This window comes from Vescimonas fastidiosa (assembly GCF_018326305.1).
Lineage (GTDB): Bacteria > Bacillota > Clostridia > Oscillospirales > Oscillospiraceae > Vescimonas > Vescimonas fastidiosa.
The window spans coordinates 459959-516763 of the sequence record NZ_AP023415.1; the positions used below are offsets into that span (position 1 = coordinate 459959).

Sequence of the window (56805 nt, forward strand, 5' to 3'; positions counted from 1 at the left end):
CCCTGCGGGTCGTGGGCAAGGTGGACCGAGTGGACGGCTGGGTAAAGGACGGGAGGCTCTACCTGCGGGTGGTGGACTATAAGACCGGGAAAAAATCCTTTGACCTCAGCGAGGTGCAGTACGGCTTGGGCATACAGATGCTGCTGTACCTCTTTGCCCTGGAAAAGGAGGGGCAGGCACACTTCGGAATGCCGGTGGTGCCGGCGGGGCTGCTGTATCTCCCGGCAAAGGATGTGATCGTGCGAGAGAAGCGGGGAGCATCGGAGGAGAAAATCCGCAGTGATGTGCAGGCGGAGCTGCGGCGCAGCGGTCTGCTTTTGCAGGATGCGGAGGTTTTGCAGGCTATGGAGCACAGCGCCCTGGAAAAGCCGGTATATCTTCCGATTACCCTTAAAAAGGACGGGACCATCACCGACGGAGTGGCCACCGCTTACCAGCTGGGGCAGCTGGGAAAGTACACGGAGCATCTGCTGGAACAGATCGCCGGAGAGCTGGCCCGGGGCAATGTGGACGCGGACCCGGTGCAGCGATCCCAGCAGGACAGTGCCTGCCGCTACTGCGCCTATGCCTCGGCCTGCTATTTCCGGCCCGGTGTGGGCAGGGATCGGCGGCGGTACATACGAAACACCCCGACGGCGCAGGTGTGGGAGAATATGGAGAAGGAATTAGGAGAGGAGGCGCACCATGGGTGAGATCAGACTGACGGACGAGCAGCGGATGGCTGTGACGGACCGGGGCGGGAGTCTGCTGGTGTCGGCGGCGGCCGGCTCCGGCAAGACCAAGGTGCTGGTGGAGCGGCTGTTTCGCAGGATCGAGGAGGAGCAGTGCAGTGTGGACGACTTCCTCATTATCACCTATACCCGGGCCGCCGCCGCAGAGCTTCGGGGAAAGATTGCAAACGAGCTTTCCAAACGGGTGGCGGAGCAGCCTGAGAGCGACCATCTGCGCCGCCAGCTTTTTCGGGTATATCAGGCGGAAATCAAAACGGTGGACGCCTTTTGCGGGAGCCTGTTGCGGCAAAACATACATCTGCTTACACCTGTAAAGGGGAGAAGCCTTACACCTGATTACCGGCTTTTGGACGAGCAGGAGGGGGCCGTGCTGCGCCAGCGGGTGCTGGACCGGGTGATGGACCGCTTCTATGAGGCTCTGGAGCAGGGGGACGGCAACGCCGAGCTTTTGGCCCAGACTCTGGGCGCAGGCCGGGATGACAGCCGCCTTACGGAGCTGGTGCTGGAGCTGTATGATAAATTACAGAGCCAGGCACATCCTCTTGCATGGCTCCGGGAGACAAGGAAGTTTTGGCAGGCGGTGCCGGAGCATTTGGAGCAGACGCCTTTCGGCGAGATTTTGCTGAACGACCTGAAGCAGTGGTCGAACTTCTGGAACGGGCGGCTGCAACGGGCGGTGGAGGAAATGGCCGCCTGTCCGGCGGTGGAAACAGCCTACGGGGCGGGCTTTTTGGCTATGTCCCGGACGATGGAAGCACTGAGGGAGGCCACGGACAGGGGCTGGGACGCCGTGGCAGCGGTGGACCTGGCGTTTCCCAGGCTGAAGCCCGTTCGAGGCCAGGAGAACGAGTACTGGAAAACCCGGATGCAGAAGCTGAAGGAACGATTCCAAAAGGAGCTGAAGGAGGTCATGGAGCCCTTTGCCGTGACCCAGGCAGAGCATTTGGAGGATCTGCGGGCCATGGCTCCGGCCATGCTGGCCCTGGTGGACCTGACGGCGGATTTTACCGAGAGCTTTCAGCAGGAAAAGGTGCGGCGGAATGTGGCGGATTTTTCCGACCAGGAGCGTTACGCCGTGGAGCTGCTGACAGACGCGGCGGGAGCGCCTACGGAGCTGGCAAAGCAGATTTCCCGGGAATATGTGGAGATCATGGTGGATGAATACCAGGATACCAACCAGGTGCAAAACTGTATTTTTGACGCCATTTCCCGTAAAGGGGAAAACCTTTTCACCGTTGGAGATGTCAAGCAAAGCATCTATCGGTTCCGCCTGGCTCAGCCGGAGATATTCCTGGAGAAATATGAGAGCTATCGCCACGCCAGCGCCGCCCTGCCCGGGCAGGCGAGAAAGATTTTGCTCACCTGTAATTTCCGCTCCCGGCCCGAAGTGCTGGAGGCTACTAACTTTATTTTCCGCAATATTCTGTCCCGGGAGATGGGCGAGATGGAGTACGGCGAGGCGGAGAAGCTGAATGCCGGGGCTACCTACTATGCCCCCGCGCCGGACCGAGAGACGGAGCTGCACCTGGTGAGCGTAGAGGACACGGAGGACGAGGAATTTGACCGGGTACGGGTGGAGGCGGACTTTGTAGCGGGGCGGATACGGAAGCTGCTGGAGGAGAAATTCCCCGTGCAGGGGGAGGACGGCACCCTGCGGCCCGTACAGCCGGAGGACATCGTGATTCTGATGCGCTCACCGGGCAGCCGCATGGCGGAGCTGGGGGCAGCCCTGAGCCGCTGCGGTATCCCCTATTCCGGAGGCGAGCGGGAGGCATTTTTTGAGACCGTTGAAATCTCTACGGTGTATTCGCTTTTGCAGATCATTGACAATCCCCGGCAGGATGTGCCGCTGATCGCTGTGCTGCGATCGCCCCTGTACGGCTTTACCCCGGATCTGCTCTCCCGCATTCGCAGCTGCGCCAAGGGGGACTTTTACGAGGCCTGCTGTGCCTGCGGCGAGGAGCCGGTGCAGGCATTTTTGCAGCAGCTTTCCCAGCTTCGGGACCTGGCGGCGGAGCTGCCGGCGGATCAGCTTTTATGGCAGATGTATGACAGGCTGCACATTCCGGGCATTTTCGGAGCTATGGAAAACGGGGAGCTGCGCCGGAGCCGACTGCTGAATTTGTGCCGCTATGCGGAGGATCTGGCGGGCATGGGAAAAATCACTGTGTTTGAGCTGACGGACTATCTGCGCAGTCTCATGGCCCGGGGCAAGGAACCGCAGATCGCATCAGAGCAGAGCACCGGGGGCGTGCGCATTATGAGCATCCACCGCTCCAAGGGACTGGAGTTTCCGGTGGTCATATTGTGCGACCTGAATCGAAAATTCAACAAGGACGACATGAAGCGGCCTGTTTTGGTCCACTCCCGGCTGGGACTGGGGGCAGAGCGGGTGGATCCGGCCCGGCGGGTGCGGTATTCCACGGTGTCTAAAACCGCTCTGGCCCTGGAGATGGAAAAGGAAATGCTGTCGGAGGAAATGCGGCTTTTATATGTGGCCATGACCCGGGCTCAGGAGAAGCTGATATTGGTAGACTGCATGAAAAAGGCGAGGAGTCAGGTGGAGAGCCTGGCGGCGCTGACGGACCTGCCCGTGCCGCCGCAAGTGGTCCGAGGGGCGGCGAACATGGGGCAATGGGTACTGCAGACGCTGCTGTGTACCACTCAGGCAGGGGTGCTGCACACCTGGGCCGGGGTGCAGCCGGAGCTGCGGCAGGACGCGCCGGGCTGGCGGGTGTATCTCCATGAAAACCCGAAGAATACTTCCTGTGCAGAGGAAGAAAAGAAACAGAAAGAACCGGAGCCGCCTCTTTTTCCGGAGCTGCTGGAGCAGCGGTACGGGCACATGGATGCATCCCGGGTGCCGTCTAAGGTTACGGCCACCCAGCTCAAGGGCCGGGAGGTGGATCAGCAGATCGCCGAAGGAACCGGCCAGCACATGGCCCCCCGGAGCGACTTTCCCGCACCGAAATTCCTGCAGCAGCGGCAGGGGCTGACCCCGGCGGAGCGGGGTACAGCCACGCACCTGGTGATGCAGTACCTGCCCTTTGACACCCCGGCCCGGGCTGATGCGGTGGAGGAATTCGTGCGCGGACTGGTAGAACGCCGACTTTTGACGCCGGAGCAGGGGGCAAGCGTTAATACTTTACAGATCGCAAAATTCCTGGCATCTGACCTGTGCGCACAGATGCGCTCGGCGGAGCAGGTTTGGCGGGAGTTCCGCTTTGCCCTGCTGGTACCTGCGGAGGTGTACGATCCACGGGTCCGGGGAGAGGAGATGATGCTCCAGGGTGTGGCGGATGTGTGCTTCCGCACGGAGAAGGGCATCGCCGTGGCGGACTTCAAGACAGACTACCTGCACCCCGGGGAGGAAAAGGCTCGGGCGGAGCGCTACCGGGCCCAGCTGGAGGCATACAGCCTGGCCTTGAGCCGGGTGCTGGAGGCGCCGGTTTGCCGGAGAATTCTCTATTTCTTTTCCACGGGAGCGGAAGTGGAGATCTGATGCAGTTTTTAATGGATTTTGTGAAAAAAAGCTTGCATTTTTCAAGGCGGTGTGCTATTATGTGATTTGCCTTTGGGATTTCAAGGGACTTGTGTACCGGAAAGGGGTGAACCAGAGCAATGAAGGAAGGAATCCATCCCAATTATCAGCAGACTACTATTAAATGCGCCTGCGGTAATGTAATTGAGACAGGTTCTACGAAGAAGGATATTCGCGTAGAAGTCTGCTCTAAGTGTCACCCGTTCTTTACGGGTAAGCAGAAGCTGGTGGACACCGGCGGCCGCGTGGCCAAGTTCAACAAGCGCTTCGGCCTGGACAAGTAATCTGTCAAATGAGAAAGACCTGTATCTGTTGGATGCAGGTCTTTTTTTGTGGCCGGAGGGGGATTTTTTGTCATATTTTGCCGCTGCGAATAGGGGCGTTTTAAGCGGGAAATACTGTCTACATCGAAGGATGGAGGCGGTGTTTATGCGGGGGCGAGTGGAAATATGCGGCATCAATACGGCGAAGCTGCCGGTTTTGAGGCATGAGGAAAACATGGCCCTGCTGCGCCGGGTGAAGCAGGGAGACCAGCAGGCTCGGCAGGAGCTGATCTGCGGGAATCTGCGGCTGGTGCTGGCGGCGGTGAAGCGGTTTGCCGGGCGGTGCGAGAATGCGGATGACCTGTTTCAGGTGGGCTGCATCGGGCTGATGAAATCCATCGACGCCTTTGATCTATCTTACGATGTGCGGCTGAGCAGCTATTCACTGCCCATGATCATCGGGGAGATTCGGCGGTATCTGCGGGATAACAGCCCCATTCGGGTGAGCCGCAGCGTTCGGGACACGGCCTATCGGGTCCTTCAGGCGCGGGAAAAGCTTCTGGCCCAGCAGCAGCGGGAGCCCACGGTGGAGCAGATCGCCGGGCAGCTGGGCATTCCGCGGGAGGAAGTGGTATTTGCCATGGACGCTATGGCCGATCCAGTTTCCCTCTATGAACCGCTGTATGACAGCGGGGGCGATGCCCTGTGCGTTATGGACCAGATCGGCGATGACAGCAGCAGCGACACCTGCTGGCTGCAGCAGCTGGCCCTGAAGGACGCTATCGCCCGGCTGACACCCCGGCAGCGTGATATTCTGACCTTGCGGTACAGCGAGGGAAAGACACAGATGGAGGTTTCCCGGGAAATCGGCATTTCCCAGGCACAGGTGAGTCGCCTGGAAAAGGGAGCCATTGGGGAAATTAAGAAAAATTTGTAAGGTATTATAGAAATAAAGAATAATTCTACGAAGGCAGCGAGAAAAGCGGCTTTACTTGCCCTGCCGGATTTGCTATACTTTATTGAAAGCAAGCAGATGGGGGGGACAAAGGATGATTTACTTGGACAACGCCGCTACCACACTGCACAAGCCACCCCAGGTGGCCCGGGCGGTGGTGCAGGCTATGGATACTATGGGCAACGCCGCCCGAGGGGCACACGGCGGAGCGCTGGAGGCATCCCGGACGGTGTATGGCACCCGGGAAAAGCTGGCAAGGCTTTTTGCTTGTCAGCGGGCGGATCATGTGGTTTTTACAGCCAATTCCACGGAAGCGCTGAACATCGCCATCAACGGAATACTTCATGAGGGCGACCACGCCATCTCCACCGACTGCGAGCATAACTCCGTGCTGCGGCCCCTGTATCGGCTGGAGGAGGAGCGGGGTGTTGGACTGGATTTTGTGGCGGCGGACCGGCAGGGCCGGATAGATTATGGGGACTTTGAGCGGCTTATTCGCTGCAACACCAAGGCCATCGTATGCACCCACTGCTCCAACCTGACGGGAAATGTTCTGGACATTGCCAGAATCGGAGAGATTGCCCACCGGCACGGGGCGCTGCTTATTGTGGACGCCTCCCAGACGGCGGGGACGATTCCCATTGACATGGAGAAAATGGGGGTGGATGTGCTATGCTTTACCGGGCACAAAGGCCTTATGGGGCCTCAGGGCACCGGGGGGCTGTGTATTCACTCCGGGGTGGAGATAGCCCCCTGGAAGGTGGGCGGCTCCGGGGTGCATTCCTATGACCGCCACCAGCCTATGGAATATCCCACCCGCCTGGAGGCCGGGACCTTGAACGGCCATGGCATCGCCGGGCTTTCGGCGGCGCTGGATGTGATCCTGGAGCGGGGCGTGGAGGACATTCAGCAGATGGAGCACGGCCTGATGCGGAAATTTTATGAGGGCGTGAAGGACATAGACGGGGTGACGGTATACGGCGACTTTGCAGCGCCTGTCCGGGGAGCCATCGTGACACTGAACATACGGGACTACGATTCCTCCGCTGTGTCTGACGCGCTGTCGGAGAACTACGGCATTGCCACCCGGCCGGGAGCCCACTGTGCGCCTCGGATGCACCGGGCACTGGGCACCACCGAGCAAGGGGCGGTGCGCTTTAGCTTCTCCTGCTACAACACGGAGCAGGAGGTAGAGGAGGCTATCCGGGCGGTGCGGGAGATCGCCGCGGAATAAAAGAGATGAAGATTGAAAAGATGAGGACTGCGGGGGCAGTCCTCATCTTTTTGGGGTTGTCATTTTTACAATATCAGCAGCAGGCCCAGGGCTATAAGGAGCTCTTCATCGGCTTTTTCCCGGAAGAGCAGGAACAGCAGCAATAGCACCAGCAGGTCGCCGGAGTCCAGGTCCCCTAAGTGGAGCTTTTCCAGGAGCCGATTCAGAATATCTCGCTCAGGGCGATGGGGCGGCCCGGAGGGTGGCTTTGGCTCAGGGGGTGGCTGAGGTCCCGGCGGCGGACCACCGGGCTTGGGGCCTCCGCCGGGCGGAGGGGTATCATTTTGGGAGATGCGGGTGTAGACGCCGGTGTCGTTACGCGTGTAACGGTTATACATCCCTCACCCCTCCCATTCCGTCAAAAATCGCTTACCTACGGTGATGAGCCTGGCCAGACGGGCGGCGCGCTCAACCTTGCCCTGCTTCTCCTCCTTCAAATAAGGGCGCAGGGCATTGAGCAGCTGCATGGAATGACTTTGATCCGATGAAAGGGCCTGGAGCACGGGTAAAAACCGGGAGACGGTGCCCAGGTCGATGCCGCCCGGCAGCGCAGTGGAGGGCGGGGGATTGGGACTCGGCGGGGGAGAGGACGGGCCCGGATGGGGCACGCCGCCCTGCGGCGTGGGTGCGGCAGACGGCTCCATGGTGGAGGAGAGCTGCTGGGCAAGCTGCACCACCTGGGCCATCCCGGCAGGGTCGGACAGGAGGGAATTGAGCTTGTCTTGCAGCTCCGACATGACGATCCCTCCCCTTACCGCTGCAGCTGACTGCTCAGGCGGTCCAAAAGTGCGGCTCCCTCGGGGGTCTGCATGACTTTTTTCAGCATGGAGACCATTTGGGCGGTGTTGCCGCTGCCGGCACTGGCGGCGGCATGGCCGAGGCCTGCGCCGTTATCGGAGGAGGTGAGCAGCTGCATCAGCTTCTGCCCGTCCGGGGACTGCATGACGCGCTGCACTATTTGGGGATCGTTTTTCACCTGCTGCATGAGCTGCTGCATATCCAATTCGCATCATCCTTTCCGCTCTTTTCAAGGCAGTATATGATGCAAAACGGGAAATAGTACCGGCACTCAGAACAGCGGGACCAAAATATCTACGCACTTGTCGATGCCCAGGGCACCGCTGTCGAGCGTGATGTGGTAGTTCTGGGCGTGGCCCCACTTCATGTCGGTGTAGAAGCGGTGGTAGGCGGCCCGGCGCTTATCCTTGTCCTTCAGGCGCTCCTCCGGGGACTGGTCACGCTCACCGTACTCCTTCACGATGCGCTCGGCCCGGAACTTCATATCCGCATGGATGAAAACCTTCAGACAGTCGGCCTTGTCCTGCAAAATATAGTCGGCGCAGCGGCCCACGATGACACAGGGGCCCTTCTCGGCCAGGGCAGTGATGACCTTATACTGATGGGACCAGAGAATATCCTCGTTGGTGGGGCCGAACATCCGGGTGGAGAGGGCAGAGGAGAAGAAGCCGCCGGGGGCATACTCGCCGGCCTCCTTCACATAGTCCGCGGCAAAGCCGGTCTGCTTCTCCATCTCCTGAATCAGCTCGGAATCATAGCAGGGGATACCCAGCCTTTCGGCTACCTTACGGCCGATGGTACGGCCGCCGCTGCCAAACTCGCGGCTGATGGTGATGACTCTGTTTTTCATATTTCATGCACTCCTTCCACGCTTAGTTCGCGATATGTTTTTACAATAATATACGCTGGGGCGGCAAAAGTCAAGACATCGAAGAGGGTCGGGATTTACGGCTCGGAGCGTCCCGTGTCACACAGGGGCCGGAGGGTGCATTCGGCGCAGTGGGGGCTGCGAGCGGTGCAAACGGCCCGGCCATGGAGGACCATACGGTGGCAGAAGTCACTGGACTTTTCCGGAGGGAGGCAGGCACGGAGCTGCTTTTCCACCCGGAGGGGGTCCTTACTGCCGTCGGTGAGGCCCAAGCGGCCGGTGATGCGGATGCAGTGGGTATCGCAGACATAGCCCTCCCGGCCGTAGATGTCACCTAAAATCAGGTTAGCGGTCTTACGGCCTACACCGGGCAGGCGCAGAAGATCTTCCATAGTATCCGGAACCTTGCCGCCAAAGTCGCGCAGAAGCATCTGCGCGGAGGCCACCAGGTCGTGGGCCTTGGCGCGCCAAAAGCCGCAGGAGTGGACATATTCGCCCACCTCCTCCTCGCTGGCCCGGGCAAAGGACTCCAGAGTGGGAAACCGGGCAAAAAGGGCGGGGGTGACCTGATTCACCCGGGCATCGGTACACTGGGCGGACAGGCGCACGGCAAAGAGCAGCTCGTAGTCCTTTTTATATTGCAGGGAGCAAAGGGCGTCCGGGTACAGCCGCTCCAGCTCCTGAATAATGGCGTTTACTTCGGCAGGATTCTTCAAAAAACATCACCTCTTAAGAGGTATTATAAACGCTGCGAAAGAAAATTGCAATTCCGGGATCACTGTGTTATAATGATAAAATCCTATGAAAAGGGGGGATCGTATGCAGATGCAGCCTTTGGCCGACGCCATTCGGCCCCAGACGCTGGACGAGGTGGCGGGACAGAAGCATCTTTTGGGGCAAGGCGCTATGCTTCGCCGAATTATTGAAAGCGGCACCGCTACGAACCTCATCTTTTACGGACCCTCCGGCACGGGCAAGACCACGGTGGCGGGTATCATCGCAAAGCGGACCAACAAGACCCTCTACCATCTCAACGCCACCACCGCCTCCCTGCAGGATGTGAAAAATATCATGGCGGATGTGGGGACCATGGTGGCGCCCAACGGGGCTCTGCTGTACCTGGACGAGATACAGTATTTTAACAAAAAGCAGCAGCAGAGCCTGCTGGAGTATATGGAAAACGGCAAGATCACCCTGGTGGCCTCCACCACGGAAAACCCGTATTTTTATGTGTACAATGCCCTGCTCTCCCGGAGCACGGTATTTGAGTTTAAACCCTTGACGGCGGAGGAGGCCGTGCCTGCGGTGGTGCGGGCCCTGGGCATTGTGCAGCAGCAGAGCGCGCTGCCCCTTTCCTGGGAGGAGGAGGTGCCTCTGACCATCGCCACCGGCTGCGGCGGAGATGTGCGCAAGGCCGTGAACGCCGTGGAGCTGCTGAGCCGGGCGGCAAAGCCCGTGGATGGAAAGCTTCTACTGACAAGGGAAGATGCTTTACAGGTTGCGCAGCACAGCGCTATGCGCTACGACCGGGCGGGGGACGACCACTATGATCTGCTCTCGGCCCTGCAAAAGTCCATCCGCGGCTCTGACCCGGATGCGGCGGTGTATTATCTGGGGCGGCTGCTGGTGGCGGGAGACCTTTTATCCCCGTGCAGGCGGCTGCTGGTCATCGCCTCCGAGGACATCGGCCTGGCCTATCCCCAGGCTATGGCCATTACCAAGGCCTGCGTGGACGCTGCGGTGCAGCTGGGACTGCCTGAGGCGCGGCTTCCTCTAGCAGAGGCGGCGGTGCTGCTGGCCACGGCGCCCAAATCCAATTCGTCCCACAACGCCATCATTGCCGCCATGCAGGACATTGAAAAGGGGAGGGTGGGGGATATCCCTCGGCACCTGAAAAATGTTCATGCCGACAGCGCCGGCAGCGAGAGGCCCCAGGCGTACAAGTACCCGCATGTATATCCCAAGCACTATGTAAAGCAAAGATACTTGCCGGAGAGCCTGGGGGACACCACCTATTATGAATACGCCGACAACAAGACCGAGCAGGCGGCTAAGCACTACTGGGATCTTATAAAGGGCGGGGGAGAATGAGATGGATCTGAAGATAAACGATAAGGTGGAGCTGAAAAAGACCCACCCCTGCGGCAGCAAGGAGTGGCTGGTGCTGCGCATCGGCATGGACATCAAGCTCCGCTGCCTGGGCTGCGGCCATGAGATCATGGCTCCCCGGCGGAAGGTGGAGAAGAGTATTCGCAAAATTATTACGGAGGAGGAAAACGCATGAGACCCAAGTGGACGAGATATGTGGCCATGGGCATTGCCCTGCTGCTGGCGGTGGTGATGCTGCTGGCACTGGTGGTTCCGTATATCGGGCTATAAAGAGACTGTCGAAAAACCCTTTGGGTTTTTCCGACAAAAGGCTCGCAGTCTGCTGCGCGCATAATTTGTGCGCCGTAGGCGCACAAATTCCACACTTGCAGCCTGAGGAGTATTTTCTCTCACGCACATGTCGCGAGAGAAAATGATTTGAATTCTTTGCCGCCTGCGGGCGGCAAACTCTGCGAGGCTTTTTTGACACGCTGTATAAGTTTAGTTGCGGAGGCAACGAAATTGTGGTATACTGACAAATATATTCAGCGAATATGGACCGAAAGGAGAGCTATTTGCATATGAACGACACGGTTAAGGACATTCTCCGGCGGGTGGACCACACCCTTTTGAGCCAGGGGGCTACCTGGGAGGAGATCCGCGCCATCTGCGACGATGGCATGAAGTACGGCTGCGCCAGCGTGTGCATCCCGGCCAGCTATGTGCGCAGGGCGGCGGAGTATGTGGACGGAAAGATCGCCATTTGCACCGTTATCGGCTTCCCCAATGGGTACAGTACTACCGCTACCAAGTGCTTTGAGACGGAGGACGCGGTGAAAAACGGCGCCTCGGAAATTGACATGGTCATCAACATCGGCTGGGTGAAGGACAGGCTGTATGACAAGGTCCTGGAGGAAATCAAGGCGGTGAAGGCGGCCTGCGGCGGAAAGCTGCTGAAGGTCATCATTGAGACCTGTCTGCTTACGGATGAGGAAAAGAAAGAAATGTGCCGGGTGGTTTCCGACTCTGGAGCGGAGTATATCAAGACCTCCACCGGCTTCGGCGGGGGTGGTGCTACCCGGGAGGATGTGGCGCTGTTTAAGGCCAATGTGGCACCCCATGTGAAAATCAAGGCCGCCGGCGGCATTGCCAATCTGCAGGACGCCGAGGACTTCGTGGCCCTGGGCGCCGACCGCCTGGGCACCAGCCGCATCGTGAAGGCCGTGAAGGCTATGGAAAAATAACAGGAGGATATTACTATGTCTACCCCCCACAATAATGCCAACAAGGGCGATTTCGCAAAAACCGTTCTCATGCCCGGTGATCCCCTGCGGGCGAAGTTTATTGCCGAGACCTTTCTGACGGAGCCGAAGCTGGTGAACAATGTTCGCGGCGTGCAGGGCTACACCGGCACCTACAAGGGCGTGCCTGTGTCCGTGATGGCCAGCGGCATGGGTATGCCGTCCATCGGTATTTATGCCTATGAGCTGTATACCCAGTACGATGTGGAGAACATCATTCGTGTGGGCTCCGCCGGGGCCATGCGCGCGGACCTGGAGCTGGGCAGCGTGGTGGCCGGTCAGGGCGCCTGCACCAATTCCAATTTTGCCGACCAATATGAGCTGGGCGGCACCTACGCCCCCATCTGCGACTTTGGCCTGCTGACGGCTGCCGTGGAGTCGGCTAAGGAGCTGGGCGTGAAGATGCCCGTGGGCAATCTCTACTCCTCCGACACCTTCTACGACGCCGCCGGGCGCAATATGCGCTTTAGCAAGATGGGCGTTATGGCCGTGGAGATGGAGGCCGCCGCCCTGTACTGCACCGCCGCCTACACCGGCAAGCGCGCTCTGGCGATCTGCTCCATTTCCGACAACCTGGTCAACGGCACCGAGCTCTCCGCCGACGAGCGTCAGACCAATTTCACCAATATGATGAAAATTGCTCTTGAGGTTGCGGTCAAGATGGAAAATAAATAACCCAAAAAGCGAAAAAAGCAGCCCTTTGTGCAGTCTGCACACAGAAAGGGTTGCTTTTTTGCGCCGAAATTGTAAATTGGGTCTTGCATTTCAGGGGATTAACTGATAGAATAGGCACAAGCATGGTAGAAATACCATGCAAATCTATCCGCTCTCACAGGCGGAAAAAATGAAGAAAGGTAGATTTGACATGAAAAAGTTTCTTGCTCTGCTTCTTGCTCTTGTCATGACCCTGTCTCTGGTTGCCTGCGGCAACAAGGACGACAATGGCGGCAAAACCGGTGACTACAAAGTCGCCATGATTACTGACTACGGTGATATCACGGACCAGTCCTTCAACCAGACCACCTATGAGGCCTGCAAGGCTTTCGCTGAGAAGAACAAAGTTCCCTTTGAGTACTTCAAGCCCAACGGCGACAACACCGCTGACCGTGTGGCTATGATTGAGAATGCTATCGAAAAGGGCTACAATGTTATCGTGATGCCCGGCTATGCCTTCGGCGGCGCCATTGTTGAGGCGGCTCCTCAATTCCCCGATGTAAAGTTCATCGCGCTGGATGTGGCTAAGGGCGACCTGCTGGAGGCCGGTGTGGCTGCCAAGGGTGAGAAGTATGACTACACCCCCGACAACTGGGATCTGAGTAAGTATGTGGACATGAGCAATGTTTACTGCGCCATCTACTCTGAGGAGCTGTGCGGTTACATGGCCGGTTACGCTGCTGTGAAGCTGGGCTACAAGAACCTGGGCTTCCTGGGCGGTATGGCTGTTCCTGCGGTGGTTCGTTATGGCTATGGCTTCGTACAGGGTGTGAATGCTGCTGCTGCTGACATGAGCCTGACCGATGTCAAGGTCAACTATGTCTATGGTGGTAAGTTCTCCGGTGATGCCGACATCACCGCTGTGATGGACACTTGGTATAATAATGGCACTGAGGTCGTATTTGCCTGCGGCGGCGGTATCTTCACTTCCGCTGTTGATGCTGCCAAGAAGGTCAACGGCGCTAAGGTCATTGGCGTCGATGTGGACCAGGCTGGGGTCATTGCCAGCTATGCTGCCGGTGAGGGCGCTGATCAGGCTACCATCGATGGTTATAAGGCTCTGACTGTTACCTCCGCTATGAAGGGTCTGTATCCCGCTACCTTCGACACCCTGACTGATGTCATCGTGAACGGCAAGTGGGATAACTACAAGGGCAAGATCGTGACTCTGGGCCTGGTGTCCGCGGACGATCCCACTCTGAACTATGTCCAGATCCCCATGGAGAGCACCCAGTGGAAAGACGGTGCTTTCACGAAGGACGATTACAAGACCATGGTGAAGGCTATGTTCGACGGAACTGTGAAGGTCAGTAATGACACCAGCAAGGCTGCCAAAGACTTTGCTACCGTTATTACTGTGGACGACCAGGGTCAAATCAAGTAAGGGATTGCTTTCAATACAAGATACTTAAAAGAAAGGCCGCCGAAGCGGTCTTTCTTTTTGTACGCAGAGCAAATAGTATAGGGAGGTCGTGCGCGGGGTAAATGCAAGGACACCTTACGGAGTGAATCGAAGATACTTGAGAGATGGGGATCTATCATGCGAGGTGGCTCTCTTGGGTGGCTTCAGTGGAAAAGAATATAATTCATAGAAAGACTGCAAATTTCAATAAATAGTCTTTGCTTTATGAAGAAAAGTATAGTATACTAATAATATCTATTGTGGTTTCCGTCCCCGTACTATGAAAAAACGGCGGGCCATAAAAACGGAAGGGAGGGCGAAAACTTGGACAGACCGTATGCAATCGAGATGGTGCACATCACAAAGCGGTTTCCTGGTATCATCGCTAACGACGATATCACGCTTCAATTAAAGAAGGGTGAGATCCACGCCCTGCTGGGCGAGAACGGCGCAGGTAAATCTACGCTAATGAGTGTGCTTTTCGGCCTGTATCAGGCGGAGGAGGGTATCATCAAAAAAGACGGCGTGGAGGTATCCATCAAGGATCCCAACGACGCCAACGCCCTGGGCATTGGCATGGTACACCAGCACTTTAAGCTAGTGGAGTGTTTCACGGTGCTGGACAACATCATTATGGGCGTGGAGCCCACGAAAATGGGCTTTTTGCAGAAGAAAGAGGCTCGGGCAAGGGTCATGGAGCTCAGCGAGCGCTATGGCCTGAAAATCGACCCCGATGCGCTGATCGAGGACATCACTGTGGGTATGCAGCAGCGCACCGAGATCCTGAAAATGCTATACCGGGATAACGAGATCCTTATTTTCGATGAGCCTACCGCCGTGCTGACGCCCCAGGAGATTGATGAGCTTATGGAGATTATGCGGAATCTGGCGGCAGAGGGTAAGTCCATCCTCTTCATTTCCCACAAGCTCAACGAGATTATGGCTGTGTCTGACCGTTGTACCGTGCTGCGCAAGGGTAAGTATATCGGCACCGTGGAGACCAAGGACACCAGCGTGGAGCAGCTCAGTGCCATGATGGTGGGCCACGATGTGAATTTCCATGTGCAGAAAAAGCCTGCCCAGCCCGGCGAAGTGGTGCTGAATGTGGAGCACATGACTGTGGCCAGCAAGATGCACAAGAAAAACGCCGTGCGCGATGTGAGCTTCAAGGTGCGCAAGGGCGAGATCGTGTGCATTGCCGGTATAGACGGTAATGGCCAGACGGAGTTGGTGTACGGTCTCACGGGTCTGGAGCCTGTGGCAGGTGGCAAGGTGACCATGTGTGGCACCGACATCACGAAAATGCCTATTCGCAAGCGGAATATCCTGGGTATGTCCCACATTCCCGAGGATCGTCACAAGCATGGCCTGGTGCTGGATTATTCCCTGGAGGACAACCTGGTGCTGGAGCGGTACTTTGAGCCGGAATTCACCAGCAGGGCGGGCTTCCTGCGGCGGGATAACATCCGTAAATACGCAGAGAACCTCATTGACGAATACGATATCCGCAGCGGCCAGGGGCCCATTACCATGGCCCGGAGTATGTCCGGCGGCAACCAGCAGAAGGCCATCGTGGCCCGGGAGATTGACAAGGATCCCGAGCTGCTGGTAGCTGTGCAGCCCACCCGCGGCCTGGATGTGGGCGCTATCGAAAATGTTCACAAGGAGCTGGTGGCCCAGCGCGACGCCGGAAAGGCCGTGCTGCTGGTGTCTCTGGAGCTGGACGAGGTGATGGATGTGCCTGACCGTATCCTGGTGATGTACGAGGGCGAGATTGTGGGCGAGCTGGATCCTAAGGCTACCACCCAGGAGGAGTTGGGCCTGTACATGGCCGGCGCCAAGAGAGACGAGGTGAAGGAATGAAAAAGAACATTCTGAAAAACGACGGCGTACAGTCTCTGCTGGCGTCGCTGATCTGCATACTCTTGGGCCTGCTTATCGGCTTTATCGTGCTGCTGTTCATCAATCCCAGCGGCGCGGGTGAGGCGATCACGGCCGTTATCAAAAACTTCCTCAACTACAGCAAGGCCGCGACTCAAGCCAAGTACCTGGGCAACACCCTGGTGAAGACCGCACCGTTGCTGATGTGCGCACTGTCCATCCTGTTTGCCTACAAGGTGGGCCTGTTCAACATCGGCGCGGCGGGCCAGTACTGCGCGGGCGTGGCGCTGAGCCTGTACGCCGCCCTGGCCTGGGGGTGGGGCTGGCTGCCGTGTATGCTGCTGGCGATGCTGGGCGGCATGGTGCTGGGCGCCATCTCCGGTTTGCTGAAGTCCTACTGCAATGTGAACGAGGTCATATCAGGCATCATGCTCAACTGGATCGTTTTGTATCTGACAAACATGCTGCTGACCAATGTGAAGGAGGCCACCAGCCCGTATACCTTTGTGCTGGCGCACAAGAACCCCTCGGCCATCCTGCCTTCTCTGGGCATAGGCAGCCTGTTTAACAATAATGGCTATGTGGGTTTGGCCCTGCCACTGTCCGTGCTGGCGGCGGTGGCGGTGTGGGTCGTGCTGGAAAAGACCCGCTTTGGCTACGAGCTGCGGGCCACCGGCAACAACAAGAACGCCGCCAAATACTGCGGTATGGCCGAGAAGAGAAACATCATCCTCACCCTGGTCATCTCCGGCGCACTGGCCGGTCTGGGTGCGGCTATGCTGTACCTCACCGGTTACGAACAGTGGCAGTGTTCTACCTCCTCCGTGCCTGGCATGGGATTTAACGGTATCGCGGCGGCTTTCCTGGGCGGACTGAATCCCTTCGGGACCATTTTGGCCTCCTTCTTCATCCAGCATATCACCGCCGGCGGCGCGTATGTGGACAAGAGTATGTACTGTGTACAGATTTCCGACCTGATCTCCTCGCTGATCATTTATCTGTGCGGCTTTGTGCTGTTTATTAAGTACGCCATGAATGTGGGCATCCGCAAGCGGGAGGAAAAGGCTACGCTGAAGGAAAAGGAGCAGAGCGAAACGCCGCCTGCTGATGCAAACACCGGGAAAGGAGGCGATCAGTAATGGTGCTGCTGCTGCAATATACACTGACTTTCGCTTCCGTGCTGATCCTGGTGGCACTGGGCGGCTGCTTCTCGGAACATTCGGGCGTTATCAACCTGGGCCTGGAGGGCGTGATGATTATGGGTGCCCTGGGCGGCGCACTGGCTATGCGCTATATGCCCACAAACTCCACGCCCATTGCAATGCTGCTGGTGGTGCTGCTGGCGGCGGCCCTAGTGGGCTTGATTTACTCTAGCCTGCTGGCCGTGGCCTGCATCAACTTTAAGGCAGACCAAACCATTGTGGGTACGGCGTTGAATATGCTGGGCCTTGCTGGGGCTACCGTCATCGTGAAGGCCATCAATACGGCGGCCAATCCTGATGATGTGTCCTCTACCATCCAGTTCGCCGGTGCTAAGAGATCGTTTTTGGTGAACATCGGCTCGTTCGAATTTAGCTGGTTTATGCTGGTGACGCTGATTCTGCTGATTGTGTCCTATGTCCTGCTGTATAAGACCCGGTTTGGTCTGCGGCTCATGGCTTGCGGCGAGCACCCTCAGGCGGCTAACTCCGTGGGCATTAGCGTGTACAAGATGCGCTGGGCCGGTGTGCTCATTTCGGGCGTGCTGGGCGGTCTGGGCGGTATCGTGTTTATCACCGCGGGCGTGTCCGAGTGGCGGTTTGAGTACGGCGTGGCAGGCTTCGGGTTCCTGTCTTTGGCCGTTATGATCTTCGGCCAGTGGAAGCCTACACGCATTGCCCTAGCAGCGCTGCTGTTCGGCATGTTCCGGGCACTGTCCAATGTGTACACGGGCTTTGACTTCCTCAGAGTGCTGAACATCCCCAGCCAGGTGTACAACATGATGCCCTACATCATCTCCCTGGTGGTGCTGGCCTTCACATCCAAGAAGTCCCGGGCACCGAAGGCAGAGGGTATTCCTTACGACAAGGGTCAGCGGTAAGTCTAAGCCCATTCTCGCATAAAATCCAAGGCTGGCAGGTTATTGACCCGTCAGCCTTGGATTATTTATGGAATTTATGGAATAAAGCGTTTATTATGGGCCGGGAGCCCCATAGCTTCGGCGCAAATGGGAAGCGGGACGCTCTATCAGAGTGCGGTTCCTTTTTGGGGCACGAAAAAACGGCTCATATCTGCGCCCTCCAGACGGAGAAGCTGCATCTTGCGGTCTATGCCGCCGGCATACCCGGTGAGGCTGCCGCCGGTGCCCACCACTCGATGGCAGGGAATGAGCAGGGAAATGGGGTTGTGCCCCACCGCGCCGCCCACGGCTTGGGCGGATACCTTTTCCCGACCTTGCTGCCGGGCCAGCTCCCGGGCAATCTGCCCGTAGGTCATGGTCCGGCCGTAGGGAATGGTAAGCATGATGTCGCACACAGCCTTGCGAAAGGGTGTGGAATCATAGCGCAGGGGCGGGAGAAAGCCGGGGCCTTTACCGGAAAAATAAATATCCAGCCAGCGCCGTGCATCCTGCAGCAGAGGATGCGACTTCGCCTCTGTGTGCATCGGGAGGGTGCTGCCGAAATACTTTTGACCGCTAAACCACAGACCGATGATGGCATTGTCATCGCAGGCCAGGATGATGCCCCCCAGCGGAGAAGCATATTCCACGGTATAGACCATAAAAATATCCCCCTTGTGATTATATGATGTATTTTAACATGAGGGCTGCGGAAAAACAATCCAAATTGTTTATGGAATATTTGAAATTAGGACTTTACAAACGGCGTTTGAATTGGTATAATTCATTTGTTGACAAGATGTATATGCGCCCGTAGCTCAGTTGGATAGAGCGTTAGACTCCGACATGTAAGGCGTGTCCTCTTGAGATGTGGTGCAAACCCTTGCGGCGACTGCGTTTGTGGGAAGCGCAGAGAAAGAAAGTGTAGTCGTTGACTACTATTTGACTACTATTCCCGTAGAGTACAATCAAATATGTGCCCGTAGCTCAGTTGGATAGAGCGTTGGACTCCGACTCCAAAGGCCGCTGGTTCGAATCCAGTCGGGCATACCAAATGAATTAACTCCGTTTTTCGAACATTTTTTTCGAAAAACGGAGTTCTTCTTATCCGCAAAGCCTTGATCTATCAGGGCTTTTTTTGATGATTGGAGGCATGCACAGCAAAAATCCTTAAAATGCGGAATGATTATGTTTACGCAAGGGCGCTATTTGAATACGGTTTTCGTTCGTCATTTTGCCAAGGCCAGCGCATTCATGGCGCTGCGCAGGTGGATGCGCATGGCAGCTTCCGCGCCGAAAGCATCTCTCTTGCCGAGAAAATCCATCAGCAGCGCGTGGTCCCGCAGGGTGATGTCCGACAGCAACTCCTGGTGCTCATTGAGCATGATGGTCTCAGACACAGCGCTGTGGATGATGGGCAAAAGTTGAAGCATAAAGCGGTTGTGGGAGGCCACAGCAATGCGCTGATGGAATTCTTGGTCGGCAGAAGTGCGGTCGGCGTGGAGCCGTATTTGCTCCTCTACCAGCTTTCCTGCTTCCATGATGGCGCCCAGTTCCTCGTCCGTGGCGCGCTGGCAGGCCATAGCTGCCAACTGTGGCTCAAACAGGAGACGGGCCTCGAATAGATCCTTCACACGGCTGCGGTTCAGATCCAATTCGTCCAAGCCGAAGCTGATAAAGCTCTCCATGCTTTCGGATACGAAGGTGCCCTTGCCACGATAGACCTCCAACACGCCCTGCGAGCAAAGCACCTTGATAGCCTCCCGCAGGGTGGAACGGCTGATACCCAGCCTATCCGAGAGGGTGTTTTCTCCTGGCAGCTTGTCACCGGGGCGGAACTCCTGTGTGTCCGCGATCATCTTATATAAGCTGTCCGCCACTTGATGGGGCAGGTCTTTTCTCATCATAGTGCGATCCTCCTATAGTTTCTCATGCTCCAGTATACGGATTTTCACTGCAAAAAGCAAGTCAAACTTGTGTGAATAGTATACAAGTTTGCGGCTAATATTTCAGCGGATGCGACAAACTTCTGGAAAGGGGGCAGATCACCGTTGACAAATGGTGCAGAAGTTATTATAGTTTACTTGTCCAACAAGCAAACAAATAAATATACATCGAGAGGTGAAAACCACAATGATAAGTGATCAAATCAAGACGGGCGTTGACCGCGCGCCCCATCGGTCGCTGCTGTACGCGCTGGGGCTGACGGAGGAGGAGCTATCCCGCCCACTGATTGCGGTGGTGTCCGCCCAGAGCGACATCATCCCGGGACATGTTCATTTGGACAAGATCGCAGAGGCGGTGAAGGCCGGTGTCTACGCGGCTGGCGGTACGCCGGTGGTGGTGCCCGCTATCGGCGTGTGCGACGGTATCGTCATGGGCCACAAGGGCATGCACTACTCCTTGGCCTCCCGTGAACTTATCGCAGATTCAGTGGAGACACTGCTGACCGCCCATTGCTTCGACGGCGCGGTGCTGATCCCCAACTGCGACAAGATCGTGCCCGGTATGCTGATGGGAGCCATCCGCGTGAACATCCCTGCGCTGGTATGCTCCGGAGGCCCCATGCTGGCGGGTCATGTCGGCGGAAAGAAGACCAGCTTGTCCCAGATGTTCGAGGCAGTGGGCGCCTATCAGGCGGGCAAGCTGGACGATGCGGGCCTTCGGAAGTGTGAGCAGTCCTCCTGCCCCTCCTGCGGTTCCTGTTCCGGCATGTTCACGGCCAACTCCATGAACTGTCTGTGCGAAGCGCTGGGCATGGCGCTGCCGGGCAACGGCAGTATCCCCGCTCCCGTCTCCGCCCGCATCCAGTTCGCCAAGCACTCCGGCATGAAGGTCATGGAGCTGGTGGAGAAAAACATCCGTCCCCGGGACATCGTAACGGCAGAAGCGTTTCATAATGCCATCACCGTAGATATGGCGCTGGGCTGTTCCACCAACACATCCCTGCATATCCCTGCCATCGCCCACGAGGCGGGGCTGACTATCGATCTGAAGCAGTTCAATGAAATCAGCGAGAAAACTCCCAACCTGTGCCATTTGGCACCGGCGGGCGAACACTTCATGGAGGAACTGGACGAGGCCGGCGGCGTGTCCGCCGTCATGAAGGAGCTGGCGGACGCGGGGCTGTTGCACACGGAGCTGCCTACCGTCACCGGCTATACCGTGGGGGAAAATATCGCCCACGCGGACAACCGCGATCCCGAGGTCATCCGCCCGCTGGACAAGCCCTATTCCGCCACCGGCGGCCTGGCGTTCCTGTTTGGTAATATCGCCCGCAATGGCTGTGTTGTAAAGCGCAGTGCCGTGGCGCCGGAGATGCGGGTACATAGCTGCACCGCCCGTGTGTTCGAGGGCGAGGAAGCAGCGGTGAAGGCCATCTTCGGCGGCGAGATCCGGAAGGGCGACATTGTGGTCATCCTGTACGAGGGTCCCAAGGGCGGTCCGGGCATGCGTGAGATGCTGGTGCCCACCTCGGCTTTGGCCGGTATGGGACTGGACAAGGACGTGGCGCTTATCACGGATGGCCGATTTTCCGGTGCGTCCCGGGGCGCGTCTATCGGCCATGTGTCCCCCGAAGCGGCAGCCGGTGGCGAGATCGGATTGCTGCGGGACGGCGACATTATCGACATCGACATGGACAAGTACACCATCAACGCCCGCGTCACCGATGAGGAGTTCGCCTGCCGCAGAGCGGAGCAGAAGCCCCACGAGAGCTGGGTAAAAAATGGCTGGCTGGCCCGTTATCAGAGAATGGTATCTTCCGCCGACGAAGGCGCTGTGTTAAAATAAGGAAAAGAGAGAGGCGATACGTATGAAAAAACATATCCCTACCATAGCAGCTCTGCTGATGATGTTCGTATTTGGTTACGTTTGCCCTACATGGTCCACGGTGACGCCGGTCGGCCTGAAGGTGCTGGGTGCGTTTATTGGCTGGCTGATCCTGGTCATAGCCGGAAAGGGTATGGTCATCGCGTCCTGCCTGGCGTTTTTTGCATTCGCGCTCAGCGGGTATCAGACTCCGGCGGAGCTGCTGGCGGCAGGCTTTGGCAGCACAGGTCTTCTGCAGTTCCTCTATGCCTTCCTGCTGACGGGCGCTTTTACCCGCAGCGGCGCAGGCGAGGTCATTGTGAGGTGGGCGCTGTCCCGCAAGGCTTTGAACGGAAGGCCGATGCTGTTCATGCTGGTATGGTGGACGGCCATGACCATTCTGGGTGCGCTGACCACCAATGTGGTGGCCTGCATGATGCTGGGCTTCTCCCTGATCGCCAGCATCGCCAAGGTAGTGGGCTATGATATCAAGGACAGCTGGTGCCGCTTCATGATCGCGGGTACGGTGCTGGTAGGCGGAACGGCCGGTGTGCTGATCCCGTTTCAGGGTGTGCCTACCATGTCCCTTACTGTTTTTGATAAGTATGCCGAGCAGACGGGGCTGCTGGTGGATCGCGGTGCCTATGTAACAGCCGTTGTCATGAGCAGTGTACTGTTGATCCTGTGCTTTACTTTCCTGGCCCGGAAGGTTCTGCGGTTGGATGTAACACCGTTGAAGCGGCTGAATGTAGCTGATATTGTGGAGGGCCATACGGTCAAGCTCAGCCGCAAGCAGGTGATCATCACTGTGATTATGCTGGTATCCTATCTGTACCCTGTGTTCCTGATGCCGCTGGATAAGGCTTCCGCCGCCTATACGCTGCTGAATGACCGCATTGGCCAGACCATGTTCATGGGTCTGGCGGTGGCAGCTCTGGCGCTGATCGGCGAAAAGGGTGAGCCTTACTACGATCTGGAGAAAAACATCGGCAGCGACGTTATGTGGGGTGCTATCGCCGCCTATGCGCTGGTGACGGTGGCCGCTGGTGCGGTGGCCTCCGACGCAGCAGGTATCAAGGACTGGCTGCTGTTGATCCTGACGGACGCAGTATCCAGCATGCCCTTGGCGCTGGTGATTCTGTTCTTCGCACTGGTCTCCACATTCCTGACACAGGTCTTTTCCAATATGGCAACCATTATTATCGTCAGCTCCATCATCGCACCTATGATGACCATCTTCGCAGCCAAGGGCTTCAATGTGTCCGTGATCCCGGCTTTCATCCTACAGGGCGGTATGAGCGCGATTGCCACCGCCGGCGGTTCCGGCTTTGCTGCTATGATGTTGGCGCAGCCCTCCTTTAAGGGTGACGGCGCCGCGTGGGCGCTGAAGAAAGGATCTATTATGCTGCTGATGCTGGTGGCCTGTACATTCGTGACCACCATGGTGCTGGGATATATCTTTTGAGTAACGGAGGTATGGTATGGCTACTGATATTCGCGCCATCAAAGCGCTGAACGACTTTCCCGAGACGCCCTATGAGAAGGCTGCGTCTCAAAATGTGTTGGAGTTCCGCTGGATCCACGGACAGTGCTTCCAGTTCCGTCTGCCTGACGGAAAGGTCCTGATGACGGATCCGTTTCTGCCCCAGAACCCGAAAGCGTGGCGGCGGGAGGATACGCCGGTACTGGATTTGAACGAACTGGGGCCGGTAGACTATGTGACCATCAACCATTCCCACTTTGACCACACCTCTGACTTGCCCGCGGTGTTCAAAGAGAACAGTCCTATCGTGATCTGCGACCGTATTTTTGCCCGCGAGCTGTCTGCCGCTTATCAAGTGCCGGAGTATAACATCTGGCCCATCGTACCGGGAATGACCTACCAGTTCGACAGCTTCCGCCTGGACACCGTGGCCGGAAAGCACAACGATATCGGCGGCCCCTGTGATCTGGAGGGCGCACGGTTCATTGATCCGGAAAATGCCATGGTGGGCCCACTCAACAGCTACGGATGTCTGTTCAACACCAGCTTCCTGTTCACCCTGACCAACCACTACCGTATCGGCTTTGCCGCCGGTGTGGATGTAAAGGGTATGGCGGAGGCTTGGAAAGGCATCGGAATCGACCTGCTGCTGCGCCAGCGCCTGGTGTACGCCAAACCGGAGGAGTACGCCGAGGACTGTAAACTGCTGGGCGGTCAGTTGATCGTACCCATGCACCATGACGCGGCCTTCGACTGGAACGCGGATATGAACGCCTATGCGCTGGATGTGAACGGTCTCTTGCGGCAGGATGGCGTTCCCATGGCCATGTTCAATCCCCAGCGCCTGAAGTGGTATAAAGTGCAGACCAGTATTTGCGCTGAAGCAATGCTATAGCCGTACATGGCGTCTCCTCCTATTGCAATAAATTTGGACAGAAAAGCCGGACAGCCAGTCCGGCTTTCTTTCCACCTTTGGCAGCCAACACACATGCTACAACTCGGCGCACAAAGCTGCTGTTATTATTTCGATGCTGATTATATTCATATCTCCAGCATCCCCTGCAAGCCCGCGCTGGCGGCCTTTTTGTTCTTGTCGAAGGCGTGGGTGTAGATGTCCAGCGTGGTGGAGGGCTGGCTGTGGCCGAGGATGCCTGCCACCGTGGCCACATCCGTGCCGCCCGCGATCATCAGACTGGCGGCGGTGTGCCGGAGGGAATGGACGTTCAGCTCCTGCGGCAGGCCGTTCTTCTTGAGGATCAGCTTGAAGCGGTAGGTGAAGGTGGTGGGCGTCATGGGCAGCTGCGATCCCTGCCGCCGAAACAGGAAGTCATCGGCGGTCAGCTCCCGCTGGTCATAGGTTTCGGTGACGTATGCACATTCCTGCCGGTACTCCCGCAGGAGACTTTCCATCTCGGCGGAGAAGTACACATAGCGGTTGCCTGCGCGGGTCTTGGGTTCTTTGACAAAGATTTCTTCGTCCGTCACCTTGACCGCGTTGCGGCAGATGTGGATGGAACGCTGCTCCCAATCAATGTCGCACCACTTCAATCCGCAGCACTCGCCCCGCCGCATACCCGTGGCGATGATGAGCTTGAAGTAGGTTTCGTACTTGATGCTCTCGCCCTCCAGCGCGGCAATGATCTTCTGCGCCGTTTCCTCGTCCGCAATCTTCTTTTCGCACTTTCGCCCAGCGTAGCGGTAGGTGCGCCAAGCCGGATTATGCGAAAGAAAGCCACCCTCCACGGCATCAGAGAGGATGCTGCACAGCGTTGCGTGCACGCCCTCAATGGTGTACTCGGAGAGTGGCTTTTTTGTGTCGGGACGGATGACTTTTCGCAGTTCGGCGTAGAAATTCCGGAAGTGCTCCGGCCGTAGCTCGGTGAGCTTGTAGTGACCCAGCGCCGGGAGGATACGCTCGATGTCCTGCCGGTCGCGGCGGATGGTGGACTTCGCCAGCTTGCCGGGCGCGATGTCTGTCAGCCACAGGTCGATGTATTTTGCCAGCGTGAGCTGCTGGACGGGCTGCGGCGTGTGGCGGCATTCCCGCTCAAAGAGGACTGCCTGCTCGTTGAGCCACTTTTCTACCTGCCTGGGTGTCAGTTCCTCCGGCGGGTGGACGGTTTTCTGCCGGGGGTTGATGCGCTTGCCGTTGTAGTCATAGCCCATGGAGACCACGATGAGATAGCTGCTGCCGCGCTTGCGTATGCTTGCCATAAAAATGACCTCTCTTTCATTTATCCTCAGTACAGTTGAGGCTTATTTTGCAAGCACAACATACCGCAAGCGCGGCGGTAAAGCTATCACAATTTTCTTGGAAAAATGTATTTCTACGAAAGCAACAATCATGCGCTGTGCTGCTTCGGAGAACAGGCGGCGGCGAGATTGAAGATCTGCTCGCCGTCCGGACGGAGCATGGTGCGCATGGAGTCAGCCGCCTGCTCCTTCTGCGCCTGCTGGGGGTGGCAGTAGGTACGCTCCAGAAAGCCGGTGTCCGCATGACCTACGAGGTCTGCCACCGTCTGCTTGTCCACGCCGCAGTGCAGAAGCGAGGTCACGAAATAGTGCCGTAGGGTGTGGAGGTGGTACTCCCGCGGAAAGCCGATGGCGGCATAGATCTTCCGCAGCCGCTTGGTGAAGGTGTCCGGGTGGATGAGCTGCCCCTGCTCGTCGGTGAAGAGGTAGGGACTGAGCCTGCGGCGCTGCTTGTCCGCCTCCATCTGCTTGCGGCGCTTGTAGGCGAGGAGGATGCCCCGCAGGTCAGAGGAGAGGTAGACTTCGCGGCTCTTGCCGTTTTTGGTGCTGCCCTCCACGATGCCCTTGCCGGGAACGCTGCTGCGGGAGCGGCTGACGGTGAGCAGCAGACCATTTTGCGTGCCGGTGAAGTCCGACCATTGCAGAGCGCTCAGCTCGCCCCGGCGGCAGCCGGTGTACATGGAGAGCAGATAAAACAGACGGTAGTGTCGCGGCTCCTTTGCCAGCGCGTCCAGCAGCTTTTCCACCTCGCCTCGCGTGGGAATGCGCTGCACCGTGCGCTGCGGTGTGGGCAGGTCTAACATCCGCGCGGGATTCTTTTCGATAATCTCATTGCGCTTGGCGTCGCTGAGTACGGCGGAGACCACAGAGAGGTATCGCTGCGCGGTGGATTCGTTGATGCGCTTTCCGTGGTGCTTGCGCTTGCGCAGCTCGGAGAGCATATTTTCCAGTGCCATCGGTCGGAGCTTATTGAGGCGGATGCCGCCGATCATGGGATACACCACCTCCAGCATCTGCCGGTATGTAGCGATGGTGCTGGGGGCATATTTCGTCTGCCGCTTCAGCCAGCGGGAGGCGAATTCCTCAAAGGTCATCTCGCCATCCTCGGCGTAGCCGGTCTTGAAGCTGCGCTCCAGTTCCTCGGCGGCGTGGGCGACATACTGCCCGATGCCGCGCTTGGGAACGCTGGGCGGGACTTGGATGGTCTTCGCCTTGCTGATTTTTTTGCCGTCAGGCCGGTAGCCGTTGCTGACGGTGATCTTATACCGTCGCTCGTCCAATTTTTTGATGCTTGCCATTTTTAGAACCCTCCCATGGTTTGCTGCTGTTTTTCTTGCACAGCCTGCTCATCCAATTTTTCTTTTACCGCCAGAGCCGCGCCTGCGGCGAAGCCGACCACAGCGCCGAAGTTCTCGGCGGCGATCTTCGCCTCCATGCGCCGCAGTTTTTCCTCGGCGTCCTCATCCTCGTCCATCAATGTCCCCACGGCAGCCAGTCCGGCCACGGCAGGGATCAGAGGAACAGGCCGCGGATCGCCGCCGCGCCATACCAGCCCGCCAGTGCCGCCGTACCGAGGATCAGCACCAGCATGATCCACTTGAGAGCCACCAGCAGGCTGAAGTCCGGCAGCCACCGAATCCATTTGCAGGAATACTTCTCGCTCAGGTTCCCAACCCGTTCCAGCAGCTTGCTCATCTCCGTCAGCGATCTCTGCATCTCTGCCAGAGACTTCTGCACCGGCGTCAGGTCGATGCGCGTTTTCAGCTCCGGCAGGATATTCCGAATTTCCTCCAGCTCCCAGTTTATTCCGTCCGCCTGCTTTGCCAGCTTGTTTATCGTCTGCGGCAGATTGCACTGGATCACAATAGGTTGGATCGTCTGCGGCGGTGTATTTGTCGATGCGCTGTTCGGCTGATTCATCCGTTTCAATTCCTCCATCGGTTTCCTCTGCTCGTAATTCTCTCTTGATGAGTTCTGCGCGTATTCTGAATTCATGCTCCATGGCCTCCTTGCAATACTTTTCCTCGTGTAGTTTGCCGTCGCGGCACCTCATGCCGTCCGGCGTGGTGTAGGTGATGTACTTGCGGGTGTCCTCCCAGCGCACCGCGTAGCCCTCGGACGCCATCAGGGAAACGAAGGTATCCTTGTCGGCGGCGTATTTCATGCACTCATCAATGGTGTTCATGAGCCGCAGTTTCCAGCTTTGGCCTTTCAGCGCCGTGTGATATTCCGCGCCGCCCATGCCGCGGGCCTGCTGCGTTGGTGCGTCAAAGACCGGCAGACCCATCTCCTGGCAGATCGCATCATTACGCCGCATCAACTCTTGCAGTTGTTCCTTCGCCATGTGCAGCTTCTTGCCGGTCTCGAAGTTAACGGAGTTGATGATGCAGTGGGAGTGGATGTGCTCCCGGTCTACATGGGTGCAGACCAGCACCTCGCAGCCGTCGAAGTATTCCGCCATCCGCCGCGCGGCTTCGTGGGCCTGCTGTGGATCGACAGCCGCGCCTTTTGGGAAGCTCTGCACCATGTGATAGAACATCACGCCGCCGTCCTTGTGGTAGAGCAGTTTCGTGTTCAGGAAATCGTCGTAGACGCTTTGCGCTTGGCAGTTGATGCCGCTGACGAGCGGCGCGCCCTCCCATGTGGTTTTCATCTCCTGCATGACGTAGAGCATCACGCCGCGCATGGCGGCGCGGGACTGTGTGCCCCGCTTGTAGTTCACGAAATGTACGATGGCCATACGGCTCACCGCCCTTCCATGACTGACCGCAGCGCGGCGCTGACCTCGGACAACTCACCGGCAGTTTTTTCCAGACCGATGACCTGCACCTTGCCCATGTTGGCGAGGACGGTGAGGCGGTTGATGTTGCTGCCGATGCCCTTGAGCTGGCGGAGCAGTTCCTTCTGCTCATCGATGACGATGATCCGCTTGCCGAGACAGCAGGCGGTGACATAATCGCTCATGGACATGTGAGCTTTCGCCGCCAACGCCCTGATCTTCTCACGGTCAGCGGACGCCATGCGCGTGCTGAATTTGATATCTTTTTTCATGTTTTTCTCCAATCGTAGCTAAAAGTGGGTCCGGGCTTCTGCCCGGAATTTGGGTGCAGGGCTTTGCCCGCCCTGAGTGTTTGGCAGGGCAGCGGCTTCGCCGCAGACCAGACAAATGCGATGCTGGCCGTCGCCGCCACCTGAGTGGGCGACGATTCTTGCGTCCCGCGCCGTGTGCGGTAAACAGCTCTCAGCGGGTACACACGCCACCCCATCCCCTAACCGCGCACACAGCGGCTCACACGCCGAAACACGGCGGGTTATCAGGGTCGATGGTGACGATGTTTCCGGTAGCGGGATCATCGACACCATCGACCCTTTTCAGGCAGATCAGACGGTCGCCGTTGCTCTTGCGGAAGGACACCGTAATGCCGTTTCTCCTTAGAGCGTCAACGCTTTTACGGATTCGGTGGGAGAAGCTGTTGGGGGTCAGTCCCTCCGTACCGGCAGGGTCGATCTTTTCCAACAGCGTCTTGGCAGGGGCGCTGATCTCCGGCTGCTGGCACAGCAATTCAGAGAGAAGAAAAAGAATCCGCTCGTTGGGTTGCTCCGCCTGTTCACAGTTATCTGACAGCAGTTTCCAGACATGATCCTCGCCATCGAACTCCAGTGCCAGTTCCCGGTAGGGGATGTCCCGCCCGGTGCAGTAGAGCGTGGCGGTGTTCTCTCTGCGCTTGCTCTTGCGGAGGACGAAGTTGCTGTCGGTGGCACCGCTGAGTCCGGTGGTGCCGGAGATCATGTTCATGGGATCATCGTCATTCATCTTCCGCAGATGATGCACCAGCAGGATGGCGATGCGGTGCTTGTCCGCCAGCGCTTTCAGAACGCCGATGTCCCGGTAGTCGCTGGCATACGGGTTTGCGTCATTGCCCGCGGTGCGGATGCGCTGGAGCGTGTCGATGACGATGAGCCTGGTCTTCGGATGCTCCTTCAAAAATTGCTCGATCTGTTCCACCAGCCCGTTGTGGAGCCGCTGGGACATGACGGCGAAGTGCAGCGTGGGCGGAGCGTCCTCCGTGAGATCGAAGAGGCGGCTCTGGATACGCTGAAAGCTGTCCTCCAGACAGAGGTACAGCACTTCGCATGGGCGCGTGGCGAACGTCCAGAGCGGCTTGCCCTGCGCGGCGCAGAGACACAGCCACAGCGCCAGCCACGATTTGCCGATCTTCGGCGCGCCTGCCAGCAGGTGCAGTCCTTGCGGAAGCAGATCGTCGACCACGAAGGAGACCGGTTCGTAAGCGGTGCTTTGCAGCGTGTCCGCGTCAATGGTTTGCAGTCGTTTGATTTGTGACATAAAAAAACCTCCGGATAAAAAGATAAGGGCAGAGACCTCGCTGCAGTCGAGGCTCTAACCCTTTCACTTGATTATTCTGTATTTTTTGATAGAATGAGAATAACGCGGGACAGTTGCAAAACGGATATGGGACAGGGGGGCAATGCTATGCCGCTGGGAATACAGCAGAACAACGATTTCACGCAGTTCACAATGGATGTCTGGAATGACAAGATCTTTTATCAGGAGAAGGAGTTCCCGGCGGGATTTATGGCTGCGTCCGTTTTGAACATTTCCGAAGAAAAACTGCCGGAGCTGATACAGGCCGGCGGCGCACCAACCTTCCTGTTCCCGGTGGTGGTACAGGGCAGCGATGAGGAAGCCGCGGCGGTATTCCCGCAGCTGCGGGAACGGATATTGTACCTGACTGAGCTTCTTTGGAAGTATCCGCCCTTTTGCTATAATGACTATGAGAAGGAAATGCGCCGGATCAATATCCTGTTTGATGAGAGCGCACTCCCCCAAATACGGACGCCCGATTCGGAGTTCCAGACAGAGTTCCTGAGATTCTGCATTGGGATCATACGCATCCCGATCGCCATGTACCACTTCTATGCAGCGGGGCGGTTCTTTGAGCTGGATTATCTGCGCCGTCTGAAAAAACGGAACGAAACACATTTCGCCGTGGCCGCGCATGACTGCTTCAACAGTGAGCAGTTTTGGGATGAGATGCGAAGTTTACAGAGCTTGGATATGGAGCCATTCACGGTTTATCCGGAGCTGTCCTCCACCTATGTGTTTGCCCGCAGTCCTAAAAACGAAAAAGAAATGGTGTTTGTAGAACGGGTGATTTTTCCACGCCTGACCGATTTCTACACCTATGACCTGATGAACGGATTGCACCACGGCCACGCGCCCAGCCAGTGCCAAGGCTGCGGAAGATACTTTCTGACCACCAACGGTCATATTCCAAAGTACTGCGATGGCGTCGCACCGCAGGACAATCGCTATACCTGCCGGCAGTACGGCGCGATGATGCACCAGAAGGAGCAGAACAAGCAGCACCCGGCCTACCGCCTGTTCACCACCCGCACCGACACCATCCGCAAGCATCACCAGAGAGGGAAGATCTCCGATGACCTGCGGCGGGAGGCACTGTATCTGGCGGGGAGCTACCGGGACAAGGCACTGATGGACAACGACTATGCCGCTGACGGATACGCGCGGGACATGGAATTGGAACACATTTACGCGGAGGCAGAGAATCGGCTGAAATGAGGAAGGGGGCGTTCCTGTGACGAAAAATATGTACACCGTTGCCGGGGACGGCCCCTGCAATGAAGAGCTGGCTTTGCGAATACAAGCCGGAGACAAAAACGCCGCGGAGCGGCTTATCTCACAAAACGAGGGATACCTCACCGGACTGGCACGGGCGTACACGCCGTGGTGTGAGACGGAGGACTTGAAGCAGGAGGCGGCGCTGGCGCTGCTGGACGCGGCAGGGCGCTTTGATCCCGCCTACGGAACAAAGCTGCTGACCTATGCGACACCCGCGATAGAAGCGGCGCTGTCCGACTACGCCGCACAGCATTTTTCCTCTCTGTCCATTCCCATCAGCCGGTGCAACCAACTGCGCAGGGTGGCATACCTCTGCGCCGAGGGATGGGACTCATCTGATGCTGAGTTGGTCAAGGTGGTGTGCGGAGAACTGAATGTATCTGCCAAGGTAGCTGGGGCATTGATAAAAGAATACCGGACGCTGTGCGGCGCGCGGCAGTTGGGCGACGATGTGTTCTCCATCAGCTGCGGCGGCGATCCTGCCGTTGCCTATGACCGCCTCATGCGCCGGACGCTGCTGATGCAGCGGATGGAGCAAGTGTTGACGCCCAGGGAGTTGAATCTGGTGCGGAGTTATCTGGGCATCGGTCAGCCGGACGAGGTTGGCATGACCTTTCAGGAGCTGGCGATCTATCTCAACTACAACGGCCCCAGCGGAGCGGAGAAGGCATACAAGGCCGCGCTGCGGAAGTTGAAAAAGGACTTGTACGGTGGGGCTTACGGCCGGTGGCTCTCCGTTCAGAAGGCTATCCGCACTGCCAAAGCGGAGGCGGAACAGGCCGCGGGGCATGGCGCAACGCCGCAGAGAACATGGTGGGGCGAAAAAGAGCTGATGGCGCGGTTTATCTGCGAGGTCGTTTCGCTGATCCGTGTTCATGAGATTTTCAGTGACGCATTGGAGCATATTGCTGCAAAAATTTTTGAGGAGTCTTGAAAATTGTACGTTTTCAAGACTCCTCAAGATCATTCCAGCTCAAATGCGCCGGTATAAAGCTGATAATACCGATATCTTTTGTGGGGGTTGCAAAGCGCACCCAAGTTGAGCGAGATGGACACAACATGGGAGGAACACCTCGCGCCGTCCACGCACTGGATAAATGCGGGATGTCAAAAGATTAAAGAGAGCTGGCTCGTGCCAGCTCTCTTATACTGTGCGCTGTCAGGTTCTACGGTTACTATCAAAGTGCATTGACGGTTCCTGATTTCTCAAATATTCTGTTTCAGGCAGGTCTTAATGTCATCCTCAGCATTGGTAATAAGCCGCAAGTCGAATGTGTCCACTAAATACTGAAGCACATTCGGGCTCAAAAATGCCGGCAGGGTAGGGCCTAAATATATGCCTTTAATTCCCAGACTCAATAATGCCAGCAAATCAGCAACAGCCTTTTGTTCGTACCATGATACGATCAACGACAAAGGCAATCCGTTTACATCGGTACCAAAAGCATCTGCTAAACCTGTTGCGATCCGTATGGCAGAATATACATCATTGCATTGCCCGACATCCAAAAGTCTCGGCAGTCCCGCTACTTCACCGAAATCCAGTTTGTTAAATCTGTATTTTCCGCATGCGAGCGTTAATATCACGCAGTCTTTCGGGACCATCTTAGCAAACTCTGTATAATAGTTTCGACCGGGTCTTGCTCCGTCACAGCCGCCAATAAGAAAGAAATGTCTGATTTTTCCTGCTTTTACTGCCGCTACGATTTTGTCAGAATCGCTTAATACCGAATGATGCCCGAATCCGACAAGTATCTCGTGGGGCTCCTGATCCTCCGGATAGCCGCCCAATTCTATTGCCTGCTGAATGATTTCACTGAAATCCTTTTCACCGTTTTCTCTTTTCCCAATGTGTTTTACCCCTTCCCAGCCCACTACATTCGTGCTGTAGATTCGGCCTTTATAGCTCTCTCTCGGCCGCATAAGGCAATTCGTCGTCATTAGAATACATCCCGGAAGATCATCAAATTGTTTTTGTTGATCTTGCCACGCACCACCGAAATTCCCGACAAGGTGGGGGTATTTTTTTAATCCCTCATATCCGTGGCACGGCAGCATTTCACCGTGTGTATACACATTGACCCCCGTTCCCTTTGTTTGTTCCAGCAGCATTTCCAAATCCTTCAAATCATGTCCCGAAACAACGATAAAGGGTCCTTTCCTCATATGGATATTGACCCTATGGGGTGCCGGATTTCCGTAAACTGCAGTATTGGCTTCATCCAATTTTTTCATAACCTCAATTGCCGCTTCTCCGGTGCGCATGGTCATTCGGATCAGTTCTTCCACTGTGAGGTTATCGTCTGTGAGAGCTTCCAATGCCTGAATATAAAATTCATCTACCTCATCACTGTAATAGCCCAGTTCTCTTGCCTGATGCCCATAGGCGCTGACACCTTTCAGTCCGTATAAAATGGTTTGCCTCAATGAGCGAATATCCGGGTCAAGGGATTTATCATACATAATTCCCGCGAATTGAGCATCCTTTAGCATTTGTGTTTTTGTTTCGGGAAGATCATAAGTGGCGTATGATGTCTGATTGTGAAGCTCTCCTGTGATTGTTCTCAAATTTTCTTTTATCCGTTGTGATTCGTTCAATAATTCCACGTGTACTTTCGAATCAAAATTAACATTCGTCAGCGTTGTGAAAAGAACATTTTCGATAAACCGTATGATATTTTTATCGATATGCTGTCCCTCATCTTGCAGAACTTTTCCGTAACAGCTGATCCCTTTGATTTGAAAGATCAGCAAATCCTGCAGATTGGCGATTTCCGGTGTCTTTCCGCAAACCCCAAGCTTTGTACAGCCCTTTCCGTTCGCTGTTTGCTCACATTGATAGCAAAACATTTCGTATCCTAAATCCATATTATTCATATGCTGACCATCCTTATCCTTCGTTTTTATAGTTAAAGTATCGGTCAGGAAACGAAAAATATACTTGGTATGAGAGACTTTACTAATTGTCTCATGTGTGTCTATGCGTCATTTGCTGTGGCGGTTACGTCGAAACAACAGATATCGTTGCAGACAGAGAAACACCACAAGTTTTCTTGTTGACAAACTATCGCCATAGCGATATAATCAATTCAAGTTAAAACTATCAGTGGAGCGATAGGCTCGTGAAAGAGGCGCCGCTATGAATAAAATAATCTGCGTTTATCATGGTTCCAGTCAAATTATCCAACAGCCTGTTATTGGCAAAGGAAACCCAAACAACGATTACGGACTGGGGTTCTACTGTACTGAGAGTGTGGAGCTTGCAAAGGAGTGGGCTTGTTCCGCTGAAGCGGATGGCTTTGCAAATCGATATGCCTTTGATTTAAACGGCCTGTCTATCCTCTCGCTTACAGGAGGTAATTATCATATTCTCAATTGGCTTTATGTACTGCTGAATAATCGGAAGTTCCGTATTGGCGGGGCAGTCGCAAGGCAAGCCAAGCAGTATATTGGCGAGCATTTTGCGGTAGAGTATAAGCAGTATGATGTCATCAAAGGATATCGGGCGGACGATTCTTATTTCTCATTCGCAAGTGCGTTTCTGAATAATACGATTTCTCTCCAACAGCTTGAAAAAGCGATGTTACTTGGGAAACTGGGCGAACAGATCGTTGCGATATCGGGAAAAGCGTTTGCTCGATTTACATTTGAGGAAGCCATTCCTGCACCGTGTGATATGTATTATCCGAAGAAGCTGGCACGAGACAGTAAAGCGCGCGAGGATTTTGCAAAAGAGAAGGATCGTGAAACGGTTTTGTCTGAAAAATATGTGCTGGACATCATTCGGGAAGAATGGGGGAATGAAGATGAACGCCTACAACGAATTATACTTGGATGATGCAATGGCCAATCTCGGAGATATGGTCGAGTACGCCGTGTGTACACTCGGCTATGCACCGGATGACTTCTTTGGCTGGTTCATTTCCTCCGGAATTGCCTCAAAATTCGAGAATGGAAATCCGAAGTATGTTGCAGGAATGTCGGGGGTCGAACTGGCAGACGCTGTGCTTGCTGCCGTGAATATGCAGAGTGAGCGTCATCATCAGCCCCATCTATCCTCAAAGGGGAGAGAGTACTGGGCCGGATGGATCCTTGCCTATTACCAGTGGGAAACAAACCGACGCTTCAGCGATATGGTAGAATACGGATTGACACTATCGGTAGTGATGTCTCTATATATCCTGCACGAAGCGGATGTAAGCAAATTCGTGGAGAGTGCAGATGAGATCATTCAAAGGAACAAGGGTAGCCGTAAGTCTAAGCTACAGCTTACACGGAAGGCGAGAGGGCTGACACAGCAGCAGCTCAGTGAAGCATCCGGAGTCTCCTTGCGAATGATCCAGCTCTACGAGCAGAAGCAGTACGAACTTGCAAAAGCGCAGGCCGGTATTGTGCTTGACCTTGCCAAAGTACTTGGATGCGATGCCGCTGATCTGATCCAGGGATAGAGGGTAAAGATATTCAGCTGAACTGGGCTGCTGAACCCGCATTTTATCCAGACTACTATTTGACTACTATGCAGCCGCCGAAACAGATCCCGCTGACCGACGACGAGGACGAGGACATCGGCGTAAAGCTGTTCAGTGAGAGCGACTTCGGTCGGCATCTGCTCCTTACGCTGAACGAGAAAAACTCCATCGCGGATGCCAATGCGGACTATGTGAAGGAGAACCCGTATATCTACCTCTCGGTGAAAGGCGATGATATGGTCTTCCAGATCACGGCCTGCTTCATCACGGATATTGACTTTGATTACAGCGTTCCCAACCCCACAGGTGAGGAACTGACAAACTTCTTTGAGCAGGTGGCAAAGAAGAACTGGCTGGAATTTGACGGTGTATCCTTCAGTGAGGAGGACACCGTGCGCCTTACTCCAGAACCGGAGATGCCTTAAAAAGACCAAAACGGAATACGATAGCCCCTGAAAAAGATCCGGCAGGCGTTCGACTGCAGGCGGTGCGGCGGTCATAAGGGCCGACACACCCCCTGTCCAAGCTAACGGAACAACCATCATGTCGAAAGCGGGAGAGATTGCTGTATCGCAATCTCTCCTTTTTTCTGCCGTGATCTCCCGGCTTATCCGCAGATTGAAACGAACACCCATCGGTCGGCTACCGGGTGGGTGTTCATTGTATAACACAGGCGCTGTGACGAATTTGTGACACTTTCCCTGCACTTTCGCGGGAGAATTTCAATGCAGCTTCTGGTATGCTACAGACAAGGTTAATACACAACCACAAATACTTCAAAAAAGGAGCGTAACATACCATGAAAAAGAAAACGATTTGGAGCCTTGTATTGGCACTGGCGTTGGTGGTAACAGCCATCGGCACAGCAACCTCCGCCTTTGCCGCCACATCCGCACCAATGGAGCCTGTTACTAAAATTGCAACCGAGAACGAGGACGCCATCTGGGAGCAGATCGAGGCGGTGGAAGAGAAGAGCGACGCCATCTTCCAAAGAAACGCAGTACTGTGGGAAAAGCTGGACGAAATCTGCAACGCCCTGCCTGACGACTACGACTTCACAAACTTTGACGAGGCGGCATTTATCCGCAGCAGCAACGCCCTGACGGAAGCGGAGAAGGAAACGCTTCTGGCAGATATCAAGGAGCTGAACGAGCTGGACGCCCAAATGGAGGCGCTGTATGAGAAGCTGCCCGACTGCGACAATATGCCGCTTTACGAGAAGGCACTGGAAAAGGCCGACCCCAAGGTGCTGGATGAGATCGACACCCTGGAGCAGGAGTATGACCGCGTCTGCGAAAAGCACGCCGACCTGTGGGACAAGGTAGATGAAGCGTACTTTGATCTGCCGGACGACTATGACTACGACAACTACGATGAAGCAGCCTTCATCCGCAGCCTGGGCTTCCTGACCGACGCGGAAAAGGACGCGCTGATCGCCGACTACAACCGTCTGGTAGAGCTTGATAACCAGCTGTGCAAGCTGTACGACACCATTTGGGGCAACGCCGGCTGCGAAAGCGGCATCTGCCCCCTTTGACGGAAAGGCGGTTTTCTGATATGATTAACTAAATACGACGCCGATGCTGCGCCTGTGCGCAGCATTTGGCGCTGCTTTCTAGGGGGTCACCATGGGACATTCCATCTATTTGGCGGACGATGAAAAGAGCATCCGGGAACTGCTCCATAGCTTCCTCGCAAGCGACGGATATACCGTGCGCTCCTTTGAAAGCGGTGACGCGCTGCTGGAGGCATTCCGTCAGGAGCCTGCGGAGCTGGTCATACTGGACATTATGATGCCCGGCACGGACGGCCTTGCCGTGTGCCGGGAGCTACGCTCTGTTTCCGATATCCCCATTATCCTGCTTACGGCCAAGGACAGCGAGCTGGACTATGTCATGGGCATCAGTCAGGGCAGTGACGATTACCTCACCAAGCCCTTTCGCCCCACCATACTGCTCATGAAGGTGAGAGCCCTGCTGCGCCGGGTGGAGATGGACAGGGGGAAAACAGCGGCGGCAGTAGATGAATTGCGCTATGGGGATCTCCGCTATTCCGCTACGGAAAATGCTGTCTTTTGCGGAAGCACGATCGTGGCACTGACCCAGACCGAGCTGCGGCTGCTCAGCTATATGCTGAAGCAGCCGGAAAAGGCCTATTCCCGCGAGGAACTGCTCAGCGCGGTGTGGGGCTTCGACTCGGAGGTGGAGACCCGCGTGACCGACGAAACCCTGCGCCGTATCCGAAAAAAGCTGCTGCAAGCGGGCAGCACCGTCAGCGTAAGCACCATATGGGGCTTTGGCTATAAGCTGAAGGGAGCGGAGCACACATGAAAAACATCAAGCTGCGGATCGTGTATCTGATCCTCGGTGCGGCACTGCTGCTCTTTGCACTGTTCATGCTGGCGGTGAACCTCATCATACCTGCCCACTTTGTGAGTGAGGCAAAAAAGGCGCTCATCAGCGAGGCACAGTACCAGAACCGCACCATCCCCTATACCGACGAAGAACCGATCTATGACGAGGGCGAGGAGGAGGGGAATTTCTTTACCCCCAGCATCGTCTTTTTGGAACTGGATGACGGATACCGACCTAACACATGGAACCGGGATACCTATCGCCTGGAGAAAAAATTGCTGGAATATTGTGCCGGACGGGATATTGCACTCAATCAATGCTATACCTTCAAAACGGACAGGCATCACCTGATATTCATGTCCGTGCAGGAGGATTACGGCGATGGGGAGGAACCCTACTCCTATATCATGTACATAGACATCGGCCCCATCACCCGCTATATCGTGACGCTGAACTGGGCGTTCTTTGGGGTGCTGCTGGCGATCTCCTCCGTCATGTGCCTGCTGGGGTTCCGGTTTGGCAGGGATATTGAGAAGGAAGCGGAGCGGCAGCAGACCTTCTTCCAGAATGCCTCCCACGAGCTGAAAACACCGCTGATGGCGATACAGGGCTATGCGGAGGGCATACAGGCGGGCGTAATGGATGCGGGTGGCGCTGCGGAGGTGATCCTGGAGGAAAGCGACCGCATGACGGAGCTGGTGGAAGAGCTCCTGGACATCTCGAAAATCGATATGGGGCGGCAGCAGCTTGTCTTTTCAGAGATGGATATTCGGGAGCTGCTATACGACAGCATACGCGCCGTGGAGCCGGCAGCCGCCGGCGGCATCGCAATCGTGCCGGATTTCCCCGAGGAGCCCGTTATGGTCAGCTGCGATGATACCCAGCTGCGCAGAGCCGTTACCAATATCCTGTCCAACGGCGTGCGCTATGCCCGCAGCCAGCTGCGCCTGACCTGCCGCACGGACAAGCGGCATGTGACGATACGGATACAGGACGACGGGAACGGCATCGCCGAGGAAGATATTCCCCACATCTTCGACCGCTTTTACATGGGCAAAAGCGGAAAATCCGGCATCGGCCTTGCCCTGACCCGGGAGATCATCCACCTGCATAAAGGGACGATCCGCGCTTACAACGGAGACACCGGCGCTGTTTTCGAGATCTCCATTCCGGTGAGCAGATAATTCGATGGAGAGCCTTTTGTGCTTGATGTCAGAATGTTGATTTCCCTGCTGGTAGAGGTGATGCTGCTGTCCGTTCTGCTGTTCCAGGACCGATTCAATGGCATGATCGCCCGCAAAAACACGCTGGCGGGCACAAAGGAATATCATGTCGCATTCGGCGAGGATTCTTATACCGTCGTTACGGCGGCCACCACCTCCACGTTCCGCTATGAACTGATCGACGCACTGGCTGAGTCGCAGGACTACATCATCCTTCTGATGAAGAAACGCTATGTGCAGCCTCTGGACAAGCGCACTCTTACCGGCGGGACGGTGGAGGAATTCAAACGATTTCTTAAGGAGAAGACCGGAAAGATGTTCCGGCGTGTGAAATGAACGAATTTACTATAACGCCCTTTCGCGGGCTGCATTTGCTTCTGCTTTTGCTTACGGCAGCGGCGGTGCTGCTCATATTCTTGCTGCTGCGCGGAAAACCGGAGGCACGTCGCTCCCGGTTTCTGATCGGCGTGTGCCTTTTTAATCTTGCGCTGTTTACCGTCTACAAGCTCTCGCTGTCCATGGACGCAGCGTATGTCCGTGCCTACTATCCCAATGGCTTCAACATTTTCAATGAGCTGCCGCTGCACCTATGCAACATCAATCTGTTCCTGATCCCGCTGGGAGTGTGGAAGAGGAACCGCTCGATCATGGGGTTTTCCTTCTTTGTAGCGCCCCTTGGCGCACTGATGGCGCTGCTCTTCCCGGAGCCGCTGTTCTCCGGCTTTTCGCTGTTCCTGCCGAGAATTTTTGGCTACTATGTGACACACGCTCTCCTTGTTGTCTGCGGCCTGAGTCTGGCGACGCTGGGCTTTTACCGCCCCGACCCCAAGGATATCCCGCGGATCCTCAAGACCTTTGGCCTGCTTGCCGTAGGCGCTCATCTTATCAATCTCCTGTTACGCCTCACGCTCTGCCCGGAGGCGAACTACTTCTTTACCTACGGCGCGGAGATCGGTGTGCTCAAGCTGTTTTGGCGTATCATCCCGGCGCCGCTGCTTTACGGACTGCCGGCACCGCTGATTCTTGCAGGCTATATGTACGCGGTCTGTGCGTTGTCCCGCCTGACGCAAAGGGCGGAAGAAGTGCCTTTTTCATAGATTGGATAAGTTCCGCAGCAAAAAACAGGAGGATAAGACATTGCTGGATAGAAATGTAAGAGGAATCGGCATCGCTCTGTGCTTATTGACTCTCTTTCCTCATAGTTGGTGACATGCTGAATTTGGCATTAGGCTCCTTGCGTTCTGCAAAGCTTTTGAAGTTCAAACAGAAAATGCCCACAGCCAAAGCGGCTGTGGGTATTATCAAATCAGATTGTACGAGCTGACGCTACCTTGTCAATCTCTGCAGGTTCGTAGTTGCGCTCTCCTTCTGTAAAAGCCCAATATTCTGCCCGGTGTATCCGCACTTGCCAATACGCCCAAAGGGGGCTTGAAGGGGAAATTCTTAACGCGCAGAAGGAGGAAGACCGTCCGTCTCTGGCGCCTTGAGAAGAAAGTGGCTTTTATGAAAGTCGAGCAAGCCCTCATCCCGCATTTTTCCAAGCTCCAGCGACAGTCCGCTGCGCTCCACACCGAGGTAATCCGCAAGCTGCTGGCGGGAGAACGGAATGTCGAACTCGTAGTCGCCCCGGCGCTGCGCCTCGGCGGAAAAATAGGACATCAGCTTTGCCCGCGTGGTGCGCTGGCCCATATGGGTGAGCTTTTCATTGAGCCGCAGGTTCTTCTCCGCCAGCTCGCCCAGCAGGTTGCGGATGATCCGGCTATGGTGGGAGCAGGCGGAGGGGCACACGCTCAAAACGCGCCTTATGTGCAGAAACATCACCGTCACCGCGCTCTCCGCCTCCACGCTCACATTCAGCACCGCTCCCGGCGCGCAGGCGAACACCTCCGCGAAGGTCTGCCCCGGCCCGGCCTTGGAGAGGATGTTGCGGTTTCCCCAGATGTCCTCCTGCACGATGAGGGCACTGCCCGCCAGCACAAGGCCCACATCTTCCACCGCGTCTCCGGCGCGGAGCAGGCGGGAGCCTTTTGGAAAGGTGTCGATCCTCGCCCCAAGGCAGGAGAGCATGACGGCAAGCTCCTCGTCGGAAATGCCGGAGAAAAGCGCCGCCATATGGAGCACCGGAAAAAATTCTTTCATAAAAAGCCCTCTTTCGTTGAAAATTCAACCGACTTGTTGCTTTTAGTATAGTACAATGAGCGCACAAAAGCAACAGGAGGACCGAACATGAAACGACGGATCATCGAGATCGACGAGAATAAGTGCAACGGCTGCGGTGCCTGCGCCGCCGCCTGTCACGAGGGCGCCATCGCCATGGTGGACGGCAAGGCGCGGCTCATGCGGGACGATTACTGCGACGGCTTGGGCGACTGTCTGCCCACCTGCCCCACCGGGGCCATCACCTTCGTGGAGCGGGAGGCGGCGGCCTATGACGAGCAGGCCGTCATGGAAAATAAGCAGCGGAAAATGCGGAAGGAGGGCATGACCCTGCCCTGCGGCTGCCCCGGCAGCCAGTCCCGGAATATTCAGCGCCAGGACGCGCCCGCCGTGGAAGTGCCGCAAACCCAGCAGGTGAGCAGACTCTCCCAGTGGCCGGTGCAGATCAAGCTGGTACCGGTGAACGCCCCATATTTTGACGGCGCGCGGCTCCTGATCGCCGCCGACTGCACCGCCTACGCCTACGCCGCCTTTCACGAGCGGTTCATCAAGGGGCACATCACCCTCGTGGGCTGCCCCAAACTGGACAGCGTGGACTATTCCGAAAAGCTGACGGAGATCATCCGGGAGAACGATATCAAGAGCGTCACCGTCGTCCGCATGGAGGTACCCTGCTGCGGCGGGCTGGAGATGGCGGCGAAAAAGGCACTCCGGCAGAGCGGGAAGTTCATTCCGTGGCAGGTCGTCACCGTGACGGTAGACGGCCGGCTGAAGGAGGACTGAAAAACAGGAGAACACGAAAGGAGACGCATTATGAAATACGTTTGCACCGTTTGCGGTTGGGAATACGACGAGAGCGCAGGTTACCCGGAGGGTGGCATCGCCCCCGGTACGCCATGGAGCGAGGTACCGGAGGATTTTGAATGCCCCCTGTGCGGCGTGGGTAAGGACAGCTTCGAGGAGGCGTGAGCTTTCTGCAAAAGGAGTAAAGACGATGAGTTATGAAAACTGGAAGGGCAAAGCACAGTGGTTTCAGACCATGGATGTGCGCCATATACAGGGTAGCTTTTTTGAAGGGCTGAAGAAAAGAGCCGAGGCGTTGGAAGTGGGCGAAGGATTACACATCATCCAGACCTTTGAGCCGCATCCACTGTACGCTGTCATGGAGGGCTTGGGCTACGAGCACCACACCGAGCAGCGGGGTGAGGCGGAGTTCCATGTCTGGTTCTGCCGTGTGGAGAAGAAGGAAGGCGACAGCTCCGCTCCCTTCAAGCCGCTGGCTCTTTTGAACTATCCCATGATCAAAGTATCTGCATCCGTCCGATGATTATGTTTCATTAACGGAAATAGCAAAAAAATATGATGCAGCCAATCCGAGTTACTTAATACAAAGCTGGCTGAGAAGCCGTAACACGGTTGAGTTTCTGGCAACATGGGAAAGAAAGCATAATTCGAATTTTAATGAAGATGCTTTTCAAAGAATAACAGTCGATGCCAAAACTCCACAGTTCACCTTGACGCCAAAGAAATGGATTGACCTGACAAATGCTATTGGAATAATATCCAAGCAAGGTAAAAGCGGCGGGACAATGGCACATCCGTTTATTGCTTGCGATTTTGAGATGTGGAATGATGCAGAGTTCAGATTCGAAGTGGTGAGGGCTTTTATCAACTCAAGAACGGAAATTCAAAATGAAATTGAGTAACCGGAGAATAACGATGGACAATTCAGAATGATTTCTTAAGTTAAGATTAAGGGGGATTAATCGTGGATAGTATGCCACCAGATAATTGATATCTTCTACCCCTTTCGAGTGTTCAAATCAAGACAGCGAAAACGCAAAAACATCTCTATTGTCTTGTCTTCACATCAAGAGGCTATAAAAAAGATATGGCCCGTGAAAACCCCGATTTTATCGGGGGTTTCTTCGTTTCCGGTATTCGCTTTAGAGAGCCGAAAATGTTTTTTGACAAGAGAAAGCGGCTGCCGACGCATTTATGCGCCGGCAGCCGCTCTTGGATTTTCCGTTATTTAAGTTAGTCGATGAGTCCGCTTTCCTTCAGCAGAATCTCAATATCGGTGCCCTTGACCTTCTTCAGGACGATCTTAAGCAGTTCCTTCTCCTTGAAGGACAGAGGTGCCTCACGGATAGGCTTCTTGTCGATGGCGTAATAGCAGGCACGCAGCAGCTCCCGCACATCGTACTTGCTGCCCCACACCTCCGGCACGCCGCGGTCAATGTCCAGCAGGGTGTAGACTGACTCCATGCCGGTTCGCATGGAATACTCGGTGGTGAAGATGGTGTCCCGGGGCGTCTCGGCAAACTGACCGATGAAGGCGAAGTTCACGGCGCCGTCGGGCACGACCTTGGGCCGATCGGATTCCTTACGGGGCTGGAAGAAGGCATTGATATAGGGCATGAAGCAGGTGGTGGTGTTGCAGGCATCGTGTGCCAGTGCATGGATCTTTTCGGTGGGCACACCGATGTGGTACAGCCACTCGCGGCAGACCTCCTCACCGGTACAGTTGCGCATAGCCTTCTTCACGAAGTTGCCTTCCTTGTTGGTATTCAGTGAATACAGCCACACAAGCACCATGTTCTTGTCCTGGGACTTGAACTGAGGCTGGCGGTTGATGGTCCAGGAGAGATACCAGTTATCGGTGCTGTCCTTTACCGTGACGATGCCGCCGGTGGTCACCTTACCGGAACGGGGGTCGCGCTTACAGATATTCATGATGTGCTGAATGATCTCCTCGTTGGAGGTAGCCACCGTGGCGCTCATCCAGTTGGTGGCGTCTACATCGGAGCAGAATTTGTCCGGATTGCCGTATTCACCGTGCTCAGCCTGGGCAGCAATAGCCTTCCACATATCCCAGGACTCACCATATCCGTTTTTCACGCCGGACAGGTCCGGTGCATGGGTCTGATCGCCATAGCAGGAGGTATCGGTGCAGCAGCCGTTGGTGATGAACACCAGGTCGTCCTCGATGAGGTCAATGGTTTGCTCCTGACCGTCCTTGACATAGACGATCTGACGGGCGATCTTCTTGTCACCCACGGTTTCGATGATGACATTCTTCACATCCATGCCGTATTCAATGCGTACACCATGAGACTCCAAATATTTCACCAGCGGCAGGATCATGCTCTCATACTGGTTGTATTTGGTAAAGCGCAGGGCGCTGAAATCGGGCAGGCCGTCGATGTGGTGGACATAGCGGCACAGGTACCGCTTCATCTCCAGAGCACTGGACCAGCGCTGGAAGGCGAACATGGTCTGCCAGTACAGCCAGAAGTTGGTGCTCCAGAAGGAATCCGGCAGTACATCGGAGATCTTTTTGTCCTCCAGATCCTTTTCCGGGGTCATAAACAGCTTGGACAGCGCCATGGCAGAGTCCTTATCCAGCTTGAACTGCTTGTCGGTATGGGCATCCTCGCCGCAGTTTATGCTGGCACGGCACAGAGAGTAGTTGGGGTCGTGCTTATTGAGCCAATAATACTCATCCAGCACGGAAACACCCGGCGTCTCGATGGAGGGTACATCCCGGAAGGTGTCCCACATGACCTCAAAATGGTTATCCATCTCGCGGCCACCGCGCATGAAGAAGCCCTTGGTAATGTCCTTGCGGCCGTCGCAGCTGCCGCCGGCCAGGTCCAGCTTTTCAAATACATGGATATGTTCGCCCTTCATCTGCCCGTCGCGCACCAGATAAAAGGCGGCGGTCAGGCCGGCCAAGCCGGTGCCGATGATGTAGGCCGACTTTTTATCTACATCCTTGGGCTTTTCGGGATGGGCAAAGGCTTCATAAGTTCCTGCAGAGTAATACATAACAAATACCTCCTGTGTTTTTCCTTTTTATGCCCTTATTATACCCTTTGCCTTCGGGTTTACCATAAACAGAAAAAGCTCCGCGATAAAAGTTTTATCACGGAGCCGAAATGTGTAAAAAGTTTTATCAAATTCATCAAAATGATAAAATGGGACTGCCCAGCAAGGGGCGATAGGCAGGGCGGGGGCGTCCTGCGCCGTTAGAATCAGAGCTTAAATCGAGACAGGCCTTCTGCCATGGAGCCTTTGATCAGCTTGGCGAGCCGGTCCACGAGCTGCTGCGGGTCCTCCCGCATATCATCCTTGATCCAGTCCAGCATGAGCCCTATAAATATATAGGAATAGACCTGGGCAATAAACTGCCTGTCCTCCGCCCGGACGGTCATTTCGCCTGCTTCCTCATCGACCACATCCAGCAAAAGCCGGTCTACAAGGGGCTGCAGGTATTTTTCAACCTGTTCTCTGTGGACGCAGCGGTAAACATTCAGGATAAACGGCTTGTTCGCCTGAACCGCCTCAAAAATCTGCAGCAGACCCTGCTGCCATGTTTCGTAAGTCTTATTCTCGTCCAGAGCCCGCTTGGCATCCTCCAGGCAAGACCATTCCACCAGGTCATAAATATCTTTAAAATGATAATAGAAGGTCATGCGGTTGATGCCGCAATCGTCGGCTATGTCGCCCACCGTGATTTTGGTCAGCGGCTTTTTCAGCAGCAGATTTTTCAGCGACTGCTCCAAGGCCCGCTTTGTAACCTGTGACATAGGGCTTTCCACCTCCGGAAGATTACTTGTAATATGGAAAATACTTTCCATGCCCAATTGTACCATAATCGTATCTAAAATTGTAAACGAAAACAAAATTTTTGAAAATCTTTTTTACGGGATGGAGGGCAAGAAAGCACTGCGCCGAGATCGTAAAACCTCGATTATAGAAAAAACAAGTGGAAATTATTCCCGAAATACGCTACAATGATTGTGCCGCCGGTTGACAGGGATGGGCATGGTTTATGGGCAGAAGCGCCCCTCACCCGCCAGACACGGTATTGCTATGAAACACGAGGTGACCTCATGAAAAAGACCCAGCAGGAAAAGCTCCAGGCCCGGCAGATAAATCCGCCCAACGGCCTTCTTTACAGCGGCCTTATGCAGATCGTGAAGCTGCTGAACCGTCAGATCCACACCACCTTTCACTTTAAGGCTGACCCCCGGCAGGACAGCGGCCCCTATGTCATTATCAGCAATCATGCCAGCCGCGTGGACTATCAGTTTACCGGTCCGGCCTGCTATCCCCGGAAGCTGAATTTTGTGGTGGGATACAATGAGTTCATGCGTTTTCCCATCTGCCTGATCCTCAAGTGGGCCCAGGCCATTCCTAAGAAAAATTTCACCCCGGACCTGTACTGTATGCGCCAGATGCGCCGGGTCATCCAGCAGGGGGGATGCCTGTGCCTTATGCCCGAGGGCATGAGCTCTATTACGGGTATGGCTCAGCCGGTGATGATCGGTACGGGTAAGTTTCTGAAAATGCTGGGGGTGCCGGTGTACTATACCAAGGTTTCCGGCGGCTATCTGACCTATACCAAGCACTGCCTGGACCGACGGGTGGGACGGGTCGAGGTGACGGTGGACCGTATGTTCACCGCAGAGGAGCTGAAGGACTTGCCCGCCCAAGCGGTGGAGGATACCATGAACCGTCTCCTGGCCCACGACGACTATATCTGGAACCGGGAGGCCCAGGTGACTTTTGGCGGCAAGGGACAGATGGCCAAAAACCTGGACACGCTGCTGTACCTGTGCCCCAAGTGCGGCGCCCTGCATCGGATGGAGTGCTGCGGCAATCAAATGCGCTGCACTGCCTGCGGTAATACCGTGGAGGTGGATGAAAAGTACAACCTGCGTCCCGTGGGTTCGGAGAGCCAATGCCCGGAGCTTATCAGTGACTGGGTGCTGCTGGAGCGGGAAAAAGCGGAGGAGGATGTAAAGGATCCTACCTTTACATATAGCGGCCATGTTCGGGTAGGGATGCTTCCGGCCTATAAGACCCTCCGGGGGGAGCACACCTCTGAAATTTGCGGGGAGGGCCAGCTCAGTTTGGATCGCTCGGGCTTACACTTTGACGGCACCGTGAAGGGCCGGCCCTATGCCTTTCACCTGACCACGGACCAGGTGCCTACCTTCGGAATGTGTACGGATATCTCTCGGTTTTATACCTTCGTAGACGGGGAGTTTATCGAGTTTTATCCGGAGGGCCGGGATGTGCTTCGCTGGGACCATCTTACAGAGGAGATGCACCGCATAAACGGCGGCAAATGGCAAAATACTCCCTATCGGCATTGCAAGTAATTGCAAGTAAAAGAAGGCACACAGGCGATAACCCTGTGTGCCTTTACAAAATGCTGGAAAAGCTTATCCGACAGGCTCGTGAGCCTTGCCCAGAGCCATGATGGGGATGGTGACCAAAATCAGGAAGAAGCCCAGCAGATCCAGCCAGGAAAAGGTGGTATTGAGAAACAGCACGGAGATAATCACAGAGCCTATGGGCTCTACGGAGGAGAGTACGCTGCCCACCAGGCTGCCCACGATGCTGCACCCGGACTGGAAGAGGCTGAAGGAGAGCACCGTACCCAGGATGATGACGCAGGTCATGAGCAGAATGAGCTTGCCGCTGAACTGCACGCCCTGGATGTGCCAGGGACGGAAAAAAAGCAGCATCACCACACCGCCGATGGTCATGCCCCAGCCGGTGATGGTAAGCACATGGTACTTCTGCATCAGCTTTCGGGGGGAAACGGTATAAAAGGCGAAGCACACCGCACTGATAAGGCCCCAAACCGCACCCTTGACCGGTACGGCCAGGGTGGTGAGGTCGAAATGCGTTACGCAGGTAAAGGCACCCAGCACCACCAGCGCTACGCTGCACAGCTCATAAGGGCGTGGCTTCTTGCGGGTGGCAATGGCGGTCCAGAGCAAAATAACCACGGGGCTGCAATAGGAGATGACCGTGGCAAAGGCTACATTGGCGTACTGCACAGAGCTGTAATAGCTATACTGGCACAGAGCGGAGCCCAGCAGGGAGAACACCAGCAGGGAGGGCCAGGCCTCCTTGTGCCGCAGGACCTCCAGGGGCTTATTTCCCGCAATAGCGGCTACGGCGAGAGTGATCAGTCCGCCGATGAAAAGGCGGATGGGCACCAGCCAGTTGGAGGTGACACCGCAGCTGCGGAACATCACCTGACCGCAGGCACCGCCCACGGACCAGAGCAGGCCGCCCAGCAGGGTCATGCAGTAGCCCTTGACCAGGAGAGAGTGATCGGGTTGAGTCATAAAATGCCTTCCTTTATCCATTAAAAATCCGGATTCAATATAGCATGACCGGGGGCGGCTGTCCATGAGCTTTTCAGACAAATTCAGCGGAGGAAACCGAGATTTTCCTGGTGATAATAAGGCTTTCCGGCGAAAAAAGGCGAATTGCAAAGGGTCGGAAGATGTGGTAGGATGGAGAAAAGAAGGAGGCGGCGGCATGGAGATTCGGATTGAGCGGAGAGAGGAATACTCATCCCGGAAGCTGGCGGCAGAAATGCTTGCGGCAGCGGCAAAAACGGACCCGGAGAATATCCGGTTTTATCGGGGCAAAAACGGAAAGCCCCTAAGCGATCTGCCCTATTTTTTTAATTGCAGCCATAGCGGGGAGTATGTGGCTTGCGTGGTAAGTCGCCGGGAGATCGGGGTGGATCTGGAGAGGGTGCGGCCGGTTCATGCACGGCTGATGCGGACGCTGACGGACCGGGAAAAGGCCTGGCTGGAGAGCCTGCCCCGGGAGGAATGGGATCGGGCATTTCTACGCCTTTGGACCATGAAGGAGAGCTGGATAAAGTGCAGAAGCGGTGTAGTTTGGGAATATAAACAGTGCAATTTCGTGGAAGAAAACGGTGTGCTTTCGGTGAAGCCGAAGGGATATAATTTCACCTTTCCCGCAACGCCCGAGGGCTATGTACTGACGGTGTGCGAAAAGGAGTAAAAAATCAGTCCCGGGAGGTGCCTCCCGGGACTTAAAATTATTGCAGAGAATATTTGATTTTATATTCGTCGTAGTATTTGGCGAAGGAGTCGTCTTTCACCTGCTTGAGACTGCGGACATACTCATGGGTATCGAAGGAGTCGGATTGCAGCTCGATGAGGGCCAGGGCGATGTTAGAGCAGTGATCGGCTACACGCTCAAAGTTGGTGAGCAGGTCATTGAAAACGAAGCCCTGATTCAGGGTACACACACCTCGCTGAAGGCGGTCGATGTGGTGGCTTTTCATTTCGTCGCACAGGGTGTCCACGATCTCCTCCAGAGGCTCGACTCGGCGGGCATCCTCGGTATTATTTTCGATGAAGGTGTTTACGGCCAGGCTGAGAATATCCCGGATAGCGGTTTCCAGAACCTTCAGCTCGTGGCTGGCCTCGCCGGAAAAAACGATGCTCTTTTCATGGATTTCCTTGGCGCACTCGGCGATATTCAAGGCGTGGTCGCTGATACGCTCGAAATCGGAGATGGTATGGAGATACTTGGAGACCTCCTCGCTCTGACGGGTATTCAGGGACTTGACGGTAATTTTCATCAGGTAGGTGCCCAGCTTGTCCTCAAAGCGGTCTACAGTGGTCTCCAGCTCCTGTATCAGCTGGAAGCCCTTTTCACTGTAGGTGGTGATCAGGTCTAGGGAATCCATCAAATTGCGGCAGGCGGTGTTGGCCATGGCGGAGGTGACCTCCCGGCTCTGCTCAATGGCCAGGGCCGGGTGCTGCAGGAAGCGCTCCTCCAAACGGTCCATCTCCAGCTTGGCAGGGTCAGCCCCGTTTTTATCCGGGATCAGGAAGCAGACAAATCGCTCCATAAGGCCGATAAAGGGAACGAGAACGATGACCGTGGCCAGGCGGAAGAGGGTGTTCAAAAAGGCGATGGAAACGGTGGTCATGGTGGCGGCCATAAAGGGGAAGTGGAAAATGGCATTGGCGGTGTAGAAAACCGTGGCCCAGATTACCACGCCCAAAACATCAATAAGAAGATACACAAAGGCGGTGCGGCGGCCATGGATATTGGCGCCCAGAGCGCTGAGCAGCACGGGAACGGCGGCACCGATGGCGATACCCATGATGATGGGGAAGGCCACCTCATAGGTGACGGCTCCGGTGATGGCTAAGGCCTGAAGAATACCCACAGCGGCAGAGGCACTCTGAATAACACTGGTGAAAACAATGCCCACTAAAATACCCAGGAAGGGATTGGAGAAGCTGGTGAGGATGCCGGTGAAAGCCTCGCTCTCCTTCAGCGGCGCCACAGCTCCGCTCATAGAGGACATACCGAACATCAGCACCGCAAAGCCCATGAGGATATTTCCCACAGACAGGGTGGACTGCTTCTTTCCGGCCATACGAAGGACGATACCCACCACCGCTACGATACCCGTAAGGGTGGCGGTGCTGAGCAGGTCTACCCATCCGCTGCCCCCGGAGATGTCCGACAGGCAGAGGATCCATCCGGTGATGCTGGTGCCCAAAATGGCGCCCATGACCACGCCGATGGCCTGCTTGACCTGCATCATGCCGGAGTTGACAAAGCCCACCACCATGACAGAGGTGGCGGAGGACGACTGAATTACGGCGGTGACGCCGGTGCCCAGCAAAACACCCCTGAGGGGGGTGCTGCTGAGGCGATAGAGCACCAGCTCCAGCTTGTTGCCGGCGACCTTTTTCAGGCCGTCTCCCATCAGGCTCATGCCAAACAGGAACAGCGCCACACCGCCCAGCAGGGTTATGACATCGGATATGCTCATCCGCTTATCCCTCCCATTATTTTTCCTTATTTAACAGTATACAGAATTTGTTTGCTATTGTCGATAGGTTTTTGCCGGGCAAAAGGAAAAAAGCAAAGGGAAATGTTAAAAAAATTTAGAGGAAATACCATGATTTAATATGGATTTAACATAAAATGGATTTTCATTTTTACAAGAGTGCGGTATAATGGCGTCGAAAGAAGGTGAAAGCGGTGGTCTATCTGCTGGAGGATGACGACAGCATCCGTAAATTGGTGATCTATGCCTTGCAGAGCCAGGGCTATGAGGCGGCGGGGTTCGAGCGGCCGTCGGAGTTTTGGCACGCGGTGAACCGGAAGCTGCCGGAGCTGGTGCTGCTGGATGTGATGCTGCCGGAGGAGGACGGGCTCTCCGTGCTGAAAAAGCTGCGGGGAGCTTCGGCTACGAACGGGATTCCCGTGATTATGCTGACGGCTAAAAATACAGAGTTTGACCGGGTGACGGGTTTGGACTGCGGGGCGGATGACTTTGTTTCCAAGCCCTTTGGCATGATGGAGCTGCTGGCCCGGGTTCGGGCGGTGCTGCGGCGGACGGAAAAGACGCCCCAGGAGCAGCAATGGCAGGTGGGGCCGCTCTATGTATGCCCCCAGCGCAGGCAGGTGCAGGTGAACGGACAGGATGTGCTGCTGACTTACAAGGAGTTTGAGATTTTATCGCTTCTCCTGCAGCAGCAGGGCCGGGTGATGACCCGGGAGATGCTCATGGACCGGGTATGGGGCTTGGAAGCGGATCGGGAAAACCGGACGCTGGATGTACACATCCGGACCCTGCGGCAGAAGCTGGGCGAGGCGGGACACCTGATTGAGACCGTCCGGGGCGTGGGCTATAAGATCGGGGGCCGGGCATGACCGGGAAAATCGTGCGGAGCCTGTTCTTCCTGGCAATGCTGGTATTGGCAGCGGGGGCGTGCCTGTTTTCGGGTATTTTATACGGGTACTACGAAAAGCAGTCCTTTGCGTCCCTGTCCCAGGAGGCGGAGCAGCTGAGTCAAAGCATGGCGTATATCGCACCGGATAAGCTGCGCTCGGCGGACCGCATCACGCTCATTGACACCGACGGAACCGTGCTTTACGACAGTGTGGCCAACGCATCGGATATGGACAACCATCTGGATCGCCAGGAGGTGGCTCAGGCCATAAAGTCCGGCACGGGACAGAGCAGCCACTATTCCAGCACCGTGCTGCAAAAGAATCTATATTACGCTCTGCGGCTGGAGAACGGGACGGTGCTGCGGCTGAGCCGGGTGCAAAGCAGCCTGGGGGCTATGCTGCTGAACATGGCGGGGCCCATTATCGCTACGGTGGCGGGACTTTTGCTGCTGGCGGCGGGGCTGTCGGTACGCCTGGCCCAGCAAATCACAAAGCCCATTAATGCGATCTCTACGGACGATCCCCAGGACATTTATCCGGAGCTGCAGCCACTGACCCAGCGTCTGCGACAGCAGAAGGCGACCATCGGCAAACAGATGGACGAGCTGAGCCGCCGGATGCGGGAGTTTTCCGCCATGACGGAGAATATGAGCGAGGGTTTTTTATTGGTGGATATGCGGGGGCACATTCTCACCGAAAACCGCAGCGCGGCTACGCTGATGCCGGTGGAGGCGGACAACATCGCCCGTTGTCCGGAGCAGCAGCTTCGTCAGGCAGCCCAGCAGGCCCTGTCCGGTCAGCGTTGTGAACGACTTTTGCAGCGGGGGGAGCGGACTCTATCCATCATGGCCAGCCCCGTACTGGCCTCGGGTCAGGTCACCGGCGCGGTGGTACTGACTATGGATGTAACGGAGCGGGAGCAGCGGGAAAAGCTGCGCAGAGAATTTTCTGCCAATGTGTCTCACGAGCTGAAAACGCCCTTAACATCCATCTCCGGCTTTGCGGAGCTGATGAGTCAGGGATTGGTACCGCCGGAAAAGGTGAAGGAGTTTAGCAGCGATATCTGCCGGGAGTGCGCAAGGCTGACAAGCCTGGTGGAGGACATCATTGACCTGTCGCGCCTGGACGAGGGCGGAGAGGGCATGGAGTGGGAAGAGGTAGAGCTTTACAGCCTATGCACTTCCGTGCTGCAGAGCCTGGAACAGGTGGCCCGGAAACAGAAGGTGATGCTGCACCTGGAGGGTGTGGAGAAAACGGTCCACGGTGTGCGCCAGGTGCTGCATGAGATGGTCTATAACCTCTGCGACAATGCCATTAAATACAATCGAACCGGCGGGAGCGTAAGCGTGCGGGTGGAGGGCTGCGGCCGAGGATGCCGCATTTGTGTGGCGGACACGGGCATCGGCATTCCGTACGATCACCAGAGCCGGGTGTTTGAACGGTTTTACCGGGTGGATAAGAGCCACAGCCGGGCCATTGGCGGCACGGGGCTGGGGCTGTCCATCGTGAAGCACGCAGCGGCCCTTCACGGAGCGCAGATCGACCTGCAAAGTCAACCGGGAGCGGGAACCACTATTACGGTGACTTTCCCCGAACAATAAAACAATTTAAACGGTGGGGGACACCCTTCCTTACCGTTATTGCAAATCCGGCTACTTTATCGACAGTCTTAATTTAATGGATTTTTAAGGAGACCTTCCGGTTGGGAGGTCTCTATTTTAATGTTTTTTCACAGTTTAATATGGATTTAACATTTCTGCGGTTTCGGATTTAAGATTCGTCGGATACGATAAAAATGGACAAAGATATTACATTATAATAGCAAGAGGAGAGAAAGTGATGACATTTTTTGATGTGTTGACCCTCATCGGTGGGCTGAGCCTGTTTTTGTTCGGCATGAATCTGATGGGGGATGCTCTGGAAAAGCGGGCAGGCAGCGGGCTGAAGACCCTGCTGGGAAAGCTCACAGGCAGCAGGCTGGGCGGATTCTTGACGGGCCTGGGCATTACGGCGGTGATTCAGTCGTCGTCGGCCACTACGGTGATGGTGGTGGGCTTCGTGAACTCGGGGCTTATGACTCTGCACCAGGCTATCCATGTCATTATGGGCGCGAATGTGGGTACCACCGTGACGGCGTGGATCTTGAGCCTGACGGGCATCCAGAGCGACAATTTCTTTATGAAACTGCTCATGCCCAGCTCCTTTACGCCGATTATGGCCCTGGTCGGCGTGGCCTTTTACATGATGAGCAAAAACGGCAAAAAGAAGGACACGGGCCTTATCCTTTTAGGCTTTGCTACGCTGATGTTTGGCATGGACACCATGAGCGGAGCGGTGGCTGGCCTGAAGGACATGGAGGGATTCCGGGAGCTGCTGCTGGTGTTCACCAATCCGGTTCTGGGCGTGGTGGCCGGCGCGGTGCTTACGGCCATTATCCAGTCCTCCTCGGCGTCTGTGGGTATCTTGCAGGCGGTATCGTCTACGGGACAGATTACCTTCGGCGCGGCAATCCCCATCATCATGGGGCAGAACATCGGCACCTGCGTTACGGCTATGCTCTCGTCCATCGGCACCAACCGCAATGCGCGGCGGGCGGCGGTGGTACATCTGAGCTTCAACATCATCGGTACGGTTGTGTGGCTGACGGTTTTTGAGGTAGTGCGGGCACTGGTAAATATTCCTATGCTGAACGGAAATATCGACCAGGTGGGTATTGCCGTTGTTCACTCGGTGTTTAACGTTCTCTGCACGGCGCTGATGCTGCCTATGACGGGGCTGCTGGAGAAGCTGGCCTGCCGCATTATCCCCAACAAGGAGGGAGGAGACAGCGTGCCGGCTCTGGACGAGCGGCTCATGGCTACCCCGGCTGTGGCTATGGAGCGGTGCCATGAGGTGACCATGAACATGGGGCGCATTGCCGTGAAGGCCACCCGCAACGCCATGCGGGAGCTGGACGGTCATGACGAGAAGCGGGCCGAGAGCATCCGGGAGGATGAACAGAGCGCCGACAAATACGAGGACGAGCTGGGGACCTATCTTGTGAAGCTGTCCGGCTGCCCCCTCAGCGATCAGGACCGGGTGGAGGCGGCAGAGCTGCTGCATATGATCGGAGACTTTGAGCGCATCAGCGACCACGCAGTGAATGTACTGGAGGCAACGGAGGAGCTGCGTGGGAAGGGGATCACCTTTTCCGATGCGGCTATGGACGAGATGCACAAGCTCTTTGGCGCGGTGAGTGAAATTATGGATCTGGCGCTGACGGCGTTTATCCACGGAGACCTCTCCTCGGCCAAAGAGGTGGAGCCTCTGGAGCAGGTGGTGGACACCCTGAAGGAGCAGCTTCGGTCCCGGCACATCCTGCGCTTGCAGGAGGGAAAATGCAGCATGGAGGCCGGGTTCGTGTGGGCTGACCTGCTGACGGATCTGGAACGGGTGGCGGACCACTGCTCCAATATTGCCGGGTGTGTGGTGCAGATGCAGAAGAGCCGAATGGATATCCACGGATATCTGGACGGCGTGCGCAGCGGCAGCGATGAGTACCGCCAGCGGTACGACTATTATGCTCGAAAATATGCCTTGGCTTAAACTCTTGCCAAAACGGAAATAATATGTATAATAGAAAAAGACTCTACGGATAGACCGCACGGAGGATTTTCATGCTGAAGCATTGTTTGATCGTTTTTGGCGTATCCATGGTACCACTTATCGAGCTGCGGGGCGCTATTCCCTACGGAGTGGCCTTCGGTCTGCCTCTTTGGCAGACCTACTGCATCGCCATTGTGGGGAATATGCTGCCGGTGCCCATTATCTATTTCTTTGCACGGAAGGTACTGGTGTGGGGCTGCGACAAAAAATATATCGGCAAGTTCTTTACCTGGTGCCTGCAAAAGGGGGAAAAGGGCGGACAAAAGCTCCAGCAAAAAGCGGGACGGGGTCTGTTTTGGGCACTGCTGCTGTTTGTGGGCATTCCGCTGCCCGGTACCGGTGCATGGACGGGTACCCTGGCGGCCAGCATCCTGGACATGGGATTTAAGAAAAGCGTGCTGGCCTGCATGGGCGGCGTGTTGCTGGCGGGCCTTATTATGGGAGGCCTGTCCCTGCTGGGCGTAGGTATTTTTACGGCGGGGGCGTAAAAACCGGCGAAAAATCTGCTGATTTTTTGGCGCCTGCGGGCGGCCAAGGCTGCGAGACTTTTCGGCTGGGTGCTGACATATATTTTTTGTGAAACGGGAGGACAGAACTATGACCTATACCTATCAGCCTCGGGGCGTATGCTCCCAGAGAATGACCGTGGAGCTGGATCACGGCATCATCCGTGATGTGAGGGTTGAGGGCGGCTGCAACGGGAACCTGCAGGGTATTTCTCGGCTGGTCATTGGGATGCCCGCCACGGAAGCCATCGAAAAAATGAAGGGGATTCGCTGCGGCGGCAAGCCCAGCTCCTGCCCGGATCAGCTGTCGATTGCCTTGGAACAGGCACTGGCCCGGGAGAATCAATAATTGCAAAGCAAAGCACTAAGAGTCACAGGATTTTGTCCTGTGACTTTTTTGCGCCCGCTTCACCCTTTATATTCCGGAGGCATAGAATGGAGGGCGATGGGAGCGTGACAGCAATGGCCTATGATGAGCGAGAGCTTCTGGCCCGTCTGATCCAGTGTGAGGCGGGAGGCGAGGGAGAAATCGGAATGAAGGCAGTGGCCGGGGTGGTGATGAATCGGGTGAATGTCCTGGGTGGCGAATACCAGCGTGTGGGGCAGGGGAGCCTGCAAAACATCGTGTTCCAGCCGGGGCAGTTCACCTGCCTGGCGGAGACGGTGGGGGGTGTGTACAATCCGCAGAACATTTACAATATGCGCCCTACCCAGGAAAACTATGATATTGCCGACTGGGCTATGGCCGGAAATCGCCTGCCGGTGGTGGGGGATGC

56 protein-coding genes and 1 tRNA gene (2 of these 57 only partly in view) are annotated in these 56805 nt (G+C 55.9%); 39 read left to right on the top strand and 18 right to left on the bottom strand.

All coding sequences use genetic code 11. The features are described 5' to 3' along the window. From KI236_RS02185 to KI236_RS02205, 5 genes are all read left to right on the top strand, one after another. A protein-coding gene (locus KI236_RS02185) for a PD-(D/E)XK nuclease family protein (protein ID WP_212818895.1) crosses the window boundary here: on the top strand, nt 1–692 show its 3' end. It extends 2632 nt beyond the left edge of the window; 692 of the gene's 3324 nt are visible here — the last part of the coding sequence; the start codon falls outside the window, past its left edge; the stop codon is at nt 690–692. Then, nucleotides 685–4233: a helicase-exonuclease AddAB subunit AddA gene (gene addA, locus KI236_RS02190; protein ID WP_212818897.1), complete on the top strand. Its 3549-nt coding sequence runs from the start codon at nt 685–687 to the stop codon at nt 4231–4233. The genes KI236_RS02185 and addA overlap by 8 nt, the downstream gene beginning before the upstream one ends. A gap of 119 nt (nt 4234–4352) precedes the next feature. Further along, nucleotides 4353–4556: a 50S ribosomal protein L31 gene (rpmE, locus tag KI236_RS02195; RefSeq protein ID WP_021859148.1), complete on the top strand. Its 204-nt coding sequence runs from the start codon at nt 4353–4355 to the stop codon at nt 4554–4556. 145 nt (nt 4557–4701) lie between these two features. Beyond that, on the top strand, nt 4702–5472 hold the full coding sequence (sigG, locus tag KI236_RS02200; protein ID WP_212818898.1) for an RNA polymerase sporulation sigma factor SigG: 771 nt from the start codon (nt 4702–4704) through the stop codon (nt 5470–5472). Nucleotides 5473–5584: 112 nt separating this feature from the next. Then, complete coding sequence (locus tag KI236_RS02205; protein ID WP_212818900.1) at nt 5585–6724, top strand: aminotransferase class V-fold PLP-dependent enzyme; 1140 nt, start codon at nt 5585–5587, stop codon at nt 6722–6724. Nucleotides 6725–6789: 65 nt separating this feature from the next. Here the strand turns inward: KI236_RS02205 and KI236_RS02210 are convergent, their stop codons facing one another. The 5 genes from KI236_RS02210 to nth all read right to left on the bottom strand — a co-directional run bounded on the left by KI236_RS02210 (nt 6790) and on the right by nth (nt 9145). Continuing rightward, on the bottom strand, nt 6790–7101 hold the full coding sequence (locus tag KI236_RS02210; protein WP_212818902.1) for a hypothetical protein: 312 nt from the start codon (nt 7099–7101) through the stop codon (nt 6790–6792). A 3-nt stretch (nt 7102–7104) separates the two neighbouring features. Continuing rightward, a complete protein-coding gene (locus KI236_RS02215; protein WP_212818903.1) occupies nt 7105–7500 on the bottom strand; it encodes a hypothetical protein in 396 nt (131 codons plus the stop codon). A 14-nt stretch (nt 7501–7514) separates the two neighbouring features. Then, nucleotides 7515–7766, bottom strand: a complete 252-nt coding sequence (locus KI236_RS02220) for a hypothetical protein (RefSeq protein ID WP_212818905.1) — start codon at nt 7764–7766, stop codon at nt 7515–7517. Between the two features lie 66 nt (nt 7767–7832). Next, nucleotides 7833–8411 carry a cytidylate kinase-like family protein gene (locus KI236_RS02225; RefSeq protein ID WP_212818907.1) on the bottom strand — a complete coding sequence of 193 codons (579 nt, stop codon included), beginning with the start codon at nt 8409–8411 and terminating at the stop codon, nt 7833–7835. A gap of 95 nt (nt 8412–8506) precedes the next feature. After that, on the bottom strand, nt 8507–9145 hold the full coding sequence (nth, locus tag KI236_RS02230; RefSeq protein ID WP_212818908.1) for an endonuclease III: 639 nt from the start codon (nt 9143–9145) through the stop codon (nt 8507–8509). A 103-nt stretch (nt 9146–9248) separates the two neighbouring features. On the opposite strand from nth, the gene KI236_RS02235 reads away from it, so the two are divergent. From KI236_RS02235 to KI236_RS02270, 8 genes are all read left to right on the top strand, one after another. Further along, on the top strand, nt 9249–10520 hold the full coding sequence (locus KI236_RS02235) for a replication-associated recombination protein A (protein ID WP_212818910.1): 1272 nt from the start codon (nt 9249–9251) through the stop codon (nt 10518–10520). Nucleotide 10521: 1 nt separating this feature from the next. Next, nucleotides 10522–10713, top strand: coding sequence for a DUF951 domain-containing protein (locus KI236_RS02240; RefSeq protein WP_212818911.1), 192 nt, complete (start codon nt 10522–10524; stop codon nt 10711–10713). Nucleotides 10714–11098: 385 nt separating this feature from the next. After that, nucleotides 11099–11761 (top strand): deoxyribose-phosphate aldolase, encoded by a 663-nt coding sequence (gene deoC / locus KI236_RS02245; protein WP_212818913.1) that lies wholly within the window; start codon nt 11099–11101, stop codon nt 11759–11761. A gap of 15 nt (nt 11762–11776) precedes the next feature. Beyond that, nucleotides 11777–12493 carry a purine-nucleoside phosphorylase gene (gene deoD / locus KI236_RS02250; protein WP_212818914.1) on the top strand — a complete coding sequence of 239 codons (717 nt, stop codon included), beginning with the start codon at nt 11777–11779 and terminating at the stop codon, nt 12491–12493. 190 nt (nt 12494–12683) lie between these two features. Further along, the gene (locus KI236_RS02255; RefSeq protein WP_212818916.1) at nt 12684–13916 is read left to right on the top strand and encodes a BMP family lipoprotein; all 1233 of its coding nucleotides are present in this window, start codon (nt 12684–12686) and stop codon (nt 13914–13916) included. Nucleotides 13917–14282: 366 nt separating this feature from the next. Further along, entirely contained in the window at nt 14283–15797 is a 1515-nt protein-coding gene (locus KI236_RS02260) for an ABC transporter ATP-binding protein (RefSeq protein WP_212820592.1), read from the top strand. Continuing rightward, nucleotides 15794–16954: an ABC transporter permease gene (locus KI236_RS02265; RefSeq protein ID WP_212818917.1), complete on the top strand. Its 1161-nt coding sequence runs from the start codon at nt 15794–15796 to the stop codon at nt 16952–16954. Before KI236_RS02260 ends, KI236_RS02265 begins: the two co-directional genes overlap by 4 nt. Beyond that, nucleotides 16954–17895 (top strand): ABC transporter permease, encoded by a 942-nt coding sequence (locus KI236_RS02270; protein ID WP_212818919.1) that lies wholly within the window; start codon nt 16954–16956, stop codon nt 17893–17895. The genes KI236_RS02265 and KI236_RS02270 overlap by 1 nt, the downstream gene beginning before the upstream one ends. 146 nt (nt 17896–18041) lie before the next feature. On the opposite strand, the gene KI236_RS02275 is transcribed toward KI236_RS02270, so the two are convergent. Further along, complete coding sequence (locus tag KI236_RS02275) at nt 18042–18575, bottom strand: methylated-DNA--[protein]-cysteine S-methyltransferase (RefSeq protein ID WP_212818921.1); 534 nt, start codon at nt 18573–18575, stop codon at nt 18042–18044. A 314-nt stretch (nt 18576–18889) separates the two neighbouring features. Between KI236_RS02275 and KI236_RS02280 the strand changes: the two genes are divergently transcribed. Continuing rightward, nucleotides 18890–18966: transfer RNA gene (locus KI236_RS02280), tRNA-Arg, on the top strand. A 176-nt stretch (nt 18967–19142) separates the two neighbouring features. Here KI236_RS02280 and KI236_RS02285 read toward each other — a convergent pair. Continuing rightward, on the bottom strand, nt 19143–19820 hold the full coding sequence (locus tag KI236_RS02285; protein ID WP_212818923.1) for a FadR/GntR family transcriptional regulator: 678 nt from the start codon (nt 19818–19820) through the stop codon (nt 19143–19145). Nucleotides 19821–20046: 226 nt separating this feature from the next. Between KI236_RS02285 and ilvD the strand changes: the two genes are divergently transcribed. Genes ilvD through KI236_RS02300 form a run of 3 tightly spaced genes read left to right on the top strand, consistent with a single transcriptional unit; the run spans nt 20047 to nt 24101 of the window. Then, complete coding sequence (gene ilvD / locus KI236_RS02290; RefSeq protein ID WP_212818924.1) at nt 20047–21705, top strand: dihydroxy-acid dehydratase; 1659 nt, start codon at nt 20047–20049, stop codon at nt 21703–21705. A gap of 22 nt (nt 21706–21727) precedes the next feature. Beyond that, nucleotides 21728–23188, top strand: coding sequence for an SLC13 family permease (locus tag KI236_RS02295; protein ID WP_212818926.1), 1461 nt, complete (start codon nt 21728–21730; stop codon nt 23186–23188). A 16-nt stretch (nt 23189–23204) separates the two neighbouring features. Then, entirely contained in the window at nt 23205–24101 is an 897-nt protein-coding gene (locus tag KI236_RS02300; protein ID WP_212818928.1) for an MBL fold metallo-hydrolase, read from the top strand. A gap of 146 nt (nt 24102–24247) precedes the next feature. Here the strand turns inward: KI236_RS02300 and KI236_RS02305 are convergent, their stop codons facing one another. The 5 genes from KI236_RS02305 to KI236_RS02325 all read right to left on the bottom strand — a co-directional run bounded on the left by KI236_RS02305 (nt 24248) and on the right by KI236_RS02325 (nt 29804). Then, complete coding sequence (locus KI236_RS02305; RefSeq protein ID WP_212818930.1) at nt 24248–25420, bottom strand: tyrosine-type recombinase/integrase; 1173 nt, start codon at nt 25418–25420, stop codon at nt 24248–24250. Between the two features lie 128 nt (nt 25421–25548). Continuing rightward, on the bottom strand, nt 25549–26757 hold the full coding sequence (locus KI236_RS02310; RefSeq protein WP_212818932.1) for a tyrosine-type recombinase/integrase: 1209 nt from the start codon (nt 26755–26757) through the stop codon (nt 25549–25551). A gap of 2 nt (nt 26758–26759) precedes the next feature. Beyond that, entirely contained in the window at nt 26760–28199 is a 1440-nt protein-coding gene (locus tag KI236_RS02315; RefSeq protein WP_212818934.1) for a relaxase/mobilization nuclease domain-containing protein, read from the bottom strand. A 5-nt stretch (nt 28200–28204) separates the two neighbouring features. Further along, nucleotides 28205–28510: a MobC family plasmid mobilization relaxosome protein gene (locus tag KI236_RS02320; RefSeq protein ID WP_212818936.1), complete on the bottom strand. Its 306-nt coding sequence runs from the start codon at nt 28508–28510 to the stop codon at nt 28205–28207. Nucleotides 28511–28748: 238 nt separating this feature from the next. Continuing rightward, complete coding sequence (locus tag KI236_RS02325) at nt 28749–29804, bottom strand: AAA family ATPase (RefSeq protein WP_212818938.1); 1056 nt, start codon at nt 29802–29804, stop codon at nt 28749–28751. Between the two features lie 147 nt (nt 29805–29951). Here KI236_RS02325 and KI236_RS02330 point away from each other — a divergent pair, with 147 nt between their 5' ends. Both KI236_RS02330 and KI236_RS02335 read left to right on the top strand, forming a co-directional pair. Beyond that, a complete protein-coding gene (locus KI236_RS02330; protein WP_212818940.1) occupies nt 29952–31061 on the top strand; it encodes a DUF6076 domain-containing protein in 1110 nt (369 codons plus the stop codon). Between the two features lie 16 nt (nt 31062–31077). Next, a complete protein-coding gene (locus KI236_RS02335; protein ID WP_212818942.1) occupies nt 31078–32055 on the top strand; it encodes a sigma factor in 978 nt (325 codons plus the stop codon). Nucleotides 32056–32327: 272 nt separating this feature from the next. Here the strand turns inward: KI236_RS02335 and hcp are convergent, their stop codons facing one another. Continuing rightward, the gene (gene hcp, locus KI236_RS02340) at nt 32328–33998 is read right to left on the bottom strand and encodes a hydroxylamine reductase (protein ID WP_212818944.1); all 1671 of its coding nucleotides are present in this window, start codon (nt 33996–33998) and stop codon (nt 32328–32330) included. 262 nt (nt 33999–34260) lie between these two features. Between hcp and KI236_RS02345 the strand changes: the two genes are divergently transcribed. From KI236_RS02345 to KI236_RS02380, 8 genes are all read left to right on the top strand, one after another. Further along, a complete protein-coding gene (locus tag KI236_RS02345; RefSeq protein WP_212818946.1) occupies nt 34261–34959 on the top strand; it encodes a DUF3990 domain-containing protein in 699 nt (232 codons plus the stop codon). Then, entirely contained in the window at nt 34922–35569 is a 648-nt protein-coding gene (locus tag KI236_RS02350) for a helix-turn-helix domain-containing protein (protein ID WP_228738071.1), read from the top strand. Before KI236_RS02345 ends, KI236_RS02350 begins: the two co-directional genes overlap by 38 nt. A 68-nt stretch (nt 35570–35637) precedes the next feature. After that, nucleotides 35638–36015 (top strand): sortase family protein, encoded by a 378-nt coding sequence (locus KI236_RS02355; RefSeq protein ID WP_212818948.1) that lies wholly within the window; start codon nt 35638–35640, stop codon nt 36013–36015. 374 nt (nt 36016–36389) lie between these two features. Continuing rightward, a complete protein-coding gene (locus KI236_RS02360) occupies nt 36390–37127 on the top strand; it encodes a hypothetical protein (protein WP_212818950.1) in 738 nt (245 codons plus the stop codon). Between the two features lie 91 nt (nt 37128–37218). Continuing rightward, nucleotides 37219–37920, top strand: coding sequence for a response regulator transcription factor (locus KI236_RS02365; RefSeq protein ID WP_212818952.1), 702 nt, complete (start codon nt 37219–37221; stop codon nt 37918–37920). Then, on the top strand, nt 37917–39128 hold the full coding sequence (locus KI236_RS02370; RefSeq protein WP_212818954.1) for a sensor histidine kinase: 1212 nt from the start codon (nt 37917–37919) through the stop codon (nt 39126–39128). The genes KI236_RS02365 and KI236_RS02370 overlap by 4 nt, the downstream gene beginning before the upstream one ends. An 18-nt stretch (nt 39129–39146) precedes the next feature. Then, nucleotides 39147–39503 carry a YcxB family protein gene (locus KI236_RS02375; RefSeq protein WP_212818956.1) on the top strand — a complete coding sequence of 119 codons (357 nt, stop codon included), beginning with the start codon at nt 39147–39149 and terminating at the stop codon, nt 39501–39503. After that, the gene (locus KI236_RS02380) at nt 39500–40264 is read left to right on the top strand and encodes a YwaF family protein (RefSeq protein ID WP_212818959.1); all 765 of its coding nucleotides are present in this window, start codon (nt 39500–39502) and stop codon (nt 40262–40264) included. Before KI236_RS02375 ends, KI236_RS02380 begins: the two co-directional genes overlap by 4 nt. Before the next feature lie 346 nt (nt 40265–40610). On the opposite strand, the gene KI236_RS02385 is transcribed toward KI236_RS02380, so the two are convergent. Then, nucleotides 40611–41306, bottom strand: a complete 696-nt coding sequence (locus KI236_RS02385; protein WP_212818961.1) for a Crp/Fnr family transcriptional regulator — start codon at nt 41304–41306, stop codon at nt 40611–40613. 87 nt (nt 41307–41393) lie between these two features. Between KI236_RS02385 and KI236_RS02390 the strand changes: the two genes are divergently transcribed. Genes KI236_RS02390 through KI236_RS12345 form a run of 4 tightly spaced genes read left to right on the top strand, consistent with a single transcriptional unit; the run spans nt 41394 to nt 43030 of the window. After that, entirely contained in the window at nt 41394–42107 is a 714-nt protein-coding gene (locus tag KI236_RS02390; RefSeq protein ID WP_212818964.1) for an ATP-binding protein, read from the top strand. A gap of 30 nt (nt 42108–42137) precedes the next feature. After that, nucleotides 42138–42293 (top strand): rubredoxin, encoded by a 156-nt coding sequence (locus KI236_RS02395; RefSeq protein ID WP_212818966.1) that lies wholly within the window; start codon nt 42138–42140, stop codon nt 42291–42293. 25 nt (nt 42294–42318) lie between these two features. Then, complete coding sequence (locus tag KI236_RS02400) at nt 42319–42651, top strand: DUF2249 domain-containing protein (protein ID WP_212818968.1); 333 nt, start codon at nt 42319–42321, stop codon at nt 42649–42651. Nucleotides 42652–42670: 19 nt separating this feature from the next. After that, nucleotides 42671–43030, top strand: coding sequence for a KilA-N domain-containing protein (locus KI236_RS12345; protein WP_408059052.1), 360 nt, complete (start codon nt 42671–42673; stop codon nt 43028–43030). A gap of 331 nt (nt 43031–43361) precedes the next feature. On the opposite strand, the gene KI236_RS02410 is transcribed toward KI236_RS12345, so the two are convergent. Beyond that, nucleotides 43362–45155 (bottom strand): oleate hydratase, encoded by a 1794-nt coding sequence (locus tag KI236_RS02410; protein WP_212818970.1) that lies wholly within the window; start codon nt 45153–45155, stop codon nt 43362–43364. A 206-nt stretch (nt 45156–45361) separates the two neighbouring features. Beyond that, nucleotides 45362–45916, bottom strand: a complete 555-nt coding sequence (locus tag KI236_RS02415) for a TetR/AcrR family transcriptional regulator (RefSeq protein WP_212818972.1) — start codon at nt 45914–45916, stop codon at nt 45362–45364. A 306-nt stretch (nt 45917–46222) separates the two neighbouring features. Here KI236_RS02415 and KI236_RS02420 point away from each other — a divergent pair, with 306 nt between their 5' ends. Further along, entirely contained in the window at nt 46223–47497 is a 1275-nt protein-coding gene (locus KI236_RS02420; protein WP_212818973.1) for a lysophospholipid acyltransferase family protein, read from the top strand. Between the two features lie 63 nt (nt 47498–47560). Here the strand turns inward: KI236_RS02420 and KI236_RS02425 are convergent, their stop codons facing one another. Then, nucleotides 47561–48478 carry a DMT family transporter gene (locus tag KI236_RS02425; RefSeq protein WP_212818975.1) on the bottom strand — a complete coding sequence of 306 codons (918 nt, stop codon included), beginning with the start codon at nt 48476–48478 and terminating at the stop codon, nt 47561–47563. A gap of 196 nt (nt 48479–48674) precedes the next feature. On the opposite strand from KI236_RS02425, the gene KI236_RS02430 reads away from it, so the two are divergent. Beyond that, on the top strand, nt 48675–49172 hold the full coding sequence (locus tag KI236_RS02430) for a 4'-phosphopantetheinyl transferase family protein (RefSeq protein ID WP_212818977.1): 498 nt from the start codon (nt 48675–48677) through the stop codon (nt 49170–49172). Nucleotides 49173–49209: 37 nt separating this feature from the next. On the opposite strand, the gene KI236_RS02435 is transcribed toward KI236_RS02430, so the two are convergent. After that, complete coding sequence (locus KI236_RS02435) at nt 49210–50970, bottom strand: Na/Pi cotransporter family protein (protein ID WP_212818979.1); 1761 nt, start codon at nt 50968–50970, stop codon at nt 49210–49212. Nucleotides 50971–51182: 212 nt separating this feature from the next. Between KI236_RS02435 and KI236_RS02440 the strand changes: the two genes are divergently transcribed. From KI236_RS02440 to KI236_RS02465, 6 genes are all read left to right on the top strand, one after another. Continuing rightward, entirely contained in the window at nt 51183–51857 is a 675-nt protein-coding gene (locus KI236_RS02440; protein ID WP_212818981.1) for a response regulator transcription factor, read from the top strand. Beyond that, nucleotides 51854–53479 (top strand): sensor histidine kinase, encoded by a 1626-nt coding sequence (locus KI236_RS02445; protein ID WP_212818984.1) that lies wholly within the window; start codon nt 51854–51856, stop codon nt 53477–53479. Before KI236_RS02440 ends, KI236_RS02445 begins: the two co-directional genes overlap by 4 nt. A 238-nt stretch (nt 53480–53717) precedes the next feature. Continuing rightward, nucleotides 53718–55463, top strand: a complete 1746-nt coding sequence (locus tag KI236_RS02450; protein WP_212818987.1) for a Na/Pi cotransporter family protein — start codon at nt 53718–53720, stop codon at nt 55461–55463. Between the two features lie 71 nt (nt 55464–55534). Continuing rightward, nucleotides 55535–56011, top strand: a complete 477-nt coding sequence (locus KI236_RS02455) for a COG2426 family protein (protein WP_212818989.1) — start codon at nt 55535–55537, stop codon at nt 56009–56011. 109 nt (nt 56012–56120) lie between these two features. Next, nucleotides 56121–56378 (top strand): TIGR03905 family TSCPD domain-containing protein, encoded by a 258-nt coding sequence (locus tag KI236_RS02460; protein ID WP_212818991.1) that lies wholly within the window; start codon nt 56121–56123, stop codon nt 56376–56378. A 113-nt stretch (nt 56379–56491) separates the two neighbouring features. Continuing rightward, nucleotides 56492–56805, top strand: the 5' portion of a protein-coding gene (locus KI236_RS02465) for a cell wall hydrolase (RefSeq protein WP_212820596.1). It continues 127 nt past the right edge of the window; the window shows 314 of its 441 coding nt (coding positions 1–314); it begins with the start codon at nt 56492–56494; its stop codon lies beyond the right edge, outside the window.

Bases quoted from the DNA above. Each gene is read 5' to 3' on its own strand.
- KI236_RS02430 (WP_212818977.1), top strand. From the start codon at position 48,675: ATGGAGATTCGGATTGAGCGGAGAGAGGAATACTCATCCCGGAAGCTG.
- KI236_RS02255 (WP_212818916.1), top strand. From the start codon at position 12,684: ATGAAAAAGTTTCTTGCTCTGCTTCTTGCTCTTGTCATGACCCTGTCT.
- KI236_RS02270 (WP_212818919.1), top strand. From the start codon at position 16,954: ATGGTGCTGCTGCTGCAATATACACTGACTTTCGCTTCCGTGCTGATC.
- KI236_RS02395 (WP_212818966.1), top strand. From the start codon at position 42,138: ATGAAATACGTTTGCACCGTTTGCGGTTGGGAATACGACGAGAGCGCA.
- deoD (WP_212818914.1), top strand. From the start codon at position 11,777: ATGTCTACCCCCCACAATAATGCCAACAAGGGCGATTTCGCAAAAACC.
- KI236_RS02300 (WP_212818928.1), top strand. From the start codon at position 23,205: ATGGCTACTGATATTCGCGCCATCAAAGCGCTGAACGACTTTCCCGAG.
- KI236_RS02410 (WP_212818970.1), bottom strand. From the start codon at position 45,155: ATGTATTACTCTGCAGGAACTTATGAAGCCTTTGCCCATCCCGAAAAG.
- deoC (WP_212818913.1), top strand. From the start codon at position 11,099: ATGAACGACACGGTTAAGGACATTCTCCGGCGGGTGGACCACACCCTT.
- KI236_RS02285 (WP_212818923.1), bottom strand. From the start codon at position 19,820: ATGATGAGAAAAGACCTGCCCCATCAAGTGGCGGACAGCTTATATAAG.
- KI236_RS02345 (WP_212818946.1), top strand. From the start codon at position 34,261: ATGAATAAAATAATCTGCGTTTATCATGGTTCCAGTCAAATTATCCAA.
- KI236_RS02415 (WP_212818972.1), bottom strand. From the start codon at position 45,916: ATGTCACAGGTTACAAAGCGGGCCTTGGAGCAGTCGCTGAAAAATCTG.
- KI236_RS02265 (WP_212818917.1), top strand. From the start codon at position 15,794: ATGAAAAAGAACATTCTGAAAAACGACGGCGTACAGTCTCTGCTGGCG.
- KI236_RS02455 (WP_212818989.1), top strand. From the start codon at position 55,535: ATGCTGAAGCATTGTTTGATCGTTTTTGGCGTATCCATGGTACCACTT.
- KI236_RS02320 (WP_212818936.1), bottom strand. From the start codon at position 28,510: ATGAAAAAAGATATCAAATTCAGCACGCGCATGGCGTCCGCTGACCGT.
- KI236_RS02445 (WP_212818984.1), top strand. From the start codon at position 51,854: ATGACCGGGAAAATCGTGCGGAGCCTGTTCTTCCTGGCAATGCTGGTA.
- KI236_RS02325 (WP_212818938.1), bottom strand. From the start codon at position 29,804: ATGTCACAAATCAAACGACTGCAAACCATTGACGCGGACACGCTGCAA.
- KI236_RS02235 (WP_212818910.1), top strand. From the start codon at position 9,249: ATGCAGATGCAGCCTTTGGCCGACGCCATTCGGCCCCAGACGCTGGAC.
- KI236_RS02385 (WP_212818961.1), bottom strand. From the start codon at position 41,306: ATGAAAGAATTTTTTCCGGTGCTCCATATGGCGGCGCTTTTCTCCGGC.
- KI236_RS02350 (WP_228738071.1), top strand. From the start codon at position 34,922: ATGAAGATGAACGCCTACAACGAATTATACTTGGATGATGCAATGGCC.
- KI236_RS02315 (WP_212818934.1), bottom strand. From the start codon at position 28,199: ATGGCCATCGTACATTTCGTGAACTACAAGCGGGGCACACAGTCCCGC.
- hcp (WP_212818944.1), bottom strand. From the start codon at position 33,998: ATGAATAATATGGATTTAGGATACGAAATGTTTTGCTATCAATGTGAG.
- KI236_RS02380 (WP_212818959.1), top strand. From the start codon at position 39,500: ATGAACGAATTTACTATAACGCCCTTTCGCGGGCTGCATTTGCTTCTG.
- sigG (WP_212818898.1), top strand. From the start codon at position 4,702: ATGCGGGGGCGAGTGGAAATATGCGGCATCAATACGGCGAAGCTGCCG.
- KI236_RS02365 (WP_212818952.1), top strand. From the start codon at position 37,219: ATGGGACATTCCATCTATTTGGCGGACGATGAAAAGAGCATCCGGGAA.
- ilvD (WP_212818924.1), top strand. From the start codon at position 20,047: ATGATAAGTGATCAAATCAAGACGGGCGTTGACCGCGCGCCCCATCGG.
- KI236_RS02225 (WP_212818907.1), bottom strand. From the start codon at position 8,411: ATGAAAAACAGAGTCATCACCATCAGCCGCGAGTTTGGCAGCGGCGGC.
- KI236_RS02370 (WP_212818954.1), top strand. From the start codon at position 37,917: ATGAAAAACATCAAGCTGCGGATCGTGTATCTGATCCTCGGTGCGGCA.
- addA (WP_212818897.1), top strand. From the start codon at position 685: ATGGGTGAGATCAGACTGACGGACGAGCAGCGGATGGCTGTGACGGAC.
- KI236_RS02240 (WP_212818911.1), top strand. From the start codon at position 10,522: ATGGATCTGAAGATAAACGATAAGGTGGAGCTGAAAAAGACCCACCCC.
- KI236_RS02310 (WP_212818932.1), bottom strand. From the start codon at position 26,757: ATGGCAAGCATCAAAAAATTGGACGAGCGACGGTATAAGATCACCGTC.
- KI236_RS02295 (WP_212818926.1), top strand. From the start codon at position 21,728: ATGAAAAAACATATCCCTACCATAGCAGCTCTGCTGATGATGTTCGTA.
- KI236_RS02355 (WP_212818948.1), top strand. From the start codon at position 35,638: ATGCAGCCGCCGAAACAGATCCCGCTGACCGACGACGAGGACGAGGAC.
- KI236_RS02435 (WP_212818979.1), bottom strand. From the start codon at position 50,970: ATGAGCATATCCGATGTCATAACCCTGCTGGGCGGTGTGGCGCTGTTC.
- KI236_RS02260 (WP_212820592.1), top strand. From the start codon at position 14,283: ATGGTGCACATCACAAAGCGGTTTCCTGGTATCATCGCTAACGACGAT.
- KI236_RS02305 (WP_212818930.1), bottom strand. From the start codon at position 25,420: ATGGCAAGCATACGCAAGCGCGGCAGCAGCTATCTCATCGTGGTCTCC.
- KI236_RS02275 (WP_212818921.1), bottom strand. From the start codon at position 18,575: ATGGTCTATACCGTGGAATATGCTTCTCCGCTGGGGGGCATCATCCTG.
- KI236_RS02210 (WP_212818902.1), bottom strand. From the start codon at position 7,101: ATGTATAACCGTTACACGCGTAACGACACCGGCGTCTACACCCGCATC.
- KI236_RS02215 (WP_212818903.1), bottom strand. From the start codon at position 7,500: ATGTCGGAGCTGCAAGACAAGCTCAATTCCCTCCTGTCCGACCCTGCC.
- rpmE (WP_021859148.1), top strand. From the start codon at position 4,353: ATGAAGGAAGGAATCCATCCCAATTATCAGCAGACTACTATTAAATGC.
- KI236_RS02425 (WP_212818975.1), bottom strand. From the start codon at position 48,478: ATGACTCAACCCGATCACTCTCTCCTGGTCAAGGGCTACTGCATGACC.
- KI236_RS02330 (WP_212818940.1), top strand. From the start codon at position 29,952: ATGCCGCTGGGAATACAGCAGAACAACGATTTCACGCAGTTCACAATG.
- KI236_RS02450 (WP_212818987.1), top strand. From the start codon at position 53,718: ATGACATTTTTTGATGTGTTGACCCTCATCGGTGGGCTGAGCCTGTTT.
- KI236_RS02205 (WP_212818900.1), top strand. From the start codon at position 5,585: ATGATTTACTTGGACAACGCCGCTACCACACTGCACAAGCCACCCCAG.
- KI236_RS02400 (WP_212818968.1), top strand. From the start codon at position 42,319: ATGAGTTATGAAAACTGGAAGGGCAAAGCACAGTGGTTTCAGACCATG.
- KI236_RS02420 (WP_212818973.1), top strand. From the start codon at position 46,223: ATGAAAAAGACCCAGCAGGAAAAGCTCCAGGCCCGGCAGATAAATCCG.
- KI236_RS02460 (WP_212818991.1), top strand. From the start codon at position 56,121: ATGACCTATACCTATCAGCCTCGGGGCGTATGCTCCCAGAGAATGACC.
- KI236_RS02360 (WP_212818950.1), top strand. From the start codon at position 36,390: ATGAAAAAGAAAACGATTTGGAGCCTTGTATTGGCACTGGCGTTGGTG.
- KI236_RS02390 (WP_212818964.1), top strand. From the start codon at position 41,394: ATGAAACGACGGATCATCGAGATCGACGAGAATAAGTGCAACGGCTGC.